The organism is Pseudomonas sp. JS3066 (assembly GCF_036328175.1).
Taxonomy (GTDB): Bacteria; Pseudomonadota; Gammaproteobacteria; order Pseudomonadales; family Pseudomonadaceae; genus Metapseudomonas.
This window is the reverse complement of the sequence record NZ_CP143312.1, coordinates 618,149-674,659: the sequence shown is the minus strand read 5'-3', so window position 1 is coordinate 674,659 and position 56,511 is coordinate 618,149. Positions and strand designations below refer to the sequence as shown.

Genomic DNA, 56,511 nt, shown 5'->3' with positions numbered 1-56,511 from the left:
GCGAACCGGCGTTGACACCGATGCGGATCGGGATGCCCTTGTCGCGCGCGGCATCGACCACAGCCCTGACGCGATCTTCGCGACCGATATTGCCCGGGTTGATGCGAAGGCAGTCGACCCCCAGCTCAGCAACACGCAGGGCGATCTTGTAATCGAAGTGAATGTCCGCCACCAGCGGTACCTGGACCTGCTGCTTGATGCGGCCGAATGCCTCGGCAGCGTCCATATCCGGCACGGAAATACGAACGATATCGACGCCGGCATCCACCAGACGCTGGATCTGACCCACGGTGGCGGCAACGTCACAGGTATCGGTGTTGGTCATGCTCTGGACGGCGATAGGCGCATCACCGCCCACCGGAACCGAGCCAACCCAGATTTTCCGCGAGACGCGGCGTTTGATCGGTGATTCGCAATGCATGACTTATTGCCCCAACTTCAGGCGCGCGGTCTCGCCGCGGACGTAAGGCGCCACATCGACCGACTGGCCGTTATAGCTGAGCTGGGCGCCACGTGCGAAGCCAAGACGAACCTCCAACGGAGCCTTGCCGGCCAACTCCAGGCTGTCGCCGGTACGCTTGAGCCCACTGACCAGCACCTTGCCGTCGGCGTCGGTGACCTGAGTCCAGCAATTGGCAGTGAACTGGATACGCACGACACCCTGGCCCTGCTGAGCGACTACAGGAGCCGGCGCAGGGGCCGCAGGGGCTACGGTAGCCGGAGTTGCCGCAGCCACAGGCGCCTCAGGCTGGGCAGCAGCAGGCGCGCCAGGAGCAACAGGAGCATCAGGAACGGACGACTGCACGGTCGGAGTGCTTGGAGCGACGGCAACGGTCGGCGCCTGGGCCGGAGCGGCAGGAGTGACCGCTGCGATCTCACCGGCCGGGGCAGCCGGGGCCCCGCCTTCTGCGACCTGCTGTTCAGGCTGAGCAGCGGTTTCCGGTGATACCTGGGCAGGAGTAGACGCCTGGCTTTCCTGGGCCTCAGCTACCGCCTGGTCTTCCGGTTCGTCGAGCGGGTGGATCTGGGTTGTACCGTCGGCACTTTCCACTTCCACATGTTCCATATTCACGCTGGCTGACTCTTCGCTGTTGCGGCTGGAGTGCTCCTGCCACCAGAAGAAACCCACCGCCCCCAATGCAAGCAGGATGACGAAGCTGACAACACGCAGCACGCTTTGGGAAAGTCGAACCGGTTCCTCGATGCGCCCCAGGCTATGCACGCTGCTGCCCTTGGCGTCGGTTCCGGTGAAATGATCGAACTCGGCCACCAGTACCGCCTGATCCATACCCAGCAGTTTGGCGTAGGCGCGCACGTAGCCGCGAGCAAAGGTGTGCCCTGGTAACTGGTCGAAGTCACCGGCCTCCAGCTGGCGCACTGCGTGCTCGGTCAGGTTCAAGTGGCGGGCGACCTCACCCAGGGTCAAATCCTTGCTCTCACGAGCCCTACGCAGGGTCTCACCTGGGTTGGCGCGGGTCGCCGCTACAGCTTCGGGATGCGACGCTTTCATCATTGCTCCGACAGGTATTGCTGATATTCCGGCGTGCCGGGATAGAGTCGCTTGAGTTGCAGACCGAGGCTGGCGGCCTGGTCGCGGTCTTCGAAAATGGTCGCCAGACGTGCGCCGAGCAGCAGGCTTCGAGCGTTCTGCGGGGCTATCTGCGAGTAGCGCTGATAGAAATCGCGGGCCGGCACGTACTGCTTATCATCGAAAGCCAGTTGAGACATTTCCAGCAATGCCAGGGGCTGCTGCCGGTTGAGGCGCAACGCCTTGTCGAAATGCTGCCTGGCCAGTGCAGGGTTGTTCATCTTCAGGGCAGTCAGGCCGAGGTTCTCGAATACCCGAGAGCGCTCTGGATAGAGGTTGTCCTCGGCGGCCTGCTGGAAGCGTTCGTAGGCATCTTTGTAGCGCCCCTGCTCGTACAGGAAGGTGCCGTAGTTGTTGAGGATGCGCGGATCGTTGCGGGAAGACAGCGCCTTGCGATAGTGCTGGTCGGCCAGGTCCGGCTCCATCTCGGTCTGGAACACCAGCGCAAGGGCCGCATTGGCATCCGCGTTGGACGGGTCCATCTCCAGGGCTTTCTTCAACGGCACCTTGGCACGTTCAGTAGCACCCTGCTTGAGGTAGCCGATGCCCAGGTTGATATACGCATCGCGTGCTGCATCACGGCCCGAGTCGGTCTTCATCGGGTCGACCTGACCAGTCGACACACAGGCCGCGAGCAGTACGGTGGAAGCGAGGAGCAGCGCAGCGCGCAGGATCATGGGTTGTCCTTCTCTAGTTCCGGTTCGCGGCGTTACTGGACGCCTCCGCTTCAGCGTTCAGTTGGCGCACTGCGATGTAGCGCTCGCTGCGACGGGTACGGTCCATGACCTGGCCGACCAGTTGGCCGCAAGCTGCATCGATGTCTTCGCCACGAGTGGTGCGGACGGTGACATTGTGCCCGGCCTTGTGCAACAGGTCCTGGAAGCGGCGGATCGCATTATTGCTCGGACGCTCGTAACCCGAGTGCGGGAAGGGATTGAACGGAATCAGGTTGATCTTGCAGGGGAAGTCCTTGAGCAGCTCGATCATCTGGGTGGCGTGTTCGGGCTGGTCGTTGACGTCCTTGAGCAGGGTGTATTCGACAGTCAGCACGCGCTTCTCGCCCAGGCGGGAGATGTAGCGGCGGCAGGAATCGAGCACCACGGCCAGGGGATACTTCTTGTTGATCGGCACCAACTGGTTGCGCAGCGGGTCGTTCGGCGCGTGCAGCGACAGCGCGAGGGAAACGTCGATCACCTCGCCCAGCTTGTCGATCATCGGCGCCACGCCGGAGGTAGACAGGGTCACCTTGCGCTTGGAGATGCCGTAACCGAGGTCGTCCATCATGATGTTCATGGCGGCGACCACGTTGTCGAAATTCAGCAGCGGTTCGCCCATGCCCATCATCACCACGTTGGTGATGGCACGGTCGATCTTCGCGGGGATGGTCCCGAAGGACTTGTTGGCGATCCACACCTGGCCGATCACTTCGGCGGCAGTGAGGTCGCTGTTGAAACCTTGCTTGCCCGTCGAGCAGAAACTGCAATCCAGAGCGCACCCGGCCTGGGACGAGACACACAGGGTGCCACGGCCGCCTTGCGGGATGTACACGGTTTCGACGCAGCTGCCGGAGGCCACGCGGACCACCCACTTGCGGGTGCCATCACTGGAGATGTCCTGGCTGACCACTTCCGGGCCGCGTATCTCGGCAGAGGCCTTGAGCTTGTCGCGCAAGGCCTTGCCGATATTGCTCATGGCGTCGAAATCATCGACGCCAAAGTGGTGAATCCACTTCATCACCTGACCGGCGCGGAAGCGTTTTTCCCCGATGGACTCGAAGAAGCTTTCCAGTTGCGGCTGGGTCAGACCCAGCAGATTCACTTTACCGGTCGATTCAGTCATGGCTTCACCCTCTCCCATTCGCTATTAGCGAATGCGAGCGCACACCTCAGTGGCGGCGAAGAAGTAGGAGATTTCGCGAGCAGCGGAAGCCTCGGAATCCGAACCGTGTACGGCGTTTTCGTCGATGGAAACGGCGTAATCGGCGCGAATGGTGCCGGCGTCGGCTTTCTTCGGATCGGTGGCACCCATCAGTTCACGGTTCTTGGCAACGGCATTCTCGCCTTCCAGAACCTGAACGACTACCGGGCCGGAAGTCATGAAGGAAACCAGGTCCTTGAAGAAGGGACGCTCTTTGTGTTCAGCGTAGAAACCGCCGGCTTCGCGCTCGGACAGTTGAACCATCTTGGCGGCAACGACGCGCAGGCCGGCCTTTTCGAAGCGGGTGATGATCTCACCCACTACGTTCTTGGCAACAGCGTCCGGCTTGATGATGGAGAGAGTACGTTCGACAGCCATGGAAAAACTCCAGAAACAAGGATTAAAGCGAAAAATTAAACCCGCGAATTATACGCGGGTTAGGGGGAAATGCGTAGGGCCGGAGCCCAGGGGCGGAAGCTGGTCAGTCGGCTTCTTCGATCCAGGCAGCCTGCACGGCCTCAAGAACCTTCTCGCCACCGCGCTGCGGGTCATCGGAGAACTCCGGCAACGCCAGAATCCAATTGTGCAGATCGACGAAATTGACGTAACGCGGGTCGACATCGGGCTTGGCTTCAGCGAGCTGGATAGCGATTTCCAGCACATCGGTCCATTTCAGGCTCATGCTCAATGCCCCTCGGAAACCTGGTTGATGGTGTATTTCGGAATTTCCACCACCAGATCCTCGTCAGCTACCAGCGCCTGGCAGGACAGGCGGGAATTTGGCTCCAGCCCCCAGGCCTTGTCCAGCATGTCGTCTTCCAGTTCGTCGGAAGCCTCCATGGAATTGAAGCCCTCGCGCACCACCACGTGGCAAGTGGTGCAGGCGCAGGACTTCTCGCAGGCATGTTCGATGTCGATACCGCTGCGCAGAGCGGCATTCAGGATGCTTTCGCCCGGCTGAGCCTCGATCACGGCACCCTCGGGGCAATGCTCGGCGTGGGGCAGGAAGATGATCTGCGGCATTTCTGGTTCAATCCTCGATTTCGTTGAGTCTGCGGCCGGACAGGGCTGCCTTGACGGCGGCATCCATACGACGCGCGGCAAAGGCATCGGTCACCTGGGACAGGCGCTTGATCTGGCCCTCGATGGCGACGACATCACCGCCAGCCGCCAGATCGCGCAGGGTCTGCATGCTGTCGAGGATGGCGGCGCGCTCGGCGTCATCCAACAGTCGCTCGCCATCGGCGTCCAGCGCAGCCTGGACAGCTTCCAGCAGGCGCTCGGCCTCGACCTGCTGCTCGCGCAGGGCGCGGGCATTCTTGTCTTCGCCGGCGTATTGGAAGGAGTCCTGCAGCATGCGAGATATCTCGCCATCAGTCAGTCCGTAGGACGGCTTCACCTGGATACTTGCCTCGACGCCCGAAGCCAGCTCGCGGGCAGTCACGCCCAGCAAGCCGTCGGCGTCCACCTGGAAGGTCACGCGGATCTTCGCCGCACCCGCCACCATCGGCGGAATGCCGCGTAACTCGAAGCGTGCCAGGGAACGGCAATCCTTGATCAGCTCGCGCTCACCCTGGAGCACGTGGATCATCATGGCCGTCTGGCCATCCTTATAGGTGGTGAAATCCTGGGCGCGGGCCACTGGAATCGTGGTGTTGCGCGGAATCACCTTCTCCATCAGCCCGCCCATGGTTTCCAGGCCGAGCGACAGTGGAATTACGTCGAGAAGCAGCAGCTCTTCACCACGCTTGTTGCCCGCCAGCGTATCGGCCTGCACGGCCGCGCCGATGGCCACGACCTGATCAGGATCGATATCGGTCAGCGGTTGGCGGCCGAACATCTCGGCTACGGCCTCACGTACACGCGGCACGCGGGTGGAACCGCCGACCATGACAACAGCCTCGACTTCATCCAACTCGATGCCGGCATCACGCACGGCGCGACGACAGGCCTTGAGGCTGCGGGCGACCATGGGTTCGATCAGGGAGTCGAACTGCTCACGAGTGAGCACGCCACGCCAATCGCCATGGACCAACTCGACGCGGTCGGTATCGGTCAGGGCTTCCTTGGCATCGCACGCAGCGCGCAACAGGCTGCGCTGTACGCCGGGATCGAGGTCGGCGGAAAGACCGGCCTGCTCGACCATCCAGCCGGCAATCGCATGGTCGAAATCATCGCCGCCCAGGGCGCTGTCGCCACCGGTAGCCATGACCTCGAAGACGCCGCGGGTCAGGCGCAGGATTGAGATATCGAAGGTGCCGCCACCCAGGTCGTAGATGGCGACTACGCCTTCAGCCTGCTTATCCAGGCCATAGGCCACAGCGGCAGCGGTAGGCTCATTGAGCAGGCGCAGCACATTGAGCCCGGCAAGACGCGCGGCGTCCTTGGTGGCCTGGCGCTGAGCCTCATCGAAGTAAGCCGGCACGGTAATCACCGCACCAACCAGCTCGCCACCGAGAGTCTGCTCGGCGCGCTGGCGCAGGGCCTTGAGAATGTCAGCCGAGACTTCCACCGGGCTCTTGGCACCCTGGACGGTCTCGATGAAGGGCATGTGTGATTCGCCACCAACGAAGCGATAGGGCAGTTGCTCGCCCAGCTGCTTGACGTCTTCCAGGCCGCGCCCCATGAAGCGCTTGACCGAAATGATGGTGTTGAACGGATCACTGGCAGCAGCCTGCTTGGCACTGCGACCGACCTCGACGCGATCGGCGTGATAGCGGACGGCGGAGGGCAGGATGACCTGGCCTTCAGCATCCGGCAGGGGTTCGGCGACACCGCTGCGCACAGCAGCGACCAGCGAATTGGTAGTACCCAGGTCGATGCCAACCGCCAGGCGGCGCTGGTGCGGCTGGGGGCTCAGCCCGGGTTCGGCGATCTGCAGTAAGGCCATGCTTGTCTATTTATCAGGCGTACCGGCAACCAAGACGGCATCGCGGGTTAATCGTCGAGGCGCTCTTCCAGTTGGCGCACTTCGTGGGTCAGCTTGTCGAGGAACTGCATACGGCGCACCAGACGCTCGGCGTCTTCGCGGCGCTCGGCATCGTCCCAGCACTCGGCAAACTCTCCATCCAGCTCCGCCTGCGCTGCCTTGAGCCGGCGCTTGAACACGCCGACACCATCAAGATCAGCACTGTCGTGCAACTCTTCCAACTCTTCGCGCCACTGCATCTGCTGCAGCAGGAACTGAGGGTCCTGCACCGTAACTTCCAGCGGCAGTTCCTTTCCCTTCAGCGCCAACAGATAAAGTGCCCTTCGCGGCGCGCTCTTCAGTGTCTGGTATGCGTCGTTAAGCTGCGCCGCACGTTCCAGCGCCAGGCGCTGCTCGCGCTCGGATGCATCGGCAAAACGGTCGGGATGGACAGTACGCGCCAGCTCGCGATAACGCGTCGCAAGCTGGTCAAGGTCCAGTCGATAACCCGGCTTCAGGTCGAACAGGGCGAAATGACAGGGAGTTCCCACACACGCCTCAGACGTTGAAGCTCTCGCCGCAGCCACACTCGCCGCGCACGTTAGGGTTATTGAACTTGAAGCCCTCGTTGAGCCCTTCGCGAACGAAGTCCAGCTCAGTACCATCAAGGTAGGTCAGGCTCTTGGGATCGATGATCACTTTGACGCCGTGACTCTCGAAAACCAGGTCATCCGCAGCCAACTCGTCGACGAACTCCAGCACATAGGCGAGACCGGAGCAGCCAGTCGTACGCACCCCCAGACGGATACCTTCACCCTTGCCGCGCCCATCAATGGAACGCTGCACGTGACGGGCGGCGGATTCAGTCATGCTGATGGCCATTGCAACTCCTTACTCGTTCGAGCACTTAGAGCAGACCCTTCTTCTGCTTGTAGTCATGGACGGCCGCCTTGATGGCGTCCTCAGCCAGTACCGAGCAGTGAATCTTCACCGGCGGCAAGGCCAGTTCTTCGGCGATGGTGGTGTTCTTGATGGCAGCCGCCTCGTCCAGGGTCTTGCCCTTCATCCACTCGGTGGCGAGGGAGCTGGAAGCGATGGCGGAACCGCAGCCATAGGTCTTGAACTTGGCGTCTTCGATGACACCCTGCTCGTTGACCTTGATCTGCAGACGCATCACGTCGCCGCAGGCCGGCGCACCGACCATGCCAGTACCCACGTTAGGGTCCTGGGCGTCGAGCTTGCCGACGTTGCGCGGGTTTTCGTAGTGGTCGATGACCTTTTCGCTGTATGCCATGGTAACTATTCCTCACTCATCAGGGTGGCGTCAGTGCGCCTGCCATTCGACCTGGGAAAGGTCGACGCCCTCTTTATACATATCCCACAGCGGGGACAGTTCACGGAGCTTACTGACCGCTTCGCGCACCTTGGCTGCGGCGTAGTCCACTTCTTCCTCGGTCGTGAAGCGGCCGAAAGTGAAGCGGATGGAACTGTGCGCCAGCTCGTCGTTGCGACCCAGGGCACGCAGCACGTAGGACGGCTCCAGGGAGGCCGAGGTGCAGGCGGAACCGGAGGAGACCGCGAGGTCCTTGAGCGCCATGATCAGCGACTCACCTTCGACGTAATTGAAGCTGACGTTCATGTTGTGCGGCACACGTGCAGTGGCGCTGCCGTTCAGGTAGAGCTCTTCCATGCCATCGATCTGGGCCCAGAAGCGATCGGCCAGGGCCTTGATGCGCACGCGTTCGGTGGCCATTTCCTGCTTGGCAATGTGGAAGGCCTCGCCCATGCCGACGATCTGGTGAGTAGCCAGTGTGCCGGAGCGCATGCCGCGCTCGTGACCACCGCCATGCATCATGGCTTCGAGACGCACGCGCGGCTTGCGGCGAACGTAAAGCGCGCCAATGCCTTTCGGGCCGTAGGTCTTGTGGGCAGAGAAGGACATCAGGTCGACCTTGAGCTTCTCAAGGTCAATCTCCACCTTGCCGGTGGATTGGGCGGCATCGACGTGGAAGAGGATGCCGCGGGCACGGGTCAGCTCGCCGATGGCGGCGATGTCGTTGACGGTGCCGATTTCGTTGTTCACGTGCATGACGGAAACCAGGATGGTGTCGTCACGCAGCGCAGCTTCGACCATGGAAGGAGTGATCAGGCCATCTTCACCTGGCTCCAGGTAAGTCACTTCGAAACCTTCGCGCTCCAGCTGGCGGGTGGTGTCCAGAACCGCCTTGTGCTCGATCTTCGAGGTGATGATGTGCTTGCCCTTGCCACCGTAGAAGTGCGCAACACCCTTGATGGCCAGGTTGTCGGATTCGGTCGCACCGGAAGTCCAGACGATTTCACGAGGGTCGGCATTGACCAGCTCAGCTACCTGACGACGGGCATTCTCCACCGCCTCTTCAGCTTTCCAGCCAAACACGTGGGAACGCGAGGCGGGGTTGCCGAAGTTGCCGTCCACCAGCAGGCACTCGCTCATTTTCTGAGCGACGCGCGGGTCCACCGGCGTGGTGGCGGAGTAGTCGAGGTAGATCGGCAATTTCATCGGGGCTCTCCTATCAGGTATCGGGGCCAATCACGGGCCGGCGCCCTGCTCAATCGATGGCGGACGCTTCAATCTTATCGAGGTGCGGCATCCTGCCATTGCTTCCACAGCGGCGTTGATCCTGCCGTTGTGCGACCTCTTGAACCTCACGGCGGTTGACCAGATCGGCCAAACTGATGCCGCTGAGGAACTCGTGGATCTGCAGACTCAGATCACACCAGAGGTGGTGGGTCAGACAGGTATCGCCAGAATGGCAATCGCCCAGGCCCTGACAACGAGTGGCATCCACCGACTCGTTGACCGCATCTATTACCTGGGCGACATGAATGCCGTGCATGTCGCGGGAAAGCTGGTAGCCACCGCCCGGGCCGCGAACACTGCTGACCAGATTGCCGCGGCGGAGCTTGGCGAAAAGCTGCTCGAGGTAGGACAGGGAAATGCCCTGTCGCTCGGAAATATCAGCCAGAGACACCGGCCCATGCTGCGCATGCAGCGCCAGATCGAGCATGGCGGTGACGGCGTATCGGCCTTTGGTGGTCAGTCGCATGGTGAGTACCACGGGATCGCTGGAGTGCAGCGAGTATGCGATTCCCGACTATTTAAGTCAACTATAAGCCTGATCAAATTAGTCGGGATTACATCTTGCAGGGGCGTGCATGATAGCAGAGGCACATCCCGTTAGCACCCTAAGAATCCGGCCCCGAATACTGATCCAGGGCCGAATCGGAACGCGTCAGGCGACCGGTTTGCGCTCTTCGTCCTTGACGCCGGCGAAGTCCTCGTCGCGAAGCTCCGGCAGCGCACTGGCGCAGTAGTCACTGCCCAGCGCCGTGAGCGCCTTGCACATGCCGTCGAGGCGCTCGTCCACCGCCTGCACATGGTCCAGCAACTGGCCGATGGCGCGAGCCACGGGGTCCGGCATGTCCTGACCAAGACCATAGGCATCGAAACCAAAACGCTCCGCGATGGCCTGGCGCTTGGCCTCCTGCTCCGGATCAGCCTTGACGATGATCCGACCGGGAATCCCAACCGCGGTGGCGCCAGCTGGTACCTCCTTGGTCACCACGGCATTGGAGCCGATCTTGGCACCCGCACCAACGGTGAAAGGCCCAAGCACCTTGGCGCCCGCTCCAACTACCACGCCATCCTCCAGCGTCGGGTGGCGTTTGCCCTGGTTCCAGCTGGTACCTCCCAGAGTCACACCCTGGTAAAGGGTAACGTCGTTGCCGATTTCGGCAGTCTCACCAATGACGATCCCCATACCGTGATCAATGAAGAACCGCCGACCGATCTTCGCGCCGGGATGGATTTCAATACCCGTCAACCAACGACTGAAATTCGACACCAGGCGCGCCAGCCACTTCCAGCCAGCGATCCAAAGCGCATGCGCTACACGATGCAACCAGATGGCATGCAGGCCCGGGTAACAGGTGAGCACCTCGAAGGCATTGCGCGCAGCCGGATCACGGTGGAACACGCTTTGAATGTCTTCTCGAATGCCGTCGAACATCACTTGTCACTCCGTTTGCTTGCTTCGCCCCGCGCAGCTTTCTGGGTTTCCGTCAGGATGCCTCGCAGGATGTTCATTTCCAGCTTGCTGATGCCACTGCGGCCGTAGAGCCGGCGCAGGCGGGACATCAGATGCCGCGGCTTCTCCGGGTCCAGGAAGCCAATCTCCACCAGGGTACTTTCGAGGTGTTCGTAATAGCGCTCCAATTCATCGACGGTCACCGGCTGGGCATTGAGCATGGCGGTGGTTTCCACCTTCTCCACCTTGCTTGGCAAACCTTCTTGCTCAAGCCACGCCATTCGCACCTCATACACCAGCACCTGCACGGCGGCAGCCAGGTTTAACGAGGAGAACTCCGGATTGGACGGGATGTGCACGTGATACTGGCAGCGCTGCAGCTCTTCATTGGTCAGCCCCGCGTATTCGCGACCGAACACCAGGGCGACCTCACCTCCGAGCTGCGCTTGCTCCACGGAGGTCTTGCCGCATTCGCGCGGATCGAGCAATGGCCAGGGAATGCGACGGTCGCGAGCGCTGGTGCCGATTACCAGACTGCAGCCCACCAGCGCCTCCTCCAGGGTGGCGACCACCTGGGCACCCGCCAGAATGTCGTCCGCACCGGAGGCGCGAGCTTGAGCCTCAGGACTCGGGAAGTCCTCGGGATCGACCAGAACCAGCCTCGACAGGCCCATATTCTTCATGGCGCGGGCGGCACCACCGATATTGCCGGGATGGCTGGTATTGACCAGCACCACGCGAATGTTCTGCAGCAACGCTCTAGTCTCCCAGCGGAACGTCAAGGGAGCGGAATATTACCGGAGGCCCGGACGCAACGCTACGAATGACGCCTCCTCCCCTGCCTGCCTTGGGCTTTTTCTGCTACTATGTGCGGCTTTCTTCTTTAACGACCCAGGTGAACTCCCCATGCAGCCTATGCTGAATATCGCCCTGCGCGCCGCTCGCAGCGCCGGTGAACTGATTTTCCGCTCTATCGAGCGCCTGGACGTCATCTCCGTCAACGAGAAGGACGCCAAGGACTACGTCACCGAGGTCGATCGTGCCGCCGAGCTGTCCATCGTGCAGGCCCTGCGCAAGGCCTACCCGAACCACGGCATCCTGGGCGAGGAAGGCGGACTTCTGGAAGGCAAGGGCGAAGGCGCCGACTACCTGTGGATCATCGACCCACTGGACGGCACCACCAACTTCATTCGCGGCGTTCCGCATTTCGCCATCAGCATCGCCTGCAAATACAAGGGCCGCCTGGAGCACGCCGTGGTCCTGGATCCGGTTCGCCAGGAAGAGTTCACTGCCAGCCGCGGCCGCGGCGCCGCCCTCAATGGCCGCCGCCTGCGCGTCAGCCCGCGCAAGAGCCTGGAAGGCGCCCTGCTGGGCACTGGCTTCCCCTTCCGCGACAGCCAGCTGGACAACCTAGAGAACTACCTGGGCATGTTCCGCAGCCTGGTCGGCCAGACAGCCGGCATCCGCCGCGCCGGCTCTGCCAGCCTAGACCTGGCCTACGTTGCCGCCGGCCGTTTCGACGCTTTCTGGGAGTTCGGCCTGTCCGAGTGGGACATGGCTGCGGGCGCCCTGCTGGTCCAGGAAGCTGGCGGCCTGGTGAGCGACTTCACCGGCGGCCACGACTTCCTCGAGAAAGGTCACGTCGTTGCAGGCAACACCAAATGCTTCAAGGCAGTGCTGACCGCTATACAGCCGCACCTTCCGCCGTCGCTGAAGCGCTGATCCGCTGATCACTCAGCCATGAAAAAACCCGGCCAAGGCCGGGTTTTTTTGTTATTTGGGCCCAGCTTACTGCTGAACGCCCGCTCCGCCACCCTGGGACTGGATACCACCGCCCTGCTGGCTGAGGATCAACTGACCTTCTTCCGTCACCGGGATCTGACGACCCGGGTCATGATCCATCCGCACCTGGCCGACCTTGCCATCCAGCTGATACTTCACGTCATAACCAACCAGCCTCTCGCTGGTGTCCGTGACAGTCTTGCAGCGGGTTTCAGTCGTGGTGTAGGTGTCGCCTTCCTGCATATGCTCCTGCACCTTGTTGCCGGCGTAACCACCACCAACGGCGCCAGCGACCGTGGCGATCTTCTTGCCGGTACCGCCACCGACCTGGTTGCCCAACAAACCGCCCGCAACCGCACCAAGGACGGTGCCGGCGATCTGATGCTGATCCTTGACCGGACGCTGACGAGTCACCGCCACATCGTTGCAGACCTCTCGTGGAGTCTTCACGGTTTCATTGATCGGTTGGACAGCGAGCACTTCGGCATACTCCGGGCCGTTCTTACCTACCAGGTTGTAGGTGGCCACGGCGCCGCCGGCAGTCACACCAACCGCACCCAAAACAGCACCGACGAGCATCGACTTGTTCACTTGAACCTCCTGAATCATCCATAGCGGGCCTACATGCCCTACTCCCAGCCTTGGATAAGAGGACAAAAGCCAAGTTCCCAAACCAACGGGAATATTCCGATAAGTGGAACGACAGTCTCATACAGCAGAAACGACGAGGCCCGGCATTTGCCGGGCCTCGTTCTCAGGGACGGAACGCCTCAGGGACGGTCATCCGCTTCGGCGGTATTCGCCGGCGGAATCAGGTCCTCGGAAGACAGCCCCAGCCAGATCAGCACCGGAGCACTGATATAGATCGAGGAGTAGGTACCCACGACCACACCGACCAGCAGCGACAGTGCGAAGCCGTGCAGGCTGTCCCCACCGAAGATCAGCAGGGCGAACAGCGCCAGAGCGGTGGACATCGAGGTCGCGATAGTCCGCAGCAGAGTCTGGGTGCAGGACACGTCGATGTTCTCGATCAGGTCCGCACGACGCAGCACACGGAAGTTCTCGCGAATACGGTCGAAGATGATGATGGTGTCGTTCAGCGAGTAGCCAATCATCGCCAGGACCGCCGCCAGAACAGTGAGATCGAAGGGAATCTGGAAGAACGCCAGGATACCCAGGGTGACGATCACGTCGTGGATCAGCGAGGCCACAGCGCCCACCCCGAACTTCCACTGGAAGCGGAAGGCCAGGTACAGCAGGATGCCACCCAGGGCCAGCAGCATTGCCAGGCCACCCTGGTCACGCAGCTCTTCACCGACCTGCGGGCCGACGAACTCGACACGCTTGAGCTCGAACTTGCTCTCGGCATCCACCTTGCGCAGGGCATCGGCCACCTTGTTACCCAGCTGCGGATCTTCTCCGGCCAGACGCACCAGAACATCGGTCGAAGCACCGAAGCTCTGAACGATGGCGTCCTTGTATCCGACCTGACCCAACTCCTGCTTGATCAGCTCGAGGTTCGCCGGCTTCTCATAGGACAGCTCGATCAGGGTGCCGCCGGTGAAGTCCAGGCCGAAGTTCAGGCCCTTGACGAACAGGCTGCCGATACCAATCAGGCTGATGATCACGGTGATGGCGAACGCAACGTTGCGTATCGCCATGAAACGGATGGTTGACTTGATCATGGCAGGCCTCAAATCCACAGTTTCTTGAAGTTGCGGCCACCGAAGATCAGGTTGACCATCCCGCGGGTGAACATGATGGCGGTGAACATCGACGTGATGATCCCCAGCGACATGGTCACGGCAAAGCCCTTGATCGGACCGGTACCGAGGGCGAACAGGATGCCACCCACCAGCAGGGTGGTGAGGTTACTGTCGACGATCGCGGTGTAGGCACGGTCGAAACCTTCGTGAATCGCACGCTGCACCGACAGGCCATTGTTCAGCTCCTCGCGGATACGCGAGTAGATGAGCACGTTGGCGTCCACCGCCATGCCGAGGGTCAGCACGATACCGGCGATACCTGGCAGCGTCAGGGTTGCGCCGATCACCGACATCAGCCCGACCAGCATCACCAGGTTGAACGCCAGGGCGATGGTGGCGAGGAAGCCAAAGAAGCGGTAGATGGCCATGATGAACAGCGATACGAAGACCATCGCCCACTCGGTGGATTCGATACCCTTGACGATGTTCTCGGCACCCAGGCTCGGGCCGATGGTACGCTCTTCAGCGAAGTACATCGGCGCAGCCAGGCCACCGGCACGCAGCAGCAGGGCCAGTTCGGAGGACTCGCCCTGGCCGTTCAGGCCGGTGATGCGGAACTGGCTGCCCAGCGGCGACTGGATGGTCGCCAGGCTGATGATCTTCTTCTCTTCCTTGAAGCTCTGCACCGCTACTTCCTGCTGGACGCCCTTGACGTCCTGGGTCACGTAGCGGGTAACCGGGCGCTGCTCGATGAAGATCACCGCCATGCTGCGACCCACGTTGTTGCGAGTGGCGCGGCTCATCAGTTCGCCGCCGTGGCCGTCGAGACGGATATTCACCTGCGGACGCCCGTTCTCGTCGTAGCTCGCCTGGGCGTCGGTCACCTGGTCACCAGTGATGATCAGGCCGCGCTCCAGCGGCACCGGCGGACGACCCGGCTCACGAAACTCGAAGGATTCGGTAGAGGCCTTGCTGGCCGTCGGTTCAGCAGCCAGGCGGAACTCCAGGTTGGCAGTCTTGCCGAGGATACGCTTGGCTTCGGCAGTGTCCTGTACGCCCGGGAGTTCGACCACGATACGGTTCGCGCCCTGGCGCTGCACCAGCGGCTCGGCAACACCCAGTTCGTTCACACGGTTACGAACGGTGGTCAGGTTCTGCTTGATGGAGTATTCGCGGATCTCAGCCAGCTTGGCCTGGGTCAGGACCAACTGTAGGACCTGCTGATCGCCACGCGCGGTGGTGGTCAGCTGGAAGTCGTTGAAGCTCTTGCGGATCAGCGACTGCGCCTTGTCCAGGGACTCCTGGTCGGTGAAGCCAAGCTGGAAGCCGTTCTCCTGGGCCGGCAGGCTGCGGTAACGGATTCGCTCTTTGCGCAGCAGGGTACGAACTTCGCCCTCATAGATCTTCAGACGCGCGTCGACAGCCTTCTCCATGTCCACTTCCAGCAGGAAATGCACACCACCAGAGAGGTCGAGACCGAGCTTCATCGGCGCGGCGCCGAGTTTGCGCAGCCAATCCGGAGTGGTCGGGGCCAGGTTGAGTGCGACTACGTAGTCATCACCAAGGGTCTTGCGCACTACATCCTTGGCCGGCAGCTGATCACCCAGCTTGGTCAGGCGCAGCAGACCGCCGCGCTCGCTGACACTGGAAGACTTGAGCTCGATGCCCGCTTGCTTGAGGGCTACGGTCGCCCTGTCCAGGTCGGATTGCTGGATCTTCAGCGCGGTACTGGTGCCGCTGATCTGGATCGCCGGATCATCCGGATAGAGATTGGGTGCGGAATAGACCAGGCCGATCGCCAGCACCGCCAGGATCAGCAGATATTTCCACAGTGGATACTTGTTGAGCATGACTCCGCCCGTTATGAAGCGGGGCGCCTGATGGCGCCCCGTCGGTGTTGATCCATGTATCTGTCAGATGGCTTTCAGCGTGCCCTTCGGCAGGGTCGCCGCGATAGCCGCCTTCTGGAACTTCAGCTCTACGCTGTCAGACACTTCGATGACCACGAAGTCATCGGTGACCTTGGTGACCTTGCCGGCAATGCCGCCGGAGGTGACCACTTCATCACCCTTCTGCAGACTGCCCAGGAGGTTTTTGTGCTCCTTGGCGCGCTTGGCCTGGGGACGCCAGATCATCAGATAGAAGATGACCAGGAAACCGATCAGGAAAACCCACTCGAAGCCGGTACCGGCAGGGCCTGCAGCGGCGGCCGGCGCAGCGGCGTCGGCATAGGCGGCGGGAATCAGAAAGCTCATGTAGCACTCCTGTTGCGGAAATTTAAAAAAATCGACTCTGGATATGCGGCTTTATCAGTCCAGGGGCGGAGTCGGTAGTCCGCGCTTGGCGTAGAAGGCATCGACAAAGGCGGCCAATTTACCCTGTTGGATAGCCTCGCGCAAACCAGCCATCAGGCGCTGGTAATGCCGCAAGTTGTGGATTGTATTCAACATGCTGCCGAGCATTTCGCCGCATTTGTCCAAATGATGGAGATAGGCGCGCGAGAAGTGTTTGCAGGTGTAACAGTCGCAAGTCGGGTCCAGCGGAGACTCGTCATGCTTATGCACTGAGTTGCGGATTTTCAGCACGCCGGTGTCGATGAACAGGTGGCCATTTCGCGCGTTGCGCGTCGGCATCACGCAGTCGAACATGTCCACTCCGCGGCGCACACCCTCCACCAGATCCTCCGGCTTGCCCACCCCCATGAGGTAGCGCGGCTTGTCTGCCGGCATCTGCCCGGGCAGGTAGTCCAGCACACGAATCATCTCGTCCTTCGGTTCGCCTACCGACAGGCCACCGATGGCCAAGCCATCGAAGCCGATTTCACTGAGGCCTTCCAGGGAGCGCATGCGCAGCTCTTCGTGCATGCCACCCTGGACGATCCCAAACAGCGCGGCAGTGCTTTCACCATGGGCGACCTTGGAGCGCTTTGCCCAACGCAGGGAAAGCTCCATGGAACGCCTGGCCGTATCGAAGTCCGCCGGATAAGGCGTGCATTCGTCGAAGATCATCACGATGTCGGACCCCAGGTCGCGCTGGACCTGCATGGATTCCTCGGGCCCCATGAACACTTTCGCGCCATCCACCGGCGAGGCGAATGTCACGCCCTCCTCCTTGATCTTGCGCATGGCACCCAGACTGAACACCTGGAAGCCACCGGAGTCGGTGAGGATTGGCCCCTGCCACTGCATGAAGTCGTGCAGGTCGCCATGGCGCTTGATCACCTCCATGCCCGGCCGCAGCCAGAGGTGGAAGGTATTGCCAAGGATGATCTGCGCGCCGATCCCTTCGATATCGCGCGGCAACATCCCCTTCACGGTGCCGTAGGTTCCTACAGGCATGAAGGCGGGCGTCTCGACAACCCCCCGGGGGAAGGTCAGGCGGCCACGACGGGCCTTGCCATCGGTAGCCAGCAGCTCGAAGTTCATCCGGCAGGTGCGCGTCATGCTTGGTCCTCGGGCCCGCGGGGGGCGGGATTGCGGGTGATGAACATGGCATCACCGTAACTGAAGAATCGGTAGCCCTGCTCCACTGCTGCAGCGTAGGCAGCCATGGTCTCTGGATAGCCAGCAAAGGCGGAAACCAGCATCAGCAGGGTGGATTCGGGCAAATGGAAATTGGTAACCAAGGCGTCGACCACATGGAAGGGTCGGCCGGGGTACAGGAAAATATCGGTGTCGCCGCTGAAGGCCTTGAGCAGGCCGTCCCGCGCCGCACTTTCCAGGGAGCGCACGCTGGTGGTTCCTACAGCGACCACCCTTCCTCCACGAGCACGGCAGGCAGCAACGGCTTCGACCACATCCTGGCCCACTTCGAGCCACTCGCGGTGCATGTGGTGATCCTCGATGCGCTCGACCCTTACTGGTTGGAAAGTACCTGCCCCGACGTGCAGCGTGACGAAGGCACTCGCCACCCCTTTGGCGGAAATGGCCTCAAGCAGATCCTGGTCGAAATGCAGCCCTGCCGTAGGCGCTGCAACGGCCCCGGCGTGGCGCGCGTAGACGGTCTGGTAACGCTCGCGATCGGCGTCTTCGTCAGGCCTGTCTATATAGGGCGGCAGCGGCATGTGGCCGACCCTGTCAAGCAGCGGCAGCACTTCTTCGGCGAACTTCAGTTCGAACAACGCATCATGGCGAGCAACCATCTCGGCCTCCCCACCGCCATCGATCTGCAGGATCGAGCCGGGCTTGGGCGACTTACTGGAACGCACGTGGGCCAGTACGCGATGGCTGTCCAGCACGCGTTCGACAAGAATCTCGAGCCTGCCGCCTGAAGCCTTCTGGCCGAACAGCCGTGCAGGAATGACCCGAGTGTTGTTGAACACCATCAGATCACCCGGACGCAGGTATTCCAGGAGGTCGGAGAAATGACGATGGCTCAGTGCACCCGATTCGCCGTTCAGTACAAGGAGGCGACTGGCGCGACGCTCGGCCAGTGGATGACGGGCAATAAGAGCTTCAGGGAGCTCGAAGTGGAAGTCGGCTACGCGCATGGTGGGAGGTCGTATCGCAGGGGCGCAGATAGTACAGGAAATGCCCGTTTCTGACCACGCAGACGGATTGACCGACTCAGAGCGTCTCCCTATACTGCGCCGCCATCGTGCCCCGGTGGCGGAATGGTAGACGCGGCGGATTCAAAATCCGTTTCTGGCGACAGAGTGAGAGTTCGAGTCTCTCCCGGGGCACCACGATATCTTCAAGCCTGTCCTAGGCTTTCTCCCCCCAACTTTCCGCCCGTCCGGGGCCCTTCTCCCGCCCATAAATATTGGTCTTTCGGGGCTTGGCATTTCCGGGAAACTTAGCGTAGAGTTGGCCAACTGTGTTTGCATGGGTCGCTGTTGAATCGTGACCTGATGCGGTAGATCACCAGATCCGCTACATCCCGCTCGACTTCTCTTACCTCTTTGCAACCAGTTCCAGCCCTTCTGGCGCATCAGTGAACAGCAGGCTGTCATCAACTTCAGTTTCAAGGAAAAAGATATGTCGAATCGTCAAACCGGCACCGTCAAATGGTTCAACGACGAGAAAGGTTTTGGTTTCATCACCCCGGAAAGCGGCCCGGATCTGTTCGTTCACTTCCGCGCCATCGAAGGCTCCGGCTTCCGTAGCCTGAAAGAAGGCCAGAAGGTTACCTTCGAAGCCGTTCAAGGCCAGAAAGGTATGCAGGCTGACAAGGTTCAGGTAGTTAACTAACTACCTGAGCTTCGCCGAAAGCCCCTGATGGAAACATCAGGGGCTTTTTTGTGTCTGCTAGTCGGCTGCTAGAATGGCGCGCCCTCCACACGCCAAGAGCCCGCAATGCCGAAACATCAGCTGCGCCCCCAGGGGGACTTCCCCTCCGCCGGGCTGGTTCGCCGCTTCGCCGCGATCTTCTACGACTTCCTCCTCTGCGTTGCCCTGCTGATGGTGGTCACCCTGATCTATCAACAGGTCTTACTCCGCCTGATCTACGGTGGCGAGCATCTGCGTCAACTGGCCGACCAGGGCGCGCTCTCCGGCGACCCGGTACTCTCCACGCTGCTGGTGTTTGCCCTGTTCGGATTCTTCGCCAAGTTCTGGACCCACAACGGCCAGACCCTCGGCATGCAGGTCTGGGGCATTCGCGTACAGAATAAGGATGGTTCGGCCATCAGCCTGTGGCAGGCCCTGCTGCGCTTCGTCATTGCCATCGGCTCCTGGCTGGCACTTGGCCTGGGCTTCCTCTGGAGCCTGTGGGACAAGGAGAAGCGCACCTGGCATGACATCTATTCCGAGACCCGGATCGTCCGCATTCCCAAGGACGCGCACAAGAAATGACCTCATGAAAAAAGCCGGCAAAAGCCGGCTTTTTCTTGCGTCGATTCGGGGTCAGCCCGCACGCCTCAGCAACCAGACACCTGCCAGGGCGCAGACGCCCGCCGGCACCAGAACAGCGAAGAGCGGCGAGAAGCCAAATACCAGACTCGAAGGCCCGAGCAGATCCTGGCTGATACGCACCACGAAACCGATAACGACACCGGTGAACACACGCTGCCCCAGGGTTACCGAACGCAGTGGGCCGAAGATGAAGGAAATCGCCATCAACACAAGGGCCGCCGTAACCAGAGGCTGCAGCACCTTGGTCCAGAACGCCAGCCAGTAGCGGCCGTTGTTCAGCCCCTGCTCCGCCAGGTAATGGGTGTAACGCCATAGTCCGGAAATCGACAGCGCCTCGGGCTCCATCACAACGGTGCCGAGCAGCTCTGGCTTGAGTTCGATATTCCAGCGCTCGGTGACACTGTTGAGTACTTCAGTGTGATCGCCACGGAAATGTGTAGTGGTCACATCTTCCAGCTGCCAAAAATCACCCTGGAACAACGCACGCTTGGCGAAGCTGGCGGACTGCATATGGCGCTCGCCATCGAAGCGATATCGGGTCACACCATAGAGCACACCATTGGGCTGCACGGCGTTGATGTGGACGAACTCTTCGCCCTGGCGATGCCAGAGACCGCGCTTGGAGCTTTGTGCATCCCCACCGCCCTGGGCCAGTGAGCGATTGGCCTGGGCCAGGTTCTCGCTCCACGGCGCGACGTACTCGCCAATCAGTATGCCCACCAGCATCAACACCAGCATGGGCTTCATCACCGCCCAGACGATACGGCCGATCGAAACGCCAGCTGCGCGCATCACGGTCAGCTCGCTGCTGCTGGCCAGGGTACCGAGACCGATCAGGCTACCGATCAGCGCCGCCATCGGCAGCATGTCGTAGACGCGACGCGGCAATGTGAGGAAGACGTACCAGGCAGCGGCGAGCACATCGTAGTCGCCCCCAACGTCGCCCAGTTCATCGATAAACGCGAACAGCGCTGCAAGGCTCACGATGATCCCCAGCACCGCAAGGATGCCGAAGAACACGCTAGTGCCGATGTAACGATCCAACCTAACCATGGGCCACCTCACGGACATCACGACGAGCCGCCCACTTCAGGCGCAGAGGCTCCCAGTACAACAACAGCAGGCCGACCACGATGAACAGTGCGTGTACCCACCACAGGCCGAGGGCCATGGGAATGCGCCCCTTGTCCAGCTGTCCGCGCGCAGCGATCAGCAAGGCCAGGTACGCCATATACAGAAGGATGGCCGGGAGCAGCTTGAGGAAACGACCCTGGCGCGGATTGACCCTGGACAGCGGCACCGCCAGCAGGGTGACGACGAACACCAGCAGCGGGATCGACAAGCGCCACTGAAGCTCGGCCTGGTAGCGCGGATCATTGCTACCGATCAGCTCGGAGGTGGGCACTGCCTCGCGCTCGCCGATCTCGGACGATATCTCGGGCTTGGGCAGCAGCACACCGTAGGTTTCGTACTGGATGATGCGGTAGTCGGCCTTGCCGGGGTTGCCGTCGTAGCGGTAGCCATTCTTGAGGATCAGGTAACGACTGCCATCCGGCTGGACTTCCTGATGCCCCTTCTCAGCCACCAGCACGCCAATGCCACGATCCTTGCCGTCCTGGCGCGAAATGCGCTTCTCGGAGATGAACACGCCACCCAGCTCGCCACGATCAGAGGAGAGCGTCTCGGTGTAGGTCACCCGGCCGCCCCCCTTTAGCGCCTGGAAACGTCCGGGAACCAAGGTATCCAGTTCGGTCAGGGCATCCTGCTCGTTGAGGATGCGAGCCACCTGGCCAACGCCCTGAGGCGCCAGGCCCAGGCTCAGCCAGGCCACCAGCAGTGCCACCAGCAGCGCAGGAGCGAGACTGTAGACCATCAGGCGCTGTTGGCTCATGCCGGTAGCGCTGAGCACGGTCATTTCGCTTTCGAGATACAGGCGGCCGTAGGCCAGCAGAAAACCGAGAAACAATCCCAGAGGGAGGATCAACTGGAGGAAACCGGGTATCCGGAAGCCCATGATCATGAACAGCACGCCAGGGTCCAGCGCCCCCTGTGCGGCTTGCGCCAGATACTTGATGAAACGGCCGCTCATGATGATCACCAGCAGCACGGCGCTGACCGCACTCAGGGTGACCAGGACTTCGCGGGAGAGATAACGGAAGACAATCAAACCAGACACTCCAGGGTTGTCAGGCTCACGCGGCTACGCTCAAACTAGCCGCTTTATGGCCAGCCCGTCGTTCTGACGGGCCACTGAAAAAATAGCCGGCATTATCCGTCAATCCCGGCTCTTTGTCTTGGGGACACATGTCATGGAATTCCTTGTCAAAAGCGCCCGTCTGGAAACCCTGAAAACCGCCACGCTGGTCGTTGCTCTCGGCGAAGGACGCAAGCTGGGCGAAGCCGCCAAGGCCGTTGATGCCGCAGCTGGCGGTGCCATCACCACCCTGCTCAAGCGCGGCGATATCGCTGGCAAGGTGGGCCAGACCCTGCTCCTGCACAGCCTCCCCAATCTCAAGGCCGAGCGCGTACTGCTGGTGGGCAGTGGCAAGGAGCGCGAACTCTCTGACCGCCAGTTCCGCAAAATGATCGCCGCCGTGAACGGCGTGCTGAAAGGCCTCGGCGGCAGCGACGCAGCCCTGGCCCTGGCCGAACTGGCCGTCAAAGGCCGCGACGCCTATGGCAAGGCCCGTCTGATGGTGGAAACCCTGGCCGATGGCGGCTACGTCTTCGACCGCTTCAAAAGCCAGAAGGCTGAGCCCAGGGCGCTGAAGAAAGTCACCGTGCTGGTGGAGAAGGCCGACCAGGCCGAGGCCGAACGAGGCAGCGTGCATGCCCAGGCCATCGCTACCGGCATGGCCTTCACCCGCGACCTCGGCAACCTGCCGCCGAACCTCTGCCACCCCAGCTTCATTGCCGAGGAAGCCAAGGCCCTGGCCAAGGCGCACAAGAACCTCAAGGTCGAAGTGCTCGACGAGAAGAAGCTCAAGGAACTTGGCGCCGGCGCCTTCCTCGCCGTGGCCCAGGGTAGCGAGCAACCGCCGCGGATGATCGTGCTCAATTACCAGGGCGCCAAGAAGGACGACAAACCCTTCGCCCTGGTCGGCAAGGGCATCACCTTTGACACCGGCGGCATCAGCATCAAGCCGGCGGCCGGCATGGACGAAATGAAGTACGACATGTGCGGCGCCGCCAGCGTACTCGGTACCTTCCGCGCGGTACTGGAGCTGCAACTGCCAATCAATCTGGTCGGCCTGCTGGCCTGTGCCGAGAACATGCCCAGCGGCGGCGCCACCCGCCCGGGTGACATCGTCACCACCATGAGCGGCCAGACCGTCGAGATCCTCAACACCGACGCCGAAGGCCGCCTGGTGCTGTGTGACACCCTGACCTACGCCGAGCGCTTCAAGCCGCAGGCGGTGATCGACATTGCCACCCTCACTGGCGCCTGCATCGTTGCCCTTGGCAGCAACACCTCGGGACTGATGGGTAACAACGACGCGCTGGTGAAGCAGATCCTCAAGGCTGGTGAATACGCCGACGACCGCGCCTGGCAACTGCCACTGTTCGACGAGTACCAGGAGCAACTGGACAGCCCATTCGCCGACATCGCCAACATCGGTGGTCCGAAGGCCGGCACCATCACCGCTGGCTGCTTCCTGTCGCGCTTTGCCAAGAAGTTCCACTGGGCGCACCTGGACATCGCCGGCACTGCCTGGGTCAGCGGCGGCAAGGATAAAGGCGCTACCGGCCGTCCTGTTCCCCTGCTCACCCAGTACCTGCTGGACCGCATCAAGTGAGAGTTGAGTTTTACGTACTCTCCTCGGCCAACCCGGCAGACCGCCTGCGCGCGGCCTGCCAGTTGGCTGCCAAGGGCTGGCGGCATGGGCTGCCAGTCCTCGTACGTTGCACCGATGCCGCCCAGCGCGATGAGCTGGACGCACTGCTCTGGCGTTTTCGCGCCGAAAGCTTCATTCCCCACAGCCTGATCGACGACGACGCCAATGCCCCGGTGGTGCTGGCTCTGGACGAAGCACCTGTAATCCAGCAGGGCCTGCTGATCAACCTCGCCTCGACCATCTCCCCTCACGTCGAGCACTTCAGCCGGATCATCGAGATCGTCAACCAGGAACCCGACCTGCTTGCCGCCTGCCGGGAGAATTTCCGTAGCTACCGGCAGCGGGGCTATGATCCGAAACGAGTCGAACTCTAGCCATACCGCACTGATGGACACCCCCAAGCCCCCCCAAAAACCGGCGAACCTGCTGGACGACCTCGAATCCATTCGTGCCCTGCTCGATGACGAGCCCGGCGACGCCGAACCACCATTGCTCACCGAAACCCTGGATGTCGATGACATCCCGCTGCTGTCGGAAATAGTCGAACCCGTGCCCGTGCCGCCGGCCACACCTCCTTCACCGCCGCAGCAGTCCGTGCTCCAGGCTGCCCCCGTCGCGTCGGCGCCCACAGCTGCGCCAGCCCCCGCCCCCACGCAGATGGCCGAGGCGATCCGCCAGCGCATGACGCCGGCTGGCAACCCGGAACTGGCCCGCCTGGACAGCGAACTCCGCGCCGCCGCGCAGCTGATCCTGCAGGACGTGATCGACGATTTCGTGCCGCAGATCGAGGCCGAGCTCAAACGCCGCCTCGAAGCGCGCCTGACTCGCCTACTGCCGCCTCGCCGGCAGTGATCCGACCCGCCCGGCAACCGCCGGGTGCCACCGGCAACGCACGCCAATTCTTTCGAGGGTCCGTTGCCGTTATACTCTCCCGTTTTCCCGTTCAGACGCCTCTAGGGTCCCCGCCGAACCATGGACAAGACCTACCAGCCCCACGCCATTGAAACTTCCTGGTACCAGACCTGGGAGAAGAACAACTACTTCGCCCCGCAAGGTTCCGGCGACCCGTACACCATCATGATCCCGCCGCCGAACGTGACCGGCAGCCTGCACATGGGTCATGGCTTCAACAACGCCATCATGGACGCCCTGATCCGCTTCCGCCGCATGCAGGGTCGCAACACCCTGTGGCAGCCGGGCACCGACCATGCCGGCATCGCCACCCAGATGGTGGTGGAGCGCCAGCTGTCCGCCCAAGGCGTCAGCCGTCATGACCTCGGCCGCGAGAAATTCCTCGAGAAGGTCTGGGAATGGAAGGAACAGTCCGGCGGCACCATCACCCGCCAGATTCGCCGCCTCGGCTCCTCCGTTGACTGGACGCGCGAACGCTTCACCATGGACGACGGCCTGTCCGATGCGGTCAAGGAAGCCTTCGTGCGCCTGCATGAAGACGGCCTGATCTACCGCGGCAAGCGCCTGGTCAACTGGGACACCAAGTTCCACACCGCCATCTCCGACCTCGAAGTGGAAAACCATGACGAGAAGGGCAGCCTCTGGAACCTGCGCTACCCGCTGGCCGACGGCCACAAGACCGCCGACGGCAAGGACTACCTGATCGTCGCCACCACCCGCCCGGAAACCATGCTGGGCGACAGCGCCGTTGCCGTTCACCCGGAAGACGAGCGCTACAAGAACCTGATCGGCACCTTCGTCGAACTGCCCTTGGTGGGCCGCCGCATTCCGATCATCGCCGACGAGTACTGCGACCCCGAGTTCGGCACCGGCTGCGTGAAGATCACCCCGGCCCATGACTTCAACGACTATGAAGTCGGCAAGCGCCACAACCTGCCGCTGATCAACATCTTCGACAAGGACGCCGCGGTACTCGCCACCGCCCAGGTGTTCAACCTCGACGGCAGCGTCAATGACCAGTACGACGGCAGCCTGCCCGAGCAATACGCCGGCCTTGACCGTTTCGACGCACGCAAACGAATCGTCGAGGCCTTCGAGCAACTCGGCTTGCTGGAAAAGATCGAAGACCACGCGCTGAAAGTGCCCAAGGGCGACCGCTCCGGCACCGTCATCGAACCCTGGCTGACCGACCAGTGGTACGTCTCCACCAAGCCACTGGCGGAACCTGCCATCGCCGCCGTGGAAGATGGACGCATCCAGTTCGTGCCCAAGCAGTACGAGAACATGTACTTCTCATGGATGCGCGACATCCAGGACTGGTGCATCAGCCGCCAGCTTTGGTGGGGCCATCGCATTCCAGCCTGGTACGACGACGCCGGCAACGTTTACGTCGGCCGCGACGAGGCCGAGGTTCGCGCCAAGCACAACCTGGGCGACATCGCCCTGCGCCAGGACGAAGACGTGCTGGACACCTGGTTCAGCTCGGGCCTGTGGACCTTCTCCACCCTGGGCTGGCCGGAACAGACCGAGTTCCTCAAGACCTTCCACCCCACCAACGTGCTGGTCACCGGCTTCGACATCATCTTCTTCTGGGTCGCCCGCATGATCATGCTGACCATGCACCTGGTGAAGAACGAAGACGGCACCCCGCAGGTTCCGTTCAAGACCGTGTACGTCCACGGCCTGGTGCGCGACTCCCAAGGCCACAAGATGTCCAAGTCCAAGGGCAACGTCCTGGACCCGCTGGACATCGTCGACGGCATCGACCTCGACACCCTGCTGGAAAAACGCACCAGCGGCATGATGCAGCCCAAGCTGGCCGAGAAGATCGCCAAGCAGACCAAGGCCGAGTTCCCCGAAGGCATCAACAGCTACGGCACCGACGCCCTGCGCTTTACCTTCCTCTCGCTGGCCTCCACCGGCCGTGACGTCAAGTTCGACATGGGCCGCGTCGAGGGCTACCGCAACTTCTGCAACAAGCTGTGGAACGCCGCCAACTTCGTCATCGAAAACACCGATGGCCAGGACACCGGTGTCAACGACGAGCCGGTCGAGCTGTCCTCGGTCGACCGCTGGATCATCTCGGCCCTGCAGCGCACCGAAGCTGAAGTCACCCGCCACCTCGATGCCTTCCGCTTCGACCTGGCCGCCCAGACCCTCTACGAGTTCATCTGGGACCAGTACTGCGCCTGGTACCTGGAACTGGTCAAGCCGGTGCTGTGGGACGAGAACGCACCCATCGAGCGCCAGCGCGGCACCCGCCGCACCCTGATCCGCGTGCTGGAAGTGGCCCTGCGCCTGGCGCACCCCTTCATGCCCTTCATCACCGAAGAGATCTGGCAGCGCATCAAGGGCCAGGCCGGCAAGAGCGGCGCCACCCTGATGCTCGAGCCCTGGCCGGTGGCCGTGGAAGAGCGCATCGACGCCGCCGCCGAAGGCGACATCGAATGGGTCAAGGCGCTAATGCTCGGCGTTCGACAGATCCGCGGCGAGATGAACATCTCCATGGCCAAGCGCATTGACCTGCTGCTGGCCAACACCAACGATGAAGACCGTCGTCGCTTGACCGAGAACGAGCCACTACTGAAGAAGCTGGCCAAGCTCGAGACAATCCGCGTGCTGGCCGCAGGCGAAGAAGCACCGATGTCCGCGACCGCCCTGGTCGGCGACATGCAGGTGCTGGTGCCCATGGCCGGCCTGATCGACAAGGACGCGGAACTCGCCCGCCTGGACAAGGAAATCCAGCGTCTGGACGGCGAAGTGAAGCGTGTCGGCGGCAAGCTGGGCAACGAAGGTTTCGTTGCCAAGGCTCCGGCAGAGGTGATCGAGAAGGAGCGCGCCAAGTTGGCCGAGGCCGAACAGGCCCTGGCCAACCTGACCGAACAGCGCGGCCGAATCGCCAGCCTGTAACCCCAACGAGGCCCGCTATTGCGGGCCTCGTTCATTGCACCGTCCGCCACGCAGGGCATGCCCATGGAAATCAGCAAAACCAAGACCAGCTTCTATCGCCGCCTCTACGTCGCCTGGCTGATCGACAGCGGCACCGCCACCAGCATTCCGGCCCTCATGGACGCCACAGGCATGCCGCGCCGCACCGCCCAGGATACCCTGCTGGCCCTGGCGGAACTGGATATTGACTGCCACTTCGAACAGTCCGAAGGCGAGCGCAACAACGCCGGACACTACGTGATCCGCAACTGGGGGCCCATCGACAAGCGCTGGATCGCCGCTAACCTGCAACAGATCAAGGCCGTCCTGGGTTACCCCTGACAGACTGCCGCTCCCCGCCAAGGAACCTCCGGGAGTACCGATTGAACGTCGATCTGCTGATGGTGCTGGGCCTGCTCATGGCCGCCATCACCCTGTTCGTCCTTAACAAGCCACGCATGGACGTGGTTGCCCTGCTGGTCATCGTCGCCCTGCCATTGACCGGCATTCTTGATATCAGCCACACCCTGGCTGGCTTCAGTGACCCTAGCGTCGTGCTGATCGCCGCCCTCTTCGTCATCGGTGACGGCCTGGTCCGCACCGGCATCGCCTACCGCCTGGGTGACTGGCTGGTGGCCCGGGCCGGCAGCAGCGAGACGCGTCTGCTGGTGCTGCTGATGCTGGCCGCTGCGGGCCTGGGCTCCGTCATGAGCTCCACAGGCGTGGTGGCCATTTTCATTCCGGTCGCCCTGGGCGTCGCCGCGCGGCTGAAGATCGCCCCGGCACGGCTGATGATGCCGCTGGCCTTCGCCGGATTGATCAGCGGCATGCTCACCCTGGTCGCCACCGCGCCCAACCTGGTGGTGCACAGCGAACTGCGCCGCGCCGGCCTCGACGGCTTCGGCTTCTTCAGCCTGACACCGGTTGGCCTTGCAGTATTGGCGCTGGGCATCGTCTACATGCTGCTGACCCGCCACTGGCTGACCCCCAGAGGCGTTGACCAGGCCGACGCCGCACCGCGCTTGACCCTCGCCGACCTGGCCACGGCCTATGCGCTCGAGGACCGCGAAAGGCGCCTGAAAGTACGTGCTGATTCACCATTGGTTCGCCAGGCCCTCAACGAGTTGGAGCTGCGCAAGCAGTACGGCATCAACGTGATCGCCGTCGAACGCCAGCGCCGCTTCCGCACCCTGCTGCTGATGGCCACCGGCAATACCCTGCTGGAGCCCGGTGACGTACTACTGGTGGACCTGGCCAGCCCGGCTATCGGCCTGCTGGGTGCCTACGAGGAACTCGGCCTGGAACCTCTGCCGCTGCCCTCTTCCTACTACAGCCTGCACGCCCATTCGCTGGGGCTGGCCGAGGTGGCCCTGCCGCCCGAGTCGAAACTGCCGGGCAAGACCATCCAGGAACTGGGTTTCCGCTCGCGCCACCAGCTCAACGTGGTGGGTCTGCGCCGCCATGGCGAGGCGCTGGAAGGCGTGCTGGTGGACGAGAAGCTGAAGGCCTCCGACACCCTGCTGGTGGCAGGTGAGTGGAAGGCCATTCACCACTTGCAGGGGCAAAGCCGCGACTTCCTGGTACTGAGCCTGCCTGCCGAGGTGGACGAAGTGGCTCCAACAGCGCGAAAGGCCCCCTACGCCCTGCTCAGTCTTGCAGTGATGATCTTCCTGATGGTCAGCGGCCTGGTGCCCAATGTGATGGCCGCACTGATCGGCTGCCTGCTGATGGGGGCATTCCGCTGCATCGACCTGGACAGCGCCTACCGCGCCATCCACTGGCCGACCCTGATCCTCATCGTCGGCATGTTGCCCTTCGCCCAGGCCCTGCAGCAAACCGGCGGCATCGACCTCGCGGTGAAGGGGCTGGTTGCGCTGCTGGGCAATGCCGGCCCCTACGCCATGCTCGCCTGCCTGTTCATCGTCACCGCGCTGATCGGCCTGTTCATTTCCAACACAGCCACCGCCGTGCTCATGGCGCCGGTCGCCATTGCCACCGCCCAGCAGTTGGGGATGTCGCCCTACCCCTTCGCGATGATCGTCGCCCTGGCGGCATCGGCAGCCTTCATGACGCCGATTTCCTCACCGGTGAACACCCTCGTGCTGGGGCCTGGGCAATACCGCTTCGGCGACTTCGTGAAGGTAGGAGTGCCCTTCACGATCCTGGTGATGATCGTCAGCGTCTTCCTGGTACCGCTGGTGTTCCCGCTCTGAGCTTCAATGAAAGGGACAACCGCGGAGTCCCTCCATGTACAAGTACCGGCGCCTGCTTCTGGTAGCCCTGTTTCTCGCATTACTTCTGGCAGGCTTCCAGTTCAGCGGCTTGCGCGAGCATCTGAGCCTCCAGTACCTCCATGACACATTGCTGGCCCATAAGGGTTGGGGCCTGCTGCTTTTCGCCCTGCTCTTCGCGCTGGGCAACCTGATCCAGATTCCCGGCTGGATCTTTCTCGCCGCCGCTGTGCTGGCCCTGGGGCGCGTCTGGGGAGGTCTGGCGACCTACCTGGCTGCCACCTTTTCCTGCTGCTCGACCTTCGTGCTGATCCGTCTGCTGGGCGGCAATGCGTTGCGCGAGCTGGACAACCGCCTGGCGCGGCGAATCATCGCCCACCTGGACGATCGCCCGGTGGCCGTCGTCACCTTGCTGCGGATGCTGTTTCAGACGGTACCGGCGCTCAACTATGCACTCAGCCTCAGCGGCGTGCGCTTTCGCCATTACCTGGCCGGAACCCTGCTCGGCCTGCCACTGCCCATCGCAGCCTACTGCCTGTTCTTCGATTACCTCGGGCGCGCGCTTCACCTCTCCTGACGCCAGACCCGCGCCTGTGGGAAAATGCCGCGCTTTCCCCTGCCGATGCCGCCACCATGCCCCAGCCTCCAAAGCGCCCTCGCACCGCCCCAGCAAAGCCGCCCGCCAGCAAGGGGCAATTGCATCCACGCAATCGCCATCAGGGTCGCTACGACTTTCCCCAGCTGATCCAGGGCAGCCCGGAACTGGCGCGCTTCGTGATCACCAACCCCTACGGCAAGGAGAGCATCGACTTCGCCAATCCGGAGGCGGTCAAGGTGTTCAACCGGGCCCTGCTGCGGCAGTTCTATGGCATCCAGCACTGGGACATCCCCGCTGGCTACCTCTGCCCCCCCATACCAGGCCGTGCCGATTACCTGCACGGCCTGGCCGACTTGCTGGCCGGGGACAACGGAGGGCGGATTCCCCATGGCAAGGACATCCAGGCACTGGATATCGGCGTTGGCGCCAACTGTATCTACCCGCTGATTGGCCATAGCGAGTACGGCTGGCACTTCACCGGCGCCGACATCGACCCGACAGCCCTCGGCTCGGCGCGCGCAATCGTCCAGTCCAACCAGTTGGGCGGCGCCATCGACCTGCGCCAGCAGGCAGGGCCGCGCAATATCTTCAAGGGCCTGATCGCGCCGGGCGAACGCTTCGACCTGACCCTGTGCAACCCGCCCTTCCACAGCTCGCTGGAAGAAGCCACCCGCGGCAGCCAGCGCAAGTGGAAGAACCTCGGCAAGCTCGATCCCAAGCGCAAGCTGCCGGTGCTGAACTTCGGCGGCCAGAGTGCGGAACTCTGGTGCGATGGCGGTGAAGTCGGTTTCCTGGAACGGATGGTGGATGAGAGCGTGCAATTCAAGGCACAGGTGCTCTGGTTCAGCAGCCTGGTTTCCAAGGCTGGCAACCTGCCCGGTATCGAGGCCCGCCTGCGTCGCAGCGATTCCGCAGAGATCCGCGTGCTGGAGATGGCCCAGGGTCAGAAGCAGAGCCGTTTCGTCGCCTGGACCTTCTTCGATGTCGCCGGGCGTGAAGCCTGGCGCAAGGAACGCTGGGCCTGATCGCTCGCCCGTGCCCGTAACCGGCGTTGCCTTGCAGGAGCGAATTCATTCGCGAATAAATTCGCTCCTGCGCTGACCGACTGGCCTACGCGCTAACTGCGAAGCGCGCATCCAGCCGGCTGTAGCCCATGCCCACGCCCTTGTGCACCTTGAGCTGCACCGGAATACGCTCCTTCAACGCCTCGACGTGGCTGATCACGCCGATCATCTTGCCGCTGGCGTTCAGCGCATCCAGGGCGTCGAGGGCTACTTCCAGGGTTTCACCGTCGAGGGTGCCGAAGCCTTCGTCGAGGAATAGCGAATCGATGCTGGTCTTGTGACTGACCAGATCGGACAGCGCCAACGCCAGCGCCAGGCTGACCAGGAAGCTCTCGCCTCCGGACAGAGTCTTGCAGTCGCGGACGACATCGGCCTGCCAGGTGTCCACCACCTCCAGTTCCAGCTCCCCGCCCTGACGACGGGCCAGCTGATACCGGCCGTGCAGACGCTGCAATTGCAGATTGGCCAGGTGCACCAGGTGGTCCAGGGTCAGGCCTTGGGCAAACTTGCGGTACTTGGCGCCATCGGCCGACCCCACCAGGCTGTTGAAGCGTTGCCAGAGGTCGTACTCGGTTTCCTGCCGGGCGATGTCGGCGAACAAGGCCTGCTGATTCTGCCGGCGCTGCTCGTCGCCGGAGAGCTGGGCACGGATTTCTCCCTGACGCTGGCTGAGTTCGCGCGTGCGCTCGCCCAGTGCCTGCCATTCACTCTCCAGCCGCTCGCGGTCCAGCTCACTCTGCGGCTCTGCCTGCAGGCGTTCAGCCTGGGCCCGGGCGTCGGCCCACAGGGCCTCGGCATCACCCAGCTCGCGATTCAGTCGCTGCTGCAGTTCAAGCAGGGCATTACGCTCCGCCTCATCCAGCAAGGCGGCAAGAAAAGCTGCTTCATCGGCAAAGGGACTCGCCGCCAGCCCCTGCCGCCAGGCATCGAGCTGCACGTGCAGCTGGTGCCGGACTTCCTGGACCCGTTGGTCCTGGCTACGCTCGCTGCCTTTGAGCTGGTTGAGTCGCTGCTGGGCAACGTCCAGCTCGGTCTGCACCAGCGCCAGCGCGGCCTGGGGATCATCCACTGGCGCCAGCGGCGTCTGACCGGTATGTCCGGCGGCCTGCCAGCGGCCTTGCCAAAGGCGGGCCTGCTCCCGAGCGGCGTCCAGGGCATGCTGCTGGTCACGCAGCCGGACTTCCAGTTGCTGGCTGGCTGCCTGGTCCTGCTGCCACTGCTGCCATTCGGCTTCACGCTCGGCGAGCCAGGCGTCGCCTGCCGCGGGCAAGCTGTAGCCCAGTGTCGCCAGGCCTGTGGACAACTGCACGCGCGCCGCGCCCTGCTCGTGGTCCAGTTGCTCCAGCCGCTGGACGTTGGCCCGTTCCTGCTGGCGCAGACTGGCCTGGTCTTTCTCCAGCAAGGCGAGCTGGCTCGTGCAATCGTGCAGCGCCTTGTCGCGCTGCTGGCGCAGGTCGCGGGCAGAGATCAGCGCAGCCTTGAACTGGTCCAGTTGTGCCAGTCGATCCTGCAGCGCATGCAGCCGCGCGGCATGGCCTTGCAACTCGGTCTGCAGGGCAGCCAGGTCCGGCAATTGCAGCTCCAGCGCCTGGCACAGCTCGCGCCATTGCTCCACGTACTGGCGCTGTTCAACCTCGGCACCTTGCAAGGCTTCGCCCAGCTGAGTCACCTGCGCTTCCACGGAAGCCAGGCGGTTGCTCAGGGTTTCGCCCTGTTGGCGTACCACGTCCTGGGCTGCCCTGCAGTCCTGCAACGCCTGCTGGGTGGCGGAAAGGTTGAGCGCCTGGTACTCGGCGATGGCCGGGTGCTCGAGAGAGCCGCACAGCGGGCAGGCTTCCCCCGGCTGCAAGGCGGCACGGTATGCCTCGAGTTGCTGGATGCGCTGTTCCTGCTCGAGAAGCTTTTCCTTGTCGGCGATCTGTTGCTTGAGTTCGGCGAAGCGACGGCGCAGGCCGTCGCGCTGTTCGACCAGGTTTTTCTGCTCGTCCTGCAACGGTTGCAGCTGCTCACGAGCGCGTGATTGGCGCTCGGCCAATTGCCGGCGTTGCTGCGACAGTTGTTCAAGACGCTCCAGTTGGCGCCCTCGCTCCAACAGTTGCTGCCACTGCGTGCGAAGCGCGGCGTCATCCAGCCCCCCCAGAAGCCCATCGAGCCGGACCTGGGCTTCTGCCTCCGCCTGAAGCGCCTGGCCCTGTTCGGCCCTGGCACTTTCCAAGGTGCTGCTGGACAGGCCGAAGCGCACGCCCAGCTCATCGGTCTGGCGCTTCAAATCCGCCTGGGCACGCTGTAATCCGCTCAACTCTTCCTGGCGCCGCGCCAGGGCGCCGAATTCGGCCCGCCAGCCCCCCAGGTGCTCGCCCAGCCGGGACCGCTGGGGTTGTTCGGCCAACCTTCTTTGCAGGGCTTCTCGCTCGGCCTGTAGGCCTTCAAGGGCATTCTGGCGCGCCTGCACCCACTGCTCGCCGAACTGGGCACCCCGCCACAACTGGTCGAGGATGCGTTCAGCCAGTGTCTGCAGGTCGTGCCGGGTGACCCGCAACTCGCTTTCACCCTGGTTCAATTGCTGCTGCGTCCGCTGCCAGTCGCGATGCAAGGGCAACAGCTGGCTGGCCGGCTCGCTGGCAGCCAGGCGCGACAATTGCGGCTGCGCCTGCTCTAGAGCGGCTCGGGCAGACTGCCCCTGTTGCCCGGCAGCCTGTTGGCGGGCCAGAGCCTTGTCCAGCTCATCGCGCCATTGTCGCTGGCGTTGCAGGTCAGCCTGGCGACTCTGCAGCAGGCGCTCTTCGTCGGCGAGAATGCCGGCTTCCTGTTGCAAGGCTGCGCGCGTGTCATCGCTCAGCAACTCCACGCCTTCGGCGCGGGCGCGCAGCTGATCCAGCCCGGCCTTCACTTCGCGGGTGCGTTCGAACACCCGCTGGGATACGCGCCCATAGATCTCGGTGCCGGTCAGTTCTTCCAGCAACTCCGCGCGCTGGTTGGCGTTGGCCTCCAGAAACGCGGCGAAGCCGCCCTGGGCCAACAGCATGGACTTGGTGAAACGCTCGAAATCGAGGCCAGTGAGGCTCTCGGTCAGCTTGAGCTTGTCGTTGATCTTGTCGGTGAGGATTTCCCCATCCAGCACCCGCGCCAGCTCCACCTTGGGCGGCTGCAGGCCGCCATCGGCCTTGTCGCGTGCGCGGCGCTGACTCCAGAAGGCGCGATAGGCCACGCCCTTCACCTCGAACTCCACCTCCGCCAGGCAATCGGCGGTGTGGCGGGTCATCAGCTCGTTGATGCTGGCCGACACCGTGCCCATGCGCGGTGTGCGGTGGTAAAGCGCGAGACAGATGGCGTCCAACAGGGTCGTCTTGCCAGCGCCGGTGGGGCCGGTGATGGCGAACAGGCCGTTGCCGGCGAAGGGTTCGCCAGTGAAATCGACCTTCCACTCGCCTTTGAGCGAGTTGAGGTTCTTCAGGCGCAAGCTGAGGATCTTCATGCCTGGCCCTCCTGCAACTCGGCCAGCACGTCGCGGTGCAGCCCTTGAAGCTGCTGCCGCAGCGTCTGGTCCAGCTCCTCGCTTTCCAGACGCTTGTCGAACACCTCTTCCGGATACAGCTCATCAAGGGTTTCCCGTGCCTCGCGCTGCAGGCCGGCCTGGGTTGCACCGCGCTCGCGGCGGATGCGCAACACCTCCACCGGCAGACCGTCGCAGAGTGCCGCCAGACGTGCCTGGAGGTCGCTGAGGTAGTCGTCCGTACTGATCTGCACTTCCACCCAGACCGGCTGCTGCGAGCTGCCATCCCGCGCCACCTCGGCGAACAGGGCCGGCAACTCCGACAGACTGCCACGCAGCGAGTAGAGGGCCTGGAAGCGCGGCACTGCCAGGGCTTCCACCTTGTGCAGTCCAATGCTGTCCAGCTCCACCAGCAACACTTCCTTCTGCTGTCGAGCCTCATCGAAAGACAACGGAATGGGGGAGCCGCAATAGCGGATGTGTTCCAGCCCCCCTACCTTCTGCGGCCTGTGGATATGTCCGAGGGCGATGTAGTCCGCCGCCGGGAAAGCGCTGGTGGGGAAGGCTTCCAGCGCACCGACGTAGATTTCCCGCACCGACTCGCTTGCGCTGGCGCCCACGGTGGTCAGGTGGCCGGTGGCGACGATGGGCAGGCCACCGCCCAGTTCGGCGCGGCGCTGCTCGGCCAGGGCAAAGAGTTTCTGATAGTGGTCCTGGATCGCCTGCTGCAAGGACAGCTGCTTGTCCGCTGCACTCTGTCCGGCCTGGCTCAGCAGCACATCGCGCGGGCGGATGAAGGGGATGGCGCAGAGAATCGCGCCCGGTTCACCGGTGCGGCGCTTGAGCACCAGCAGCTGCTCGTCCGGTTCGACGCCAACTGCCGGCACCACGCGCGTATCCAGCTGCGCAAGCAACGTGCGGCTTTCGCCAAGCATCGCCACCGAATCGTGGTTGCCGCCAAGCACCACCAAGCTGGCACCGGTGTCCCGCAGTTCGACGATGAACTGGTTGTACTGCTCGCGGGCGTAGCTGGGCGGCGCGCCAGTATCGAACACATCGCCAGCGACCAGCACAGCGTCGACCTCGCGCTCACGTACCTGCTCGATCAACCAGCGGCAGAAAGCCTGGTGCTCGGCCTGTCGGGTCTTGCCCATGAAGTGCTGGCCCAAGTGCCAGTCGGAGGTATGGAGAATGCGCATCGGGAATCACGGTGACGGAACGGAAATGCCGGCAACCCTGTCATTTCCTTCGCGGCCTGGCAACCACGGAGCCGCTATCCTTCCCAGCATTCGCTGCAGACAAGGACAGACATGCAACGCATATTTCGTGACATCAAGATCATGCTCCTGGCCAACCTCTGGCTGATCCCGGTGATGGCGGCGCTTATTGGTGCGCTCTTCTACTTCGTCGCGCCACCGCCGCCCATGCTCGCACGGTTGGCCACCGGCGGCCCCTCGGGCGGCTACAACGCCTTTGGCGAAAAGCTCAAGGAGGAGCTGGCCAAGCAGGGCTTCGAGCTGAAGCTGGTGCGCAGTACCGGCTCGCTGGACAACCTGGCCAAGCTGCAAAGCGGCGAAGTGGATATCGCCCTGGTCCAGAGTGGCCAGGAACTCACCCTGAATGCGAAACAGCGCGAGAATCTGCACGGCCTCGGCGTGATGTACCAGGAGCCGCTCTGGCTGTTCAAACGCAAGGAACTGGACATCGACAGCATGGCCGACCTGCTTCAGCTACGAATCGCGATCGGCGCACCGAACAGCGGCACCCGCTCGGTCAGCGACGCGATCCTCGCCGCCAACCAGATCAGCCCCGAACGCTACCCGCCACAGTGGCAGCCCATCAGCGGCAGCCCGGCAGCCAATGCCCTGCTCGTCGGCGAGCTGGACGCCGGCTTCTTCCTCGGCCCGGCGGAAAGCGCAGTGGTGCAGCGCCTGGCGGCCAGTCCGGAGCTGGACCTGGTCAGCCTGCGCCGCAGCGCTGCCTATCGCGCCCGCCTGCCCTACCTGACCAAGTTGGAGGTGGGCGAAGGCTTGCTCAATCTCTCCAGCAACAGCCCCTCGCGGGACATCCGAACCCTGGCGCCGGTGGCCACCCTGGTAGCGAACGACGAGTTCCACCCCTCGCTCACGCCGCTGATCCTCGAAGCGGCTCGTGAGGTGATGCAGAACGGTACCCTGCTGGACCCGCCCGGCACCTACCCCAGCGCCAAACCGCAAACCCTATCCAGCCTGAGCGAGGCGGATTACTACTACGAGAAAGGCCTGCCGATCCTGCAGCGCTACCTACCGTTCCGTATCGCCTCCCTGGCCGACCGCTACATCATCCTGCTGATCCCGCTGCTGGTGATCATGATCCCGCTGACCAAGGCCGTAGGCCCCATCTACCGCTGGCGCATCCGCGCACGTATCTACCGTTGGTACAAATACCTGCGCGAAATCGACCGCAAACTGGACAGCGGCACGCCGCCGGAACAGCTCGCCGCCGAGATCGAGCACCTGGAAACGCTGGAACAGCGCCTGGCCAAGGTGGAAGTGCCGCTGTCCTACTCCAATGAGCTCTACGACCTGCATGTGCACCTGCGCTACGTGATCGCACGGCTGCAGGCCGTGCAGAGTCGGCAGGCAGACGTGGATCAGGTCGGGTAAACTGGCGCACTCTTACTGTCGGCGCTTCCTCGCGCCGGATGTGCCCCTGAGAGCGAAGATCCATGCCCATCCGCCACTGCATCGTTCATTTCATCGACAAGAAGCCCGACGGCAGCGCCGCCGTGCTGCATGCCCGGGATAGCGAGCTGGGCGAATCCCAGGCCATGGAAAACCTCCTGGCCGATCTCAACGAGAGCTACAACGCCAAGCAAGGCAAGGCCTGGGGCTTCTTCCACGAGGAATCCGGTGCCTATCCCTTCAGCGGCTGGCTGAAGGAGTACCAGGAAGGCGCGCGCGACTTCACTGCCTTCAGCCGCCAAGCGGTCGAGCACCTGCAAAAACTAATGGAAGAGTCCAATCTCTCCACCGGCGGCCATGTGCTGTTCGCCCATTACCAGCAAGGCATGACCGACTACCTGGCCATCGCCCTGTTGCACCACAGCGAAGGCGTGGCGGTGACCGACTCGCTGGAAGTGGCACCGGCCAAGCACCTGGACCTGGGCCAGTTGCACCTGGCTGCGCGCATCAACATCTCCGAGTGGAAGAACAACCAGCAGTCGAAGCAGTACATCTCCTTCATCAAGGGCAAGAACGGCAAGAAGGTCTCGGACTACTTCCGCGACTTCATCGGCTGCCAGGAAGGCGTCGACCCGCCGAGCGAAACCCGCACCCTGCTCAAGGCCTTCAGCGATTTCGTGGAAAGCGAGGACCTTGCAGAAGAGCAGGCCCGCGAGAAGACCAAGACCCTGGTCGACTACGCCACGACGCAGGCAAAGATGGGCGAGCCGATCACCCTGGACGAGCTTTCCGGCCTGATCGACGAAGACCGCCCGCGCGCCTTCTACGAACACATACGCAACAAGGACTACGGCCTGTCCCCGGAAATCCCGCCGGACAAGCGCACCTTGAGCCAGTTCCAGCGCTTCACCGGTCGCGCCGAAGGCCTGTCGATCAGCTTCGAAGCTCACTTGCTGGGTTCGAAGGTCGAGTACGACGAAGGCCGTGACATGCTGATCATCCGGCAGTTGCCGACGCAGCTGAAAGATCAGCTGAAACGGCGCAAGGACTGAATCCCTGTGGGGGCGAATTCATTCGCCCCCACAGAACAGCGGTTCGCCCCGGCTCAACGGGCTTCGATGCGGAACCCCAGGCGTGGGAAGTGCACATGCACGACACCGGCGCGTTCGTCCCGGCGGCGCAGGATGATTTCCTCGCGGCCCACGAACACCAGCTCGCCTTCCACCGGATCAACGCCGTAGTCCGTAGCCGCCACCAGTACCTTCTGGCCCGGCGCGAAGCCATTGGGGTCGACGAAGTCCTCGACGGGCAAGGCTGCCGGTGTGGCGTTGCGGGCGATATCCACAGCCTCGCCAGACGACAACTCACTCGGCGAGCCATGACCGAAGCCCAGCACCCGGCCCAGCCAGGCGGCCACTTCCGGATAGTCGTCCACCAGCGGCGCAGTCACCGGGGTGCCCTTGAGGAACCACAGGCAATGCGCCAGGGAGAAATCGGCGATGGAGGGCTCGCCGAAAAGGAAATCGCCTTCACTGCGCGCCAGTTGCTGCTCGGCACGTCCCATGATGGCCGGCCAATTGTGCTTGGCCTGCTCCAGCGGCAGGCGGGTGAGGCTGCCGCCACTGAACAGCCCGGCACGGTCGGCCAAGAGCGCCTTCAACATTTCCGGGGGCAGTTTGCCGAAGCGAACTGCCACCGACTCCGGCTGGAACACCAGGGCAACGGCATGCTGGAACACCACCGTATCCACCCACTGGGCGAAGCTGGCGACGTTGAGTTCCTGACCTTCCGGGAAGAACGCCGGGGTGGCTTTCTCCGCCTCCAGGTGGCGAGCGATGAGAGCAGTGTCGCAGTAGATGTCGGCACCCACTTGCAGCACCGGGGTCTTGCGATAACCGCCGGTCAGGGCGATGAGATCGGGCTTGGGCATCACCGGCGGGATCTTCACAGAACGCCAGGACAACTGCTTGAAGCCCAGCATCAGACGGGCCTTCTCGGCGAAGGGCGAAGTCGGGTAGTGGTGCAGGATCAGCTCGTGCATGACGGTCTCCGCGTCAGGTCTTGTGAATAACGCAGCTTACCCGGGGCAAGCGGGGTGGCCCATGCCCTGCGCCTGATAGCGCGGCATCAGCCCGCTGGATTAAGGGTTACCAGGCGCTCCTTGGCAGCCTTGCGCAATTGTTTGATGGCGCGCTCTCGGCGCAGCGCTTCGCTCTTGTCGGCACATGCCTCGACGAATACCAGGGCGCGGGCCGGGCTGGAGTGGAAGAACCTCGCCCCCTTGCCACTCTGGTGCTGGGCAAAACGCCGCTGCGGGTCGTCGCTGATGCCGCAATAGAGGGCACCGTTCTCGGCGCGCACCAGGTAGACGTACCAAGGCTTGCTGGCGGGGGTGGATTCGGTTTGCTCGGGCATTGCGGGGTCCTGACGGAAGGCCGCCGCATTAGGCATCGCCTCAACGGATCAAGACAAGTCCTTCAGTGCCCCGGCGCGGTACGCCGCGAGTCCTCGCGCCGCCTGCTGGCGAATTGCGTTCTGCACCGGCGGCAGCCAGCCCAGCAGCGTCCCCTTGGCGCCCAGGGCCTGGCGAGCCCAGCGCCAGAGGTCGAAGCTGTCGTGGTGCTCGATGATCTTGCCGTCGGAGAAGAGGAACCGAGCCTGGATACGGTTCTCCACCATGCGCCCGGTCTGGCTGAACAGGTAAGTGGCCACCCAGTTGGCACGACCGGAAAGGTCATCGGCCTCGACGCCATCGAAGGTCAGGCTGAACTTCTGGGCGCGGCTTGCAAGCATGCGCCACATGTCAGCGGCTTCCTGGCCATTGAGATCGGTGAAGACCGGATCACTGAAGTGCACGTCCGGGCTGTAGCAGGCGGCCATGGCCTCGGCGTCGAGCTGCTGGAAGGCTTGGTAGAAACGGGTGATGAGTTCGGCGTTGGGGTGAGCCATGGGCGACTTCCGACAAGGACTGTATGGCTAGCAGTATTGACCCGAATGGCGCGGACCGCGATTGGCGGCATTGCCAACTTTGTGTCAATAATCGCCAACCCAGCTACCGAGTTCGCGCCATGATCCGCGTCGCCCTGTTCGTCTGCCCGCAGACTGTCTGCTCCAGCCTGGCAACGGCCGATGACGCCTTCCGCCTGGCCAACCAGCTGGCCGGCGAGCCGCTGTTCCAGGTCCAGCGCTTCAGCCGTGATGGCCAGTCTGTGGATATCGGCATGGCGGAGGTACGGGTAGACGGCGACCTGGCGTTGGCGGAAGAGGCCAACCTTGTATTGCTGACTGCGACCGGACCCGGGGTGGAGAAGACTCTGGCAGCCAATCAGGCTCTACTGCCCTGGCTGGCTGCCCGCCCACATACCCAGCAACTCGCCAGCCTTTGCAGCAGCGCCTTCCTGCTGGCCGCCTCCGGTCGACTCGACGGACGCCGCGCCACCACCCATTGGGCACTGGCACCGGCCTTTCGCAAGCGTTATCCACAGGTTCGGCTGGAAGCGGACGCCATGCTGACCGAGGACGGCAACCTGTTCTGTTCGGGCGGCGCCCAGGCGGGACTGGACCTCTGCCTGTATCTGATCGGCTGGCACGGTGGTGACTGGCTCGCGCAACGGGTAGCCGGCGCCATGGTGTTCGACATGCAGCGGGGCCACCAATCGCGCTTCGCGCCATTGCTGCCAGCCACTGGCGGCGATGATCCACAGATCGGGCCTCTGTTGCTCTGGCTGCAACGGAACCTGGCCGAGCCGCTGGATCTGGAGGCCCTGGCGGCCCGCGGCCATTGTTCGAGCCGCACTCTGCTGCGGCGCTTCAAGGCCGCTACCGGCCTGACCCCGAATGCGTACTTGCAACGCCTGCGCATCAGCGCGGCGCAGACCGCCCTGCGCAACCCGGCGCGCTCCCTGGAACAGATAGCGGCGCAGGTGGGTTATGCCGACAGGGCGACGTTCGCCAAGTTGTTCAAGCAATTGTGTGGGGAAACACCGGGGGCGTTCAGGCGCAGGCTGCGCACACCCTAGGCGCGCGCAGCACCTCATACAGAGCAAGGCCTGCTTGCTGTGGGAGCGGATTCATACGCGAAGGACCGCGCAGCGGTCCGTGGGCCCAAATCGCGAATGAATTCGCTCCCACAAAAAAACAAACCGCTCAGACCGACTCTTCCTTCAGTTCCTTGAGGTGCTTGTACACGGTGGCGCGGCCCATGTTGAGCACGTTGGCCACGTAGTTCGCGGCGCTCTTGCCCTTGAAGGCACCCTCGGCATGCAGGGCAAGCACCAGTTCGCGCTTGTGATCGCGGGTCAGCAGGTTGAGGCCGAGCTGGCGCTGGCGCAGCCAGTTGTGCAGGAAGGTATTGATACGTTCCTGCCAGTCGTCGCGGAACAGCGCGTCGGGCTGAGGAATGAGTTTGCTGGAGGACAGGAACAGGTCGAGCGCCGCCTTGGCCGCCTCGAACATGGAGATGTTCAGGTTGATGCAGAGCACGGCAAGCGGAGCGCCCTGGGCATCGCGCAGCACAGTGCTGACGGAGCGGATTTTCTGGCCGTCCCAGTTGAGTTTCTCGTAGGGGCCGATGTTCCGCTCGTCCACTTCCTCGCCAAGCATGTCTTCCAGGGCCGCATCGTCGCCGACGCAACGCTTGGAGATGTTGTTGGCGATGTAGTCGATCTTCTGTGTACGCAGGTCGTGCAGCACCACCTCGGCATGGGGAAAGAACAGCGTGGCAATGGCGTCCGCGATGGCGCGATAGTTATCCAGGGCGAGGTCTGGGCGAGGGGTCATGAAGCAGCTCCTGGAGCGGAAAGATCGGCGCCGGGCGCAAAGCCCGGCGCAGCGAGTGTGGCGCAAAGCGCCAACGTCGTCACCCCAGCCGCGCAGGGGAGAGCATGGCCTCGGTCAGGCCGAATTGCGTCAGGTGCTCAGGCAGTGGGCGGCGCAGGATCAGGCACGCACTGGCCTCGCCCATCGCGGCGGAGGTCTGGATACCGTAGCCGCCCTGCCCTGCTACCCAGTAGAAGTCCGGCGTGCGCTGATCGTAACCGGACACCAGGTCGCCATCGGGGAAGAAGGAGCGCAGCCCGGCCCAGACCCGCGCAGGGCGGCGAATACTCATATTGGTGTGTTCCTCGATCTGGTAGATGCCGAGGGCGATGTCCAGCTCTTCCGGCTGCACGTCGTGCGGATCGACCGCGTCGGCATTGGCCGGCGAACCCAGCAGCATTCCGGCATCCGGCTTGAAATAGAAGGATTCGTCCAGGCTCACCAGCGCCGGCCACTTGTGAGCGTCCACGCCTTCGGGCGGAGAGAAGATGAACGCGGCGCGGCGCTTGGGTTGCAGTCCCAGGGGCTGGACGCCGGCAAGCTGCGCGAGCTGGTCGCACCAGGCACCGGCCGCATTGATAAGTGTCGGGGCCTGGAAGCTGCCCTGAGAGGTTTCCACCCGCCACTGATCGCCGTCGCGACTGATACCGGTCACTTCGCAGCTGTGGCGCACTTCGCCGCCGTTGCGGCGAATTCCGCGCAGGTAGCCCTGATGCAACGCATCGGTGTCGATATCGGCGGCGCTGGGATCGAGCATGGCGCCCTGCACCTTGTCCCGGCGCAGTACCGGCACCAGGGCGCAGGCCTGGTCAGGCGTGAGCATTTGCATGTCGGGGACGTTTTCCAGGGCGCTGTCGAACTGACGCTGCAGTTCCTCGGCATCGCCGGTGAAGTCCACCACCATCTCGCCGCGCGGAGTGAGCAGAGGATGCTCGCTGAATCCTTCCGGCGGCGCGTCGAAGAACGCTCGACTCGCGGCGGTCAGCGCGCGTACCTGAGGCGTGCCGTAGGCGACGGTATAGAGCGCAGCGGAACGGCCGGTGGAGTGGTAGCCAGCATGCTCCTCGCGTTCCAGCACCAGCACGCGGCCGTGGCGAGACAGCCAGAAGCCAGTGGAAGCACCGGCGATACCGGCGCCGATGATGATGAAGTCAGCCTGTTGCATGGCGTCTACCTCACTGGCCTTGGCGTTGCAGATGATAAAGGGCGTTGGCCAGGGCCATGTCTTCCAGGCCCAGGCCGATGGAGCGGAAGAACACAGATCGGCTGTAATCCGGTCGGGGTGCCTTGCCGCTCACCAGCTCCGGCAGGTCGCCCCGAATGGCGTCGCGGCTCCAGCCATGTAGCTCGGCGGCGAGCAGCATTTCGCCTGCGGAGCCCGGCGTGGTGGCGCGATAGTCGCAATACACATCCATTTCCCCCAGCGCCTGTGGCGGCACTTCGTGGGCACGCGGGGCGTTGGTGCTGATGGAGGTGACCAGGGCGGGTTTGGTCAGGCTGCGCGGGTCCAGCACCGGGCCCGCAGACGACGTGCAGAGCATCACCACGTCGGCGTCGGCGACAGCGTCCTCCAAGGTGGCACTGAACTCCACGCGCGTGTCCTGAGCGGCCAGTTGCATCCGGGCGTCGGCGTCGTCAGACAGGGACGGCGAATAGACAGCAATGCACTGCCAGTCACGCAGGCCTTTCACGTAATGCAGGTGGGCGCGGGCCACCGGACCGCTGCCGATCACGGCAAGTCGTCGGGCCTGGGCCGGAGCGAGCGTCTCGACTGCAACGGCGGTGGTAGCGGCGGTGCGTGCGGTGGTCAGCTCAGCGGCATCGCAGAGTAGAAGCGGTTGGCCGCTGTCCATGGACATCAGCAGGGTCCAGGCCGTGACCAGGGCACCTTCGGGTTTCTTGATATAGGGCGAGGTCTTGACGCCATAGACCCCGTCCTTCGCCAGAACGCCCAGGTAATTGATGAAGTCGCCTGCGGCATTGGGGAATTCCACCAACTGCTGGGCCGGCTGTACCGCTTCACCCGCGGCAAGGTCGAGGAACATGCTGCGCATGGCTTGGTGGACGTCTACCTGCTGAAGCAGGCGGCGGGCTTCGGCTTGCTGGAGAACGATGGGCGGGGTGCTGGACATGAGGGACGCTCCCGGGGCTGACATAAACAATTTGTCCATCTTGGACTTTTAAGTTTACATCAGCAAGGGGAGGGCGAGCCGGATGTACGAGATTGGCGCCTGGGTGTAAGGACAGGCACCGCGTATGGGAGCGACTTCAATCGCGAATGAAGTCGCTCCCACAGGCAGGGCCGGCTTGCTACCAGCCTACGCCGAAGCCCACGGTGTAGCGGGTTTCATCGATTTCGCCTTCAGCACCGCTGACCTGGTCCTTCTCCGCCTTCATGTTGAGCGAGGCCCAGTCGGTGAGCTTGTAGCGCAGGCCTACTTCGGCATCCAGGGAGTAGTCGGCGGTGTTGTCCAGCGGGCGGCCGACCTCACCGCTCGTGAAGAGCTCCACAGTCTTGCCCACCAGGTAGCGGTTGTAGTCCCACTTGGTACTGATGGAGTAGAAGCTTTCTTTTTCGCCATTGGAGAACTGATAGTCGCTGCGGTTGACCAGCCCGGCCAGGGAGAAGGCCCCGAGCTCGTCGTCCCAGAACTGGTAACCGGGACCGGTACCCAGGGTGCGCTGGCGTTCGAGGTCTTCGACCTTGTCGCGTTTGTATTCACCGCGACCCTGCCAGAAGAATTTCTGGGTAATGAAGCGATCGAGGGCGTACTCGGCTTCCCAGTTGTCCGTGGTCTTCACATCGTCGGTGAATTCGCGGTTGTATTCGCCTGAGGCATTGTGCCGCCAGCGGCCGTGGCGCGCCTTGGTCTTGAAGTCGACATCGTAGTCGTCGGTATCCTTCTCGGCGCGCTTGTAGTCCAGAGCCAGGTCGACGTTGCCGCTCCAGGTCAGGTCTTCCACCAGGGGCTTGGGCTTCATGATCTGCTCGATGCTGGCCAGTTCGACTTCCTTCGGCGCCTCGCCATTGGCGAGGATGACCTTGCCTTCGTCGGCGCGATGCAGCGACTTGGCGCGCTCGCCGTTGAGATCGTCCTGCTTGACCAGCAACTCGCGATCGCTTTCCAGGGTGGCGACTTTCTTCCAGTCCAACGGGATGGTGCCGCCGTAGTCGGTCTCGAGAACCAACTTGCCACCATCGAACACGCGGATAGTGCCTGTGAGTTTGTCGCCGTTCTTCATCCAGACGGTGTCGGCGAAGGCGGTGGAGGAAGCGGCGGCGAGCGCCATGCACAGCAGATTTCTGGACAACATAAAGCGGATTCTTTGCTCGGGTCTTCGAAAAAAGCCGGGCATTATCCTTATGACCGACAGCAGAGCAAGGACTGACCGGCCAGCGTCCGCTGAGTTCCAGAAAATCGATAGGCGTGATCCTCCCCTGGCCCTACCAGCCGATGCCGACACCAATGAGATAGTGCCTGTCGGAGTCGGTCTGGCCCAAGCCGCTCACCTGATCCAGTTCGTAAAGAAGCGACAGGCGTGCCCAGTCATTCAGGCGATAACGCAGGCCGAATTCGCTGTCGAGGACGTAGTCGATTTCATCTATCTGCGGCACCTGTAGCTGGGCCTTGGAATAGAGTTCGAAGCGAGTCCCCCAGATCAACCGCTTGAAGTCCCATTCGAAGGAGTAGGCGTTGAAGTCCAGGTCGCCGGCGTCGCTCTCCAGCTGGAAACGAGACAACTGTGCGATGAGGTCGAAGCGGCCCAGTTCGTTGTCCCAGAAGCGATAACCGGGCCCAAGGCCATAGGATCGCTGCCTCTCGAAGAACTGGAACTCGTCGTTCTCCTGGTCGTAGCTGCCACGCACGAACCAGTGCTGCGTGAGGAAGCGGTCGAGGTCGTATTCCAGCTCCCAGTTATCTTCGGTGCGCTCGCCGTTCTTGGTCTCCTTCTCGAACTGGCCGCTCAGTACATGCCGCCAGCGGCCGTGTTCGACACGGGTATCACCCTTGAGCTTCCATTCGTCCGTCTTGTCGTCATTGCGCTCCATGTCCAGCTTGGCATCGAGATTGCCTTCCCAGACCCGGTCCCGGATGAAAGGCCGCGGCGGCACCATCTGGCGAATGCTCGCCAGCGGCACCGTCTCGCTCTCGCCATTGACCAGGCGCACCATGCCTTTGCCCGCCGCGCCAAGGCTGCGGCTATGCTGGCTGTCGAGTCCGTCGCGCTTGATCTGCAACGGTTTCTCGGAGCGGAGGGTGTCGATATCCTTCCAGTCGATCAGCACCTGGCCGGCGTATTTGGTCTTCAATGCAAGCTTGCCACCATCGAGCAGGATGATCTCCCCGGTCAGGCGATCACCGTTGTTCAACCACACGGTGTCGGCCCAGAGCGGCAAGCAGGTCAGCAATACGAACGAAGCAATCAGGCTACGGAGCAGCATGGTCGGTAAGAAGAAGAAAGAAGAAGCGCCTGAGCATGCATGGTCCGACTTGCCGGCAGCAAGCACGGACGTCCGCCGTGAGGCGCTCTACCTGACCCTGAACCAGGTTCCGGAAGGCAAGGTAGTGACCTATGGCGAACTGGCCGAACTGGCCGGCCTGGGCCGCGCCGCACGCTGGGTCGGTCGAACCCTGAGCCAGTTGCCGACAGGTACCCAGCTGCCCTGGCATCGGGTGCTGGGGGCCGGCGGACGCTTCAGCCTGGCGCTGGGCACGCCCTCTGGCAATGAGCAGCGGGCACGTTTGCGCGCCGAAGGGGTCAGTATCCAGAACGATCGGGTGGACATGCGTCGGCACGGCTGGCATCCCATGCCACCCAAGAGTTAGAGTGCGCCCTGCCCTTTTTCTGCCCCCATCATGGACGCCGCGAGCAGCCTCATGCCCAGCACCACGTTTTTCGGACCACTCCGCTAATGCCCCATCAATCCTGGCGCGCAGCCATCGCCGCCTATGCCACGCCAGCCACTCTTTCGCTGTTGCTGCTCGGGTTCGCCGCTGGCCTCCCCTACATGCTGGTGTTTTCCACACTTTCTGTCTGGCTTCGCGAGGCTGGGGTATCCCGCGAGACCATCGGCTTCGCCAGCCTGATCGGCCTGGCGTACGCCTTCAAATGGATCTGGTCGCCGCTGCTCGACCAATGGCGCCTTCCGCTACTGGGCCGACTCGGCCGACGTCGCTCCTGGCTGGTGCTGTCACAGGCACTGGTGGGTCTGGGGCTGGTGGGCATGGCCCTGTGCGACCCCAAGACCAACCTCACCTGGCTTATCGCGCTGGCGGTGCTGGTGGCGTTCGCCTCGGCTACGCAGGACATCGCCATCGACGCCTACCGCCTGGAAATTGCCGAGGACAGCCGCCAGGCCGCGCTGGCCGCCAGTTACATGACGGGCTACCGCGTATCCGCACTGCTCGCCACCGCAGGCGCGCTCTACTTTGCCGAGTGGTTCGGCTCCACCGCCCAGGTCTATGATTACGGCGCCTGGGCTGGCACCTACCTGCTGTTCGCGCTGCTGATGCTACCGGGACTGATCACCAGCCTGTGGATGCGCGAGCCACCGGTGGACCTCCCGGCAACGAGCACCACTTCGCGCTTCAAGCTCAAGCACCAGCTCTCTTCCGTGCTGATCCTGCTGGTCATGCTGATCTCCCTACCGGCAATGATCACCGGGCTGCTCGACCGGGCCTGGCCACGCGCCGCGCTGTACGCCATCTTCCTGGTCACCTGCCTGTCGCCCTGGGGAATGCGCCAGATCCTGCCGGTGCGCGAACTGCTCAGCCAGCAGCGCCGCCAGCTGCTGGTGGCCGCGCGCGGCAAGGTGATGCCCAACTTCGACTTCGTCCACCAGGCGGTGTCGATCATCGTCCTGATCGTGATCCTGGTGACCATCGCCGCTGCAGCCAAGGCCTTCTCGTCCGGCGCCTGGCCACGCGGGACGATGTTCCTGCTGATCACCCTGGCCTGCTTCTCCGCCGCCGGCCGCCTCCTGATGGCGCCGGTGCTGACCCCGATCAGCGAGTTCGTCCAGCGTTACCGCTGGCAGGCGTTGCTGCTGTTGGGGCTGATCGCCACCTACCGCATGTCGGACACCGTAATGGGCGTGATGGCCAACGTGTTCTACATCGACCAGGGCTTCACCAAGGAGCAGATCGCCAGCGTCAGCAAACTGTTCGGCCTGGTGATGACCCTGCTCGGCGCGGGTGCCGGCGGTGTGCTCATCGTGCGCTTCGGCATCCTGCCGATCCTGTTCATAGGCGGCATCAGCTCGGCGGCCACCAACCTGATGTTCGTGGCCCTGAGCGACATGGGTGCCCACCTGAACATGCTCATCCTGACCATTTCCTGCGACAACTTCAGCGCCGGGCTGGCCACTTCGGCGTTCGTTGCCTATCTCTCGAGCCTGACCAACCTGAAGTTCTCCGCGACCCAGTACGCCCTGCTCAGCTCCATCATGCTGTTGCTGCCGCGACTGATCGGCGGTTACTCGGGCGTGATGGTGGAGAGCGTGGGGTACCACAACTTCTTCCTGATCACGGCGCTGTTGGGCATTCCCACCCTGGTGCTGATCGCCATCCAGTGGGGCCGCGACCGCAAGCAGCCGAAGGAGAATGGCTCCTCCGATGCACCGGCGACACCGGGCTCTACCGAGCAACCATGAAAAAGGCCGGCGAATGCCGGCCTTTTTCGTTCACGCCTAACCTCAGCTCGGCACCACCTGCACCATACGCGGCGGCTGCGCCAGCTCGACGCCCACCGCATTGAGGCCATCGCGCACGGTTTCGTTGAGCTTGAAGATCACACCCCAGTAATCGGCGTTGGAAACCCACAGGCGCAGCGACAGGTTGATCGAGGTATCGCCCAGGGACGAAACCACTACCACCGGCTCCGGATCCTTGTGTACGCGCGGGTCCTGCGCCAGCTTCAGCAGCACATCACGAGCCTTGGAAAGGTCGGTGGTGTAGTCCACTTTCACGTCATACAGAACCTGACGATTGGCCTGCTTGGAGTAGTTGGTGATGATGCCGTTGGACAGGCTGCCATTGGGCATGATCACGGTCTTGTTGTCGCCGGTACGCAACACGGTGTGGAAGATCTGGATGTGATCGACCGTGCCGGAAACGCCCTGCGCCTCGATGAAGTCACCGACCTTGAACGGACGGAACAGCAGGATCAGCACGCCACCCGCGAAGTTGGCCAGGCTGCCCTGCAGCGCCAGGCCGATGGCCAGGCCCGCTGCACCGATGGCAGCCACGAAGGAGGTGGTCGATATGCCGATCATGGACGCCACACTGACCAGCAGCAGCACTTTCAGGACTATGTTGGCCAGGCTGCCGATAAATCCCTGCAGGGTACGATCGACGCGGCGGTGCTGCATCAGCGCACCGACCCGGCCGGTCAGCACATTGATCAGCCACCAGCCGATCAGCAGGGTGAGCAGAGCCAGGGTCAGCTTGCCGCTGTATTCCAGAACTACGGGCAGCCAGGCTTCGGATACCTTCACCAGTTGGTCGACGTTCATCTCCATGTGCACTCTCCCGCGCTATTTCAGCGATGCAAAAAACCAGGCCGCCATGGACAAGCCATGGCGGCAAAGGTTCAAAGAACTCCTGTTTTGCGACGCGAATCGGTCGCGAAGGTTCCGCTCAGTCGCGGAAGTTGTTGAATTGCAGCGGCATGCCGAACTCCTTGGCACGCAGGGCGGCAATGGCTTCCTGCAGGTCGTCGCGCTTCTTGCCGGTGACACGTACCTGCTCACCCTGAATCGCGGCCTGGACCTTGAGTTTGCTTTCCTTGATATGAGCGACGATCTTTTTCGCCAGCTCCTTGTCGATACCTTCGCGTAGAACGGCTTCCTGCTTGACGATCTTGCCGGAAGCGTAGGAATCCTTGATCTCCAGGCACTGGACATCGATCTTGCGCTTGACCAGAGCCATCCTGAGGATTTCCAGCATCTGTTCCAGCTGGAAATCAGCATCGGCCGTCAGGGTGACCGTCAGTTCCTTGAACTCGAAACTGCCCTTGCCGCGCAGGTCGTAGCGGCGATCGAGCTCCTTCATGGCGTTATCGACGGCGTTAGTGACTTCGTGTTTGTCCAGTTCGGACACCACGTCGAACGAGGGCATGGGATTCCTCCAGATAGACGGCGCGATCTGCATCACGGATATGAAAGCGCCTGGCTTGACGGTTAAAAATGCGCACCCATTATAACCGAGCGACAAGCCGCCTTCTGGAGACCATCCCCAGCAGTCCGAAACCGGCAGAACGGTAGGGCGACAAGGCAACCCGAACGAGGCTTGATATCATAACGCCATACACCGCTGTTCCACTCCCCTTGCGAGCCTGCCACATGCCCAACCCTCATCTCAGTATCCTGGTGGTGGACGATGCCAAGTTCTCCAGCGCCATGATCGGCCGTACCCTCAGCCAGGCCGGCTACCAGGATCTGCGATTCGCCAGCAGCGCCAGCGAAGCCCTGCAGTTGCTGGAGCACAAGCCCGCCAACGTCATTCTTGCCGACTGGCTGATGCCCGAGATCGACGGTCTCGAATTGACCGCCCGGGTGCGTCAGCTGGATGAGATGACCGATCACTACAGCTACATCATCCTGCTCACGGGCAAGGAGGGTGAAAACGTCCTCGGTGAAGCCTTCGACCGCGGCGTGGACGATTTCATCAGCAAGGCGGCCATGAGCGAGCAATTGGTCCCCCGGGTCTATGCGGCTGATCGCCTGTGTAACACCCTGCAACGCCTGCTGCAGGAGAACCGTCTGCTGACCCAGAACATCGCCAGCCTGGAACAGCGCAACCTGGTGGACTCGCTCACTGGCCTCGGCAACCCGCGCTACCTGCGCCAGAAGCTTGCCGACAGCCTGCGCCAGGTGGAGTCCCGGGGCGGCGCTATGTGCTACCTGTTGATTGGCCTGCTGGATGCTCCGCAATTGCGCCAGCAGTACGGCGAAGCCTTCTACAACGAACTGCTGCACGGCGTCGCCCGGCGCCTGCAGCAGTTAGTGCGCCCGCTGGACGTCCTGACGCGCGTGGACGACAGCCATTTCGGCCTGATCACTCTGCTCGACGACCTTCACGAATGCTCTCCGAGCAGCTTCCGCCGCCTGCATGAAGGGCTGAACCTGAAGGCCTTCAAGACCAGCGAGGGCTTCATCACCCTCAAGGCCGGCATCGCCCTCGTCGGCCTGGATACCAAAGCCCTGCCTCTGGATGTCGAGGAGCTTCTGGAAAAGGCCAATGCGATGCTCCCCGAAGCCTATGCCAGCGGTCGCGTCACCGCTCTGCGCCTGCCGCAACCATGACCTGGCATATTCTCGGCGCGGGTAGCCTGGGCAGTCTCTGGGCCGCCCGCCTCGCGCGCGCCGGGAAGTCGGTACGGCTGATCCTGCGCGATCGTGCACGGCTGAAGACCTATGAAGCAGCCGGCGGCCTGACCCTGGTCGAACAGGGCCGGGCGCAGCAGTACGCCATTCCCGCCGGGCTGCCCAGTAACGCCGGGCCCATCAGCCGCCTGCTGGTCGCCTGCAAGGCTTACGACGCCGAGGCAGCGGTCCAGCCCCTGCTTCCGCATCTCGCCCCCGGCGCCGAACTCATCCTTCTACAGAACGGACTGGGCAGCCAGGACGCCGTGGCCCTGCGTCTACCCCACGCCCGCTGCATACTCGCCTCCAGTACCGAAGGGGCCTTTCGCGAAGCGGATTTCCGCGTGGTCTATGCCGGCCATGGCTTCACCTGGCTGGGCGACCCGCTGCAGCCCGCCGCCCCGGCCTGGCTGGATGAGTTGGAACAAGCCGGCATTCCCCACGGTTGGACGCCCGACATCCTGTCGCGTCTCTGGCGCAAGCTGGCGCTGAACTGCGCGATCAATCCCCTCACCGTGCTTTACAACTGCCGCAACGGCGGTCTGGCCGAGCACCCTGCGGAAGTCAATGTGCTCTGCATCGAGCTGGCCGATCTGCTGCGCCGCTGCGGCCAACCCGACGCCGCCGAAGGCCTGCACGAGGAAGTGCAACGCGTGATCCAGGCAACCGCGGCGAACTACTCATCGATGTACCAGGATGTGGCAAACAGCCGCCGCACCGAGATCAGTTACCTGCTCGGCCACGCCTGTGCCTCCGCCGCACGCCATCGAATCAGCCTGCCGCACCTGAACAGCCTGCACGCCCGCCTCAAGTCCCATCTCGAAAAGCTCGGATTGCCCGTCACCTGACCCCGCGCTAGGCTCTGTTCGAAAAGCCGTCGAGCGACGGTCAGCTTCACCGATGCGTAGGCGCTTTTCGTACGAAGCCCAACCAGTCCCTCAGCCCAGCCGCGGATACTTCCTTGACCAGCCTGCGTCAGCGCCTCGAGAACCTGTCGGTCGGCCGCAAATTGCTAGCCGCACTGCTGGTCCTGCTCGCCACTGTCCTGCTCATTGCCAACCTGGCCTTCATCAGCGCCGCCTACTGGATCTCCCAGGAAAGCGTTGCGCCCCAAGGCCTGGAAACCCTCGGGCGACTTTTCGCCACTTCGGCCGTCGGCCCGGAAGCACTGTCCTCGGAAGAAAACGCCAAGACCATGCTGCAGCGCCTGGACGGCTATACGCCGCTGCGTGCCGCCGCCCTGTACGACAGTGACGGCCGACTGCTGGCTCAGTTGCAGCGGGGCGAACAGCTGGACCTTCCGCTAAAGGCCAGCGACATTCCCGGATGGCGCCTGCGCGAATTCCGCACATCCCACCTTGCCGAACTACCGATTCCCGGAAAGCCCGCCGGCCACTTGCTGCTGGTAGCCTCCAGTGAGCTGCCGGGCGTGTTCTACACCGGCACCCTGACAGCAAGCCTGGCCATCCTCGCCTGCAGCGTCCTGCTCTGGCTGCTGGTGGCGCGGCAAATCCGTCGCATGGTCACCCGCCCCATCCGACGCCTGGAGGAGCTCTCGCGCCAGGTGACCCGCGAAGAGAACTATGCCCTGCGTGCTCCCCGTGGCAATCGCGACGAAATCGGCAGCCTGGCGGACGCGTTCAACACCATGCTCAGCCGCATCGAGGCCCGCGAGCAGCAACTCAAGCGTGCCCGCGACGACGCCCAGGCGGCGTTCGACCAGGCCCATGAACTTGCGGAGGAAACCCGTCACTCCAACCGCAAGCTGGAGCTCGAAGTGCAGGTGCGCAGCAAGATCGAGAAGAAGCTCACCGGTTTCCAGAACTACCTGAACAGCATCATCGACTCCATGCCCTCGGCGCTCATCGCGCTGGACGAACAGCTCTACGTTACACAATGGAACCAGGAGGCCAGCGCACTCTCCGGCACACCCATGGACGATGCGCTCAACCAGCCGGTATTCCTCGCCTTTCCCTCGCTCAAGCCCTTCCTCCCGCAGATCCGCCTGACGGCCGAAAAGCACAAGGTGGAGAAGGTGGAACGGGTGAGCTGGCTGGTGGGCGAGAACGTCCACAACTATGCACTGACCTTCTACCCGCTGATGGGGGGTACCGGGCGCGGTGTGGTAATACGCATCGACGACATCACCCAGCGTCTATCGATGGAAGAACTGATGGTGCAATCGGAGAAGATGCTCTCGGTAGGCGGCCTGGCCGCCGGCATGGCCCACGAGATCAACAACCCGCTGGGTGCCATCCTGCACAACGTGCAGAACATCCGCAGGCGCATCTCCCCTGAACTCGACCGCAACCAGCAGCAAGCGGCCATCAACGGCCTCAGCCTGACATCAGTCAACCAATACCTGGAGGCACGCGAGGTGCCCAAGCTGCTGGACGACATTCATCAGGCTGGTGCCCGTGCTGCAAAGATCGTTTCCCACATGCTCGCCTTCAGTCGGCGCAGCAATCGCCAGTTGGCGCCCTGCCAGTTGCCGGTACTGATCGACCAGGCACTGGAAATCGCCAGCAACGACTTCGACCTGACGGAAGGTTTCGACTTCAAGGGTCTCAAGATCGTCCGCGAGTTCGACCCGGAGCTGGGACCCGTTCCGGGCACCGCGAACGAGCTGGAGCAGGTGTTGCTCAACCTGCTGAAAAACGCCGCCCAGGCCATTCACCTGCGCGAAGACGATGAGGAAGGCCGCATCACGCTTCGCACCAGGCTGTGCCCGCCTTGGGCGGAAATCCAGGTGGAGGATACCGGCATGGGTATCCCCGAGAACGTGCGCAAGCGCATCTTCGAGCCCTTCTTCACCACCAAGGAGGTGGGCCAGGGCACGGGGCTCGGGCTGTCGGTCTCGTACTTCATCATCACCAACAACCACAAGGGGCAGATGGAAGTGCAGTCCAAGCCTGGCCAGGGCACCTGCTTTACCCTGCGCCTGCCGCTGACTTCCGCTACCACGGAAGCAGGAACCTGAAATGGGCAATCGCCTTTCCAAAATCTATACCCGCACCGGCGACAAGGGCGAAACCGGCCTCTCCAGCGGCCGACGCGTGCCGAAGAATCACCCGCGAATCGAAGCCATCGGTGAGCTCGACAGCCTGAACAGCCATCTCGGTCTGTTGCTCGCGGAACTGGCCGAAGGGCTGCCGCAATGGCCCGGTTTGAGCGAGGTGATCGACGTGCTTGCGCCCTGCCAGCACCGATTGTTCGACCTTGGCGGTGAACTGGCGATGCCGGAGTATCAGGTGGTGGAAAAGCCAGAGATCGAGCGACTGGAGGCCGTCATCGACCTCTGGAACGACGAACTCGGGCCTTTGAAGAACTTCATTCTTCCCGGCGGCTCCCGCCTGATCGCCCAGGCCCACATCTGCCGCAGCCACGCCCGCAGTGCCGAACGCCGGACCCAGGCGCTGAATGGCGAGGAACCGCTGCGCGAAGAGCTGCTGGCCTACCTGAACCGCCTATCTGACCTGCTGTTCGTCGCCGCGCGCTTGATTGCGCGACGACAAGGGGTGGATGAGGTGCTGTGGCAGGCAGCGAAGAAAAACTGAGGGCGGTTGCACTTCGCGAACAGCTCACGCCTCTGGCCAGAACGCCCGAATTCCTGCCACACCCTGGGCACCGATCTTCCAGGCACGCTCCTGCTCATTGGGGCCAACGCCGCCCAGCAGATAGGCCGGCTGGTTGAAACCACGAAGCAGCTCCTCGGCGCGGTCCCAACCCAGGGGCTGCGCTTCGGGATGGGTCTGGGTGGCTTGCACTGGCGAGAGGGTGACGAAATCCACCTCCATGGCCGCGGCAAGTTGCAATTCCTCGATGCTGTGGCAGGACGCCGCCAGCCAGCGCTCACGTGGGAACGGGCGGCCGTTGGGGGCGTACTTGCGCAGTTGTTCGGCTGTCAGGTGCCAACCGGCAGCGGGAAAATCGCCCAGCCACTCCAGCGGTCCCTTGAGCATCAGCTGCGCCTTGCCCGCGCAGAGTCCCTGTACATCCACGGCCAGGTCGCGGTACTGGGCATCGAACATGCGCGGCGCACGCAGCTGCACTAGGCGTACGCCACTGGCCAGGGCCGTCTTGAGGCCAGCCAGCAGGGCCTGTGGTTCGATGTCATCCGGGGTTATCAGGTAGCGGTCGGGCAACCGCGCGGCGGCAACTATCGGCTTGTTCGCGGCCGGGAATTCGTAGTCGCCGAGTTCTCGCGGCGATGCCCAGGTCAGTGGCTGACCTTCGGCGCCATGGGGTTCGCCGGTGAACGCGCTGACTTCCCAGACATCCAGCAGTACATGCTTGTCCGGGTAGTCATGGTGAATCTGGATGAGTGGCCTGGCAGCGCTTACACGGATGCCCAGTTCCTCTTCCAACTCGCGGGAGAGCGCGGCCTGCACGGCCTCCCCCTCCTCCACCTTGCCGCCGGGAAACTCCCAGAGGCCGCCCTGGTGCTTGTCGTCAGGGCGCCTGGCAATCAGTACCCGGCCGTCGGCGCCGCGGATGACTGCGGCGGCAACATGCACTCGTTTCATTCGATGATCTCCGTTTCCTGCAAGGCGGCCTGGTACCAGCGTTGGAAGGCAGGCCACCGGTAGATTGTTTCGACATAGGCCTCGGCATCCGCCGGCAGCTCAACGGCGTAACTGCGCAAGCGGCTGGCCACAGGTGCGTAGAAGGCATCGGCGATACTGGCATGGCCGAACAGATAGGGACCGTCCTGGCCGAATCGCGAGCGGCATTCGACCCAGATTGCACAGATGCGACGAATGTCCTCGGCCACCCCTTCC

Annotated in this window: 56 protein-coding genes, 1 tRNA gene and 1 pseudogene (2 of these 58 only partly in view); 21 read left to right on the top strand and 37 right to left on the bottom strand. The window is 63.0% G+C overall.

Annotated features, from left to right (window positions below; all coding sequences use genetic code 11):
• The 15 genes from ispG to trmJ all read right to left on the bottom strand — a co-directional run.
• Positions 1–421: the 5' portion of a flavodoxin-dependent (E)-4-hydroxy-3-methylbut-2-enyl-diphosphate synthase gene (gene ispG, locus SA496_RS03320; protein ID WP_120652801.1), read on the bottom strand. 692 nt of this gene lie to the left of the window's left edge; only the first 421 of its 1,113 coding nucleotides appear in the window; its start codon is at positions 419–421; the stop codon falls past the left edge of the window.
• Between the two features lie 3 nt (positions 422–424).
• Positions 425–1,513 carry a RodZ domain-containing protein gene (locus tag SA496_RS03315; RefSeq protein ID WP_153922345.1) on the bottom strand — a complete coding sequence of 363 codons (1,089 nt, stop codon included), beginning with the start codon at positions 1,511–1,513 and terminating at the stop codon, positions 425–427.
• The gene (gene pilW / locus SA496_RS03310; RefSeq protein WP_120652803.1) at positions 1,510–2,265 is read right to left on the bottom strand and encodes a type IV pilus biogenesis/stability protein PilW; all 756 of its coding nucleotides are present in this window, start codon (positions 2,263–2,265) and stop codon (positions 1,510–1,512) included. The genes SA496_RS03315 and pilW overlap by 4 nt, the downstream gene beginning before the upstream one ends.
• A gap of 13 nt (positions 2,266–2,278) precedes the next feature.
• Positions 2,279–3,427, bottom strand: coding sequence for a 23S rRNA (adenine(2503)-C(2))-methyltransferase RlmN (gene rlmN / locus SA496_RS03305; protein WP_077522640.1), 1,149 nt, complete (start codon positions 3,425–3,427; stop codon positions 2,279–2,281).
• A gap of 24 nt (positions 3,428–3,451) precedes the next feature.
• Entirely contained in the window at positions 3,452–3,883 is a 432-nt protein-coding gene (gene ndk / locus SA496_RS03300) for a nucleoside-diphosphate kinase (protein ID WP_077522642.1), read from the bottom strand.
• A 103-nt stretch (positions 3,884–3,986) separates the two neighbouring features.
• On the bottom strand, positions 3,987–4,187 hold the full coding sequence (gene iscX, locus SA496_RS03295) for a Fe-S cluster assembly protein IscX (protein ID WP_120652804.1): 201 nt from the start codon (positions 4,185–4,187) through the stop codon (positions 3,987–3,989).
• Positions 4,188–4,189: 2 nt separating this feature from the next.
• Positions 4,190–4,528 (bottom strand): ISC system 2Fe-2S type ferredoxin, encoded by a 339-nt coding sequence (fdx, locus tag SA496_RS03290; RefSeq protein WP_120652805.1) that lies wholly within the window; start codon positions 4,526–4,528, stop codon positions 4,190–4,192.
• Between the two features lie 7 nt (positions 4,529–4,535).
• Positions 4,536–6,395 (bottom strand): Fe-S protein assembly chaperone HscA, encoded by a 1,860-nt coding sequence (gene hscA / locus SA496_RS03285; protein WP_120652806.1) that lies wholly within the window; start codon positions 6,393–6,395, stop codon positions 4,536–4,538.
• 47 nt (positions 6,396–6,442) lie between these two features.
• Positions 6,443–6,964 (bottom strand): co-chaperone HscB, encoded by a 522-nt coding sequence (hscB, locus tag SA496_RS03280; protein ID WP_120652807.1) that lies wholly within the window; start codon positions 6,962–6,964, stop codon positions 6,443–6,445.
• A 7-nt stretch (positions 6,965–6,971) separates the two neighbouring features.
• A complete protein-coding gene (iscA, locus tag SA496_RS03275; protein WP_120652808.1) occupies positions 6,972–7,295 on the bottom strand; it encodes an iron-sulfur cluster assembly protein IscA in 324 nt (107 codons plus the stop codon).
• Between the two features lie 25 nt (positions 7,296–7,320).
• Complete coding sequence (gene iscU / locus SA496_RS03270) at positions 7,321–7,707, bottom strand: Fe-S cluster assembly scaffold IscU (protein ID WP_120652809.1); 387 nt, start codon at positions 7,705–7,707, stop codon at positions 7,321–7,323.
• Between the two features lie 30 nt (positions 7,708–7,737).
• The gene (locus SA496_RS03265) at positions 7,738–8,952 is read right to left on the bottom strand and encodes an IscS subfamily cysteine desulfurase (RefSeq protein WP_120652810.1); all 1,215 of its coding nucleotides are present in this window, start codon (positions 8,950–8,952) and stop codon (positions 7,738–7,740) included.
• A gap of 49 nt (positions 8,953–9,001) precedes the next feature.
• On the bottom strand, positions 9,002–9,499 hold the full coding sequence (iscR, locus tag SA496_RS03260; RefSeq protein ID WP_016491067.1) for a Fe-S cluster assembly transcriptional regulator IscR: 498 nt from the start codon (positions 9,497–9,499) through the stop codon (positions 9,002–9,004).
• A gap of 186 nt (positions 9,500–9,685) precedes the next feature.
• Positions 9,686–10,462, bottom strand: a complete 777-nt coding sequence (cysE, locus tag SA496_RS03255; RefSeq protein ID WP_120652811.1) for a serine O-acetyltransferase — start codon at positions 10,460–10,462, stop codon at positions 9,686–9,688.
• Complete coding sequence (gene trmJ, locus SA496_RS03250) at positions 10,462–11,235, bottom strand: tRNA (cytosine(32)/uridine(32)-2'-O)-methyltransferase TrmJ (protein WP_120652812.1); 774 nt, start codon at positions 11,233–11,235, stop codon at positions 10,462–10,464. Before trmJ ends, cysE begins: the two co-directional genes overlap by 1 nt.
• Before the next feature lie 151 nt (positions 11,236–11,386).
• On the opposite strand from trmJ, the gene suhB reads away from it, so the two are divergent.
• Complete coding sequence (suhB, locus tag SA496_RS03245; protein ID WP_120652813.1) at positions 11,387–12,202, top strand: type III secretion system regulator SuhB; 816 nt, start codon at positions 11,387–11,389, stop codon at positions 12,200–12,202.
• Between the two features lie 66 nt (positions 12,203–12,268).
• On the opposite strand, the gene SA496_RS03240 is transcribed toward suhB, so the two are convergent.
• The 6 genes from SA496_RS03240 to queA all read right to left on the bottom strand — a co-directional run bounded on the left by SA496_RS03240 (position 12,269) and on the right by queA (position 18,457).
• Positions 12,269–12,853, bottom strand: a complete 585-nt coding sequence (locus tag SA496_RS03240; protein WP_330115044.1) for a glycine zipper 2TM domain-containing protein — start codon at positions 12,851–12,853, stop codon at positions 12,269–12,271.
• 179 nt (positions 12,854–13,032) lie between these two features.
• Entirely contained in the window at positions 13,033–13,947 is a 915-nt protein-coding gene (secF, locus tag SA496_RS03235) for a protein translocase subunit SecF (RefSeq protein WP_153922336.1), read from the bottom strand.
• Positions 13,948–13,955: 8 nt separating this feature from the next.
• Entirely contained in the window at positions 13,956–15,818 is a 1,863-nt protein-coding gene (gene secD / locus SA496_RS03230) for a protein translocase subunit SecD (protein ID WP_153922333.1), read from the bottom strand.
• A 63-nt stretch (positions 15,819–15,881) separates the two neighbouring features.
• Positions 15,882–16,223, bottom strand: a complete 342-nt coding sequence (gene yajC, locus SA496_RS03225; protein WP_028628667.1) for a preprotein translocase subunit YajC — start codon at positions 16,221–16,223, stop codon at positions 15,882–15,884.
• Positions 16,224–16,277: 54 nt separating this feature from the next.
• On the bottom strand, positions 16,278–17,393 hold the full coding sequence (gene tgt, locus SA496_RS03220; protein ID WP_162945901.1) for a tRNA guanosine(34) transglycosylase Tgt: 1,116 nt from the start codon (positions 17,391–17,393) through the stop codon (positions 16,278–16,280).
• Positions 17,394–17,407: 14 nt separating this feature from the next.
• Complete coding sequence (queA, locus tag SA496_RS03215) at positions 17,408–18,457, bottom strand: tRNA preQ1(34) S-adenosylmethionine ribosyltransferase-isomerase QueA (protein ID WP_120652818.1); 1,050 nt, start codon at positions 18,455–18,457, stop codon at positions 17,408–17,410.
• A gap of 109 nt (positions 18,458–18,566) precedes the next feature.
• Here queA and SA496_RS03210 point away from each other — a divergent pair.
• From SA496_RS03210 to SA496_RS03200, 3 genes are all read left to right on the top strand, one after another.
• Positions 18,567–18,652: transfer RNA gene (locus SA496_RS03210), tRNA-Leu, on the top strand.
• Positions 18,653–18,944: 292 nt separating this feature from the next.
• Positions 18,945–19,157, top strand: coding sequence for a cold-shock protein (locus SA496_RS03205; RefSeq protein ID WP_016491057.1), 213 nt, complete (start codon positions 18,945–18,947; stop codon positions 19,155–19,157).
• A 105-nt stretch (positions 19,158–19,262) separates the two neighbouring features.
• Positions 19,263–19,760: an RDD family protein gene (locus tag SA496_RS03200; protein ID WP_153922331.1), complete on the top strand. Its 498-nt coding sequence runs from the start codon at positions 19,263–19,265 to the stop codon at positions 19,758–19,760.
• A gap of 51 nt (positions 19,761–19,811) precedes the next feature.
• Here the strand turns inward: SA496_RS03200 and lptG are convergent, their stop codons facing one another.
• A complete protein-coding gene (gene lptG, locus SA496_RS03195; RefSeq protein WP_120652820.1) occupies positions 19,812–20,873 on the bottom strand; it encodes an LPS export ABC transporter permease LptG in 1,062 nt (353 codons plus the stop codon).
• The gene (gene lptF / locus SA496_RS03190) at positions 20,866–21,987 is read right to left on the bottom strand and encodes an LPS export ABC transporter permease LptF (protein ID WP_330115043.1); all 1,122 of its coding nucleotides are present in this window, start codon (positions 21,985–21,987) and stop codon (positions 20,866–20,868) included. Before lptF ends, lptG begins: the two co-directional genes overlap by 8 nt.
• Before the next feature lie 142 nt (positions 21,988–22,129).
• On the opposite strand from lptF, the gene SA496_RS03185 reads away from it, so the two are divergent.
• The 8 genes from SA496_RS03185 (at position 22,130) to rlmF (ending at position 31,350) form a co-directional block, all read left to right on the top strand.
• Positions 22,130–23,617: a leucyl aminopeptidase gene (locus tag SA496_RS03185; RefSeq protein WP_330115042.1), complete on the top strand. Its 1,488-nt coding sequence runs from the start codon at positions 22,130–22,132 to the stop codon at positions 23,615–23,617.
• Positions 23,614–24,030, top strand: coding sequence for a DNA polymerase III subunit chi (locus SA496_RS03180; protein ID WP_280359446.1), 417 nt, complete (start codon positions 23,614–23,616; stop codon positions 24,028–24,030). The genes SA496_RS03185 and SA496_RS03180 overlap by 4 nt, the downstream gene beginning before the upstream one ends.
• Before the next feature lie 13 nt (positions 24,031–24,043).
• Positions 24,044–24,508 carry a DNA polymerase III subunit chi gene (locus SA496_RS03175; RefSeq protein ID WP_120652824.1) on the top strand — a complete coding sequence of 155 codons (465 nt, stop codon included), beginning with the start codon at positions 24,044–24,046 and terminating at the stop codon, positions 24,506–24,508.
• A gap of 120 nt (positions 24,509–24,628) precedes the next feature.
• Positions 24,629–27,478 (top strand): valine--tRNA ligase, encoded by a 2,850-nt coding sequence (locus tag SA496_RS03170; RefSeq protein WP_330115041.1) that lies wholly within the window; start codon positions 24,629–24,631, stop codon positions 27,476–27,478.
• Between the two features lie 63 nt (positions 27,479–27,541).
• Positions 27,542–27,838: a winged helix-turn-helix domain-containing protein gene (locus SA496_RS03165; protein WP_330115040.1), complete on the top strand. Its 297-nt coding sequence runs from the start codon at positions 27,542–27,544 to the stop codon at positions 27,836–27,838.
• A 41-nt stretch (positions 27,839–27,879) separates the two neighbouring features.
• Complete coding sequence (locus SA496_RS03160; RefSeq protein WP_330115039.1) at positions 27,880–29,709, top strand: SLC13 family permease; 1,830 nt, start codon at positions 27,880–27,882, stop codon at positions 29,707–29,709.
• 34 nt (positions 29,710–29,743) lie between these two features.
• Complete coding sequence (locus SA496_RS03155; RefSeq protein ID WP_330115038.1) at positions 29,744–30,304, top strand: VTT domain-containing protein; 561 nt, start codon at positions 29,744–29,746, stop codon at positions 30,302–30,304.
• Between the two features lie 56 nt (positions 30,305–30,360).
• Positions 30,361–31,350: a 23S rRNA (adenine(1618)-N(6))-methyltransferase RlmF gene (gene rlmF, locus SA496_RS03150; RefSeq protein ID WP_330115037.1), complete on the top strand. Its 990-nt coding sequence runs from the start codon at positions 30,361–30,363 to the stop codon at positions 31,348–31,350.
• 85 nt (positions 31,351–31,435) lie between these two features.
• Here rlmF and SA496_RS03145 read toward each other — a convergent pair whose 3' ends face one another.
• Entirely contained in the window at positions 31,436–34,864 is a 3,429-nt protein-coding gene (locus SA496_RS03145; protein WP_330115036.1) for an AAA family ATPase, read from the bottom strand.
• The gene (gene sbcD / locus SA496_RS03140; protein ID WP_120652830.1) at positions 34,861–36,081 is read right to left on the bottom strand and encodes an exonuclease subunit SbcD; all 1,221 of its coding nucleotides are present in this window, start codon (positions 36,079–36,081) and stop codon (positions 34,861–34,863) included. Before sbcD ends, SA496_RS03145 begins: the two co-directional genes overlap by 4 nt.
• 111 nt (positions 36,082–36,192) lie before the next feature.
• Between sbcD and SA496_RS03135 the strand changes: the two genes are divergently transcribed.
• Positions 36,193–37,527, top strand: a complete 1,335-nt coding sequence (locus SA496_RS03135; RefSeq protein ID WP_330115035.1) for a TAXI family TRAP transporter solute-binding subunit — start codon at positions 36,193–36,195, stop codon at positions 37,525–37,527.
• Between the two features lie 62 nt (positions 37,528–37,589).
• Complete coding sequence (yejK, locus tag SA496_RS03130) at positions 37,590–38,597, top strand: nucleoid-associated protein YejK (protein WP_330115034.1); 1,008 nt, start codon at positions 37,590–37,592, stop codon at positions 38,595–38,597.
• A gap of 53 nt (positions 38,598–38,650) precedes the next feature.
• Here yejK and SA496_RS03125 read toward each other — a convergent pair whose 3' ends face one another.
• The 3 genes from SA496_RS03125 to SA496_RS03115 form a co-directional block, all read right to left on the bottom strand.
• On the bottom strand, positions 38,651–39,586 hold the full coding sequence (locus SA496_RS03125; RefSeq protein ID WP_330115033.1) for a glutathione S-transferase family protein: 936 nt from the start codon (positions 39,584–39,586) through the stop codon (positions 38,651–38,653).
• Between the two features lie 86 nt (positions 39,587–39,672).
• A complete protein-coding gene (locus tag SA496_RS03120) occupies positions 39,673–39,960 on the bottom strand; it encodes a GIY-YIG nuclease family protein (RefSeq protein WP_120652834.1) in 288 nt (95 codons plus the stop codon).
• A gap of 48 nt (positions 39,961–40,008) precedes the next feature.
• The gene (locus tag SA496_RS03115; RefSeq protein WP_330115032.1) at positions 40,009–40,494 is read right to left on the bottom strand and encodes a nuclear transport factor 2 family protein; all 486 of its coding nucleotides are present in this window, start codon (positions 40,492–40,494) and stop codon (positions 40,009–40,011) included.
• A 119-nt stretch (positions 40,495–40,613) separates the two neighbouring features.
• On the opposite strand from SA496_RS03115, the gene SA496_RS03110 reads away from it, so the two are divergent.
• A complete protein-coding gene (locus SA496_RS03110) occupies positions 40,614–41,564 on the top strand; it encodes a GlxA family transcriptional regulator (RefSeq protein WP_330115031.1) in 951 nt (316 codons plus the stop codon).
• 127 nt (positions 41,565–41,691) lie between these two features.
• Here SA496_RS03110 and SA496_RS03105 read toward each other — a convergent pair whose 3' ends face one another.
• From SA496_RS03105 to SA496_RS03085, 5 genes are all read right to left on the bottom strand, one after another.
• Complete coding sequence (locus tag SA496_RS03105; RefSeq protein WP_120652837.1) at positions 41,692–42,324, bottom strand: helix-turn-helix transcriptional regulator; 633 nt, start codon at positions 42,322–42,324, stop codon at positions 41,692–41,694.
• Positions 42,325–42,403: 79 nt separating this feature from the next.
• A complete protein-coding gene (locus SA496_RS03100; protein ID WP_153922295.1) occupies positions 42,404–43,528 on the bottom strand; it encodes an NAD(P)/FAD-dependent oxidoreductase in 1,125 nt (374 codons plus the stop codon).
• Between the two features lie 10 nt (positions 43,529–43,538).
• Positions 43,539–44,495 carry an ornithine cyclodeaminase family protein gene (locus tag SA496_RS03095; RefSeq protein WP_330115030.1) on the bottom strand — a complete coding sequence of 319 codons (957 nt, stop codon included), beginning with the start codon at positions 44,493–44,495 and terminating at the stop codon, positions 43,539–43,541.
• A gap of 178 nt (positions 44,496–44,673) precedes the next feature.
• On the bottom strand, positions 44,674–45,678 hold the full coding sequence (locus tag SA496_RS03090; RefSeq protein ID WP_120652840.1) for a DUF481 domain-containing protein: 1,005 nt from the start codon (positions 45,676–45,678) through the stop codon (positions 44,674–44,676).
• A 130-nt stretch (positions 45,679–45,808) separates the two neighbouring features.
• Complete coding sequence (locus tag SA496_RS03085) at positions 45,809–46,807, bottom strand: DUF481 domain-containing protein (RefSeq protein WP_120652841.1); 999 nt, start codon at positions 46,805–46,807, stop codon at positions 45,809–45,811.
• Between SA496_RS03085 and SA496_RS03080 the strand changes: the two genes are divergently transcribed.
• Both SA496_RS03080 and SA496_RS03075 read left to right on the top strand, forming a co-directional pair.
• On the top strand, positions 46,806–47,192 hold the full coding sequence (locus SA496_RS03080; RefSeq protein ID WP_153922289.1) for an MGMT family protein: 387 nt from the start codon (positions 46,806–46,808) through the stop codon (positions 47,190–47,192). The genes SA496_RS03085 and SA496_RS03080 overlap by 2 nt on opposite strands.
• Before the next feature lie 86 nt (positions 47,193–47,278).
• Complete coding sequence (locus tag SA496_RS03075) at positions 47,279–49,018, top strand: AmpG family muropeptide MFS transporter (protein ID WP_120652843.1); 1,740 nt, start codon at positions 47,279–47,281, stop codon at positions 49,016–49,018.
• Between the two features lie 42 nt (positions 49,019–49,060).
• Here the strand turns inward: SA496_RS03075 and SA496_RS03070 are convergent, their stop codons facing one another.
• Positions 49,061–49,885, bottom strand: a complete 825-nt coding sequence (locus SA496_RS03070) for a mechanosensitive ion channel family protein (protein WP_120652844.1) — start codon at positions 49,883–49,885, stop codon at positions 49,061–49,063.
• Between the two features lie 118 nt (positions 49,886–50,003).
• Positions 50,004–50,483, bottom strand: a complete 480-nt coding sequence (locus SA496_RS03065; protein ID WP_120652845.1) for a YajQ family cyclic di-GMP-binding protein — start codon at positions 50,481–50,483, stop codon at positions 50,004–50,006.
• 194 nt (positions 50,484–50,677) lie between these two features.
• Here SA496_RS03065 and SA496_RS03060 point away from each other — a divergent pair.
• From SA496_RS03060 to SA496_RS03045, 4 genes and pseudogenes are all read left to right on the top strand, one after another.
• Positions 50,678–51,670, top strand: a pseudogene (locus SA496_RS03060) (response regulator); the annotation flags it as partial.
• Positions 51,667–52,578: a putative 2-dehydropantoate 2-reductase gene (locus SA496_RS03055; protein WP_120652847.1), complete on the top strand. Its 912-nt coding sequence runs from the start codon at positions 51,667–51,669 to the stop codon at positions 52,576–52,578. The pseudogene SA496_RS03060 and the gene SA496_RS03055, both read left to right, overlap by 4 nt.
• A gap of 113 nt (positions 52,579–52,691) precedes the next feature.
• A complete protein-coding gene (locus tag SA496_RS03050) occupies positions 52,692–54,710 on the top strand; it encodes a sensor histidine kinase (RefSeq protein WP_120652848.1) in 2,019 nt (672 codons plus the stop codon).
• 1 nt (position 54,711) lies between these two features.
• Complete coding sequence (locus SA496_RS03045) at positions 54,712–55,287, top strand: cob(I)yrinic acid a,c-diamide adenosyltransferase (RefSeq protein ID WP_120652849.1); 576 nt, start codon at positions 54,712–54,714, stop codon at positions 55,285–55,287.
• Positions 55,288–55,311: 24 nt separating this feature from the next.
• Here the strand turns inward: SA496_RS03045 and SA496_RS03040 are convergent, their stop codons facing one another.
• Positions 55,312–56,256, bottom strand: a complete 945-nt coding sequence (locus SA496_RS03040) for a Nudix family hydrolase (RefSeq protein ID WP_153922282.1) — start codon at positions 56,254–56,256, stop codon at positions 55,312–55,314.
• Positions 56,253–56,511: the final stretch of a glutathione S-transferase family protein gene (locus SA496_RS03035; protein ID WP_330115029.1), read on the bottom strand. Its footprint extends 380 nt past the window's final position; the window shows 259 of its 639 coding nt (coding positions 381–639); its start codon lies beyond the right edge, outside the window; its stop codon occupies positions 56,253–56,255. Before SA496_RS03035 ends, SA496_RS03040 begins: the two co-directional genes overlap by 4 nt.

Bases quoted from the DNA above. Each gene is read 5' to 3' on its own strand.
- SA496_RS03315 (WP_153922345.1), bottom strand. From the start codon at position 1,513: ATGATGAAAGCGTCGCATCCCGAAGCTGTAGCGGCGACCCGCGCCAAC.
- pilW (WP_120652803.1), bottom strand. From the start codon at position 2,265: ATGATCCTGCGCGCTGCGCTGCTCCTCGCTTCCACCGTACTGCTCGCG.
- rlmN (WP_077522640.1), bottom strand. From the start codon at position 3,427: ATGACTGAATCGACCGGTAAAGTGAATCTGCTGGGTCTGACCCAGCCG.
- ndk (WP_077522642.1), bottom strand. From the start codon at position 3,883: ATGGCTGTCGAACGTACTCTCTCCATCATCAAGCCGGACGCTGTTGCC.
- iscX (WP_120652804.1), bottom strand. From the start codon at position 4,187: ATGAGCCTGAAATGGACCGATGTGCTGGAAATCGCTATCCAGCTCGCT.
- fdx (WP_120652805.1), bottom strand. From the start codon at position 4,528: ATGCCGCAGATCATCTTCCTGCCCCACGCCGAGCATTGCCCCGAGGGT.
- hscA (WP_120652806.1), bottom strand. From the start codon at position 6,395: ATGGCCTTACTGCAGATCGCCGAACCCGGGCTGAGCCCCCAGCCGCAC.
- iscA (WP_120652808.1), bottom strand. From the start codon at position 7,295: ATGGCCATCAGCATGACTGAATCCGCCGCCCGTCACGTGCAGCGTTCC.
- iscU (WP_120652809.1), bottom strand. From the start codon at position 7,707: ATGGCATACAGCGAAAAGGTCATCGACCACTACGAAAACCCGCGCAAC.
- SA496_RS03265 (WP_120652810.1), bottom strand. From the start codon at position 8,952: ATGAAATTGCCGATCTACCTCGACTACTCCGCCACCACGCCGGTGGAC.
- iscR (WP_016491067.1), bottom strand. From the start codon at position 9,499: ATGCGACTGACCACCAAAGGCCGATACGCCGTCACCGCCATGCTCGAT.
- cysE (WP_120652811.1), bottom strand. From the start codon at position 10,462: ATGTTCGACGGCATTCGAGAAGACATTCAAAGCGTGTTCCACCGTGAT.
- suhB (WP_120652813.1), top strand. From the start codon at position 11,387: ATGCAGCCTATGCTGAATATCGCCCTGCGCGCCGCTCGCAGCGCCGGT.
- secF (WP_153922336.1), bottom strand. From the start codon at position 13,947: ATGATCAAGTCAACCATCCGTTTCATGGCGATACGCAACGTTGCGTTC.
- secD (WP_153922333.1), bottom strand. From the start codon at position 15,818: ATGCTCAACAAGTATCCACTGTGGAAATATCTGCTGATCCTGGCGGTG.
- yajC (WP_028628667.1), bottom strand. From the start codon at position 16,223: ATGAGCTTTCTGATTCCCGCCGCCTATGCCGACGCCGCTGCGCCGGCC.
- tgt (WP_162945901.1), bottom strand. From the start codon at position 17,393: ATGAACTTCGAGCTGCTGGCTACCGATGGCAAGGCCCGTCGTGGCCGC.
- queA (WP_120652818.1), bottom strand. From the start codon at position 18,457: ATGCGCGTAGCCGACTTCCACTTCGAGCTCCCTGAAGCTCTTATTGCC.
- SA496_RS03205 (WP_016491057.1), top strand. From the start codon at position 18,945: ATGTCGAATCGTCAAACCGGCACCGTCAAATGGTTCAACGACGAGAAA.
- SA496_RS03200 (WP_153922331.1), top strand. From the start codon at position 19,263: ATGCCGAAACATCAGCTGCGCCCCCAGGGGGACTTCCCCTCCGCCGGG.
- lptG (WP_120652820.1), bottom strand. From the start codon at position 20,873: ATGGTTAGGTTGGATCGTTACATCGGCACTAGCGTGTTCTTCGGCATC.
- SA496_RS03185 (WP_330115042.1), top strand. From the start codon at position 22,130: ATGGAATTCCTTGTCAAAAGCGCCCGTCTGGAAACCCTGAAAACCGCC.
- SA496_RS03175 (WP_120652824.1), top strand. From the start codon at position 24,044: ATGGACACCCCCAAGCCCCCCCAAAAACCGGCGAACCTGCTGGACGAC.
- SA496_RS03170 (WP_330115041.1), top strand. From the start codon at position 24,629: ATGGACAAGACCTACCAGCCCCACGCCATTGAAACTTCCTGGTACCAG.
- SA496_RS03165 (WP_330115040.1), top strand. From the start codon at position 27,542: ATGGAAATCAGCAAAACCAAGACCAGCTTCTATCGCCGCCTCTACGTC.
- SA496_RS03155 (WP_330115038.1), top strand. From the start codon at position 29,744: ATGTACAAGTACCGGCGCCTGCTTCTGGTAGCCCTGTTTCTCGCATTA.
- rlmF (WP_330115037.1), top strand. From the start codon at position 30,361: ATGCCCCAGCCTCCAAAGCGCCCTCGCACCGCCCCAGCAAAGCCGCCC.
- SA496_RS03145 (WP_330115036.1), bottom strand. From the start codon at position 34,864: ATGAAGATCCTCAGCTTGCGCCTGAAGAACCTCAACTCGCTCAAAGGC.
- sbcD (WP_120652830.1), bottom strand. From the start codon at position 36,081: ATGCGCATTCTCCATACCTCCGACTGGCACTTGGGCCAGCACTTCATG.
- SA496_RS03135 (WP_330115035.1), top strand. From the start codon at position 36,193: ATGCAACGCATATTTCGTGACATCAAGATCATGCTCCTGGCCAACCTC.
- yejK (WP_330115034.1), top strand. From the start codon at position 37,590: ATGCCCATCCGCCACTGCATCGTTCATTTCATCGACAAGAAGCCCGAC.
- SA496_RS03125 (WP_330115033.1), bottom strand. From the start codon at position 39,586: ATGCACGAGCTGATCCTGCACCACTACCCGACTTCGCCCTTCGCCGAG.
- SA496_RS03120 (WP_120652834.1), bottom strand. From the start codon at position 39,960: ATGCCCGAGCAAACCGAATCCACCCCCGCCAGCAAGCCTTGGTACGTC.
- SA496_RS03115 (WP_330115032.1), bottom strand. From the start codon at position 40,494: ATGGCTCACCCCAACGCCGAACTCATCACCCGTTTCTACCAAGCCTTC.
- SA496_RS03110 (WP_330115031.1), top strand. From the start codon at position 40,614: ATGATCCGCGTCGCCCTGTTCGTCTGCCCGCAGACTGTCTGCTCCAGC.
- SA496_RS03105 (WP_120652837.1), bottom strand. From the start codon at position 42,324: ATGACCCCTCGCCCAGACCTCGCCCTGGATAACTATCGCGCCATCGCG.
- SA496_RS03100 (WP_153922295.1), bottom strand. From the start codon at position 43,528: ATGCAACAGGCTGACTTCATCATCATCGGCGCCGGTATCGCCGGTGCT.
- SA496_RS03095 (WP_330115030.1), bottom strand. From the start codon at position 44,495: ATGTCCAGCACCCCGCCCATCGTTCTCCAGCAAGCCGAAGCCCGCCGC.
- SA496_RS03090 (WP_120652840.1), bottom strand. From the start codon at position 45,678: ATGTTGTCCAGAAATCTGCTGTGCATGGCGCTCGCCGCCGCTTCCTCC.
- SA496_RS03080 (WP_153922289.1), top strand. From the start codon at position 46,806: ATGGTCGGTAAGAAGAAGAAAGAAGAAGCGCCTGAGCATGCATGGTCC.
- SA496_RS03085 (WP_120652841.1), bottom strand. From the start codon at position 46,807: ATGCTGCTCCGTAGCCTGATTGCTTCGTTCGTATTGCTGACCTGCTTG.
- SA496_RS03075 (WP_120652843.1), top strand. From the start codon at position 47,279: ATGCCCCATCAATCCTGGCGCGCAGCCATCGCCGCCTATGCCACGCCA.
- SA496_RS03070 (WP_120652844.1), bottom strand. From the start codon at position 49,885: ATGGAGATGAACGTCGACCAACTGGTGAAGGTATCCGAAGCCTGGCTG.
- SA496_RS03065 (WP_120652845.1), bottom strand. From the start codon at position 50,483: ATGCCCTCGTTCGACGTGGTGTCCGAACTGGACAAACACGAAGTCACT.
- SA496_RS03055 (WP_120652847.1), top strand. From the start codon at position 51,667: ATGACCTGGCATATTCTCGGCGCGGGTAGCCTGGGCAGTCTCTGGGCC.
- SA496_RS03045 (WP_120652849.1), top strand. From the start codon at position 54,712: ATGGGCAATCGCCTTTCCAAAATCTATACCCGCACCGGCGACAAGGGC.
- SA496_RS03040 (WP_153922282.1), bottom strand. From the start codon at position 56,256: ATGAAACGAGTGCATGTTGCCGCCGCAGTCATCCGCGGCGCCGACGGC.